Genomic DNA, 57,671 nt, shown 5'->3' on the forward strand with positions numbered 1-57,671 from the left:
CACGTGCGCGGGCATCAGCCTATGCCGCTGTCGCAGGAAGTAACGGCAGTGACACGCCGCCTATTTAACAGCAAAGGCCGTGCCTACTCAAATCAAGCATTTACAGGGGTTGCAAGGCGTAGGGGATTTCTGCGGCAAACGCTTGTCCTAGACAGGTGCAGGTGTTTTACCCGGTTTGCCGGGAAGATTTCCTACACTGTTCAACGGCTTGCCAAATCTTGTAGTGAGCGGGCTTGCCCCGCGCTGGGGGGGCGCAGCCGCCCCAGATCCATACGGCTCGGTATAACTGATACACCGCGGTGCCTGGGTTTAGGGCGGCTTCGCCCCCCAGCGCGGGGCAAGCCCGCTCACTACACGCTACCCGGCTGCACGTTGCTGGCACTCTTGCTAGAGTGGGTCTGCACCTGATCAATGAATGCTCGTCAATTGAAGGGGAAAAACATGGCAATCGATATTGGTATCAGTGAAGAAGATCGTAAATCCATCGTCGATGGGCTTTCGCGGCTGCTGTCCGATACCTACGTACTCTATTTGAAGACCCACAACTTCCACTGGAACGTCACGGGCCCCATGTTTCGTACGCTGCACTTGATGTTCGAAGAGCAGTACAACGAACTGGCGCTGGCAGTGGATTCCATTGCAGAACGTATCCGGGCCTTGGGTTTTCCGGCGCCAGGCGCCTATTCGATCTATGCACGTCTCTCTTCCATCAAGGAAGAGGAGGGCGTCCCCAGCGCCGAGGAAATGATCAAGCAATTGGTCGCCGGCCAAGAGGCCGTCACCCGCACTGCCCGCGGCATTTTCCCGCTGCTCGATAAGGTCAGTGATGAGCCGACCGCCGACCTGCTGACCCAGCGTATGCAGGTGCACGAGAAAACCGCATGGATGCTGCGTTCCTTGCTGGAAAACAAGTAACTGTCAGCCCGCAGCGGCGCCGTCCTGGCGCCGCTTGCTTGTTTCCGCGCATTTCCTGGCGTTGTCCTACATCTATCAACTCCCCGTCTTCTGGCTCCCTCAGTCTGCCTGCGGTCTTATAAGGCCATCGTCCAATGGGAGGCCCCATGGACTGCTGTTTGGCAATGGAGTGTCAGGTGTATGTCACGCGCAGTGGGTAGTGGAATGATGGAAACTGGTGGTTTTTATAAATGGAAGATCGATCCTTTTGTAAAAGGCTTCGATATGGGACTGGCCAGGCCTTTGTCCCGATCAGTCAGGTTGAATGGATTTTCCACCTGCCTGCGGTTGGAGCAGATCTATTGGAATATCCTCACGGAAATCGCCAGGCTCAATGCCTGTTCCGTCAGTGCGCTGCTGTCGTATGTCGACCGAGAAGTGCATTTACGCTATGGCGGGGTGAAGAACTTCAGTGGGCTGGTCAGGGTCGTGTGTGTCGTCCACTTGCTCAAGGGGCGTGTTGAATCCTGAATCATCGGGATTGTTCCAGGGCTGGTCTACCCTGCGGGTGGGCGAGTTCTGGGGCAGAAAGCCGGCTGCGCTGCCTCGATTTACCAGATATAATCCCGCGCTTTGCTGCGCGTGCCGGCGTTTACCCGGGACAGGCGTGGCGCAGTAACGTTCTGATCGCCGAGACATAGCCATGCCCATGTACGACTATCAATGTGCTTCCTGTGGTCATCAGTTGGAAGCCATTCAGAAGATCAGCGCCGCGCCGCTGGTCGATTGCCCGGCCTGCCAGGCACCGGAGCTCAAGAAGATGTTGTCCATGCCAGGCTTCCGCCTGAGCGGCAGCGGCTGGTACGAGACCGACTTCAAGACCGGCTCGAAGAAGAATCTTGCGGGCGGCGACAAAGCAGACTGAGTTGAACTCTACGCGCAGGCTCCTGCATTATCCGTCCCCTGCTTTAATGTACGGTGACGAGGCAAGCCTCCACCGAATTTCGAATTACGAGAAGTGAAACCACTACCATGATGCGCAGCCACTATTGCGGCCAACTGAACGAGACCCTGGAAGGTCAGGAAATCACCCTTTGCGGATGGGTTCACCGTCGCCGCGACCACGGCGGGGTGATCTTCCTCGATATCCGTGATCGTGATGGTCTGGCCCAGGTGGTGTTCGACCCGGACCGCGCCGAAAGCTTCGCTGCTGCCGACCGCGTGCGCAGCGAATACGTCGTGAAAATCACCGGCAAGGTGCGCCTGCGTCCGGCCGGTGCCGTGAACAAGAACATGGCCTCCGGTGACATCGAAGTACTGGGCTACGAGCTGGAAGTGCTGAACGAAGCGGAAACCCCGCCGTTCCCACTCAACGAATACTCCGACGTGGGCGAAGAGACCCGCCTGCGCTACCGCTTCCTGGACCTGCGTCGTCCGGAGATGGCCGAGAAACTGCGCCTGCGTTCGCGCATGACCACCAGCATCCGCCGCTTCCTCGACGAAAACGGCTTCCTGGACGTCGAAACCCCGATCCTGACCCGCGCCACCCCTGAAGGTGCGCGCGACTACCTGGTGCCGAGCCGTACCCACGCGGGTTCGTTCTTCGCCCTGCCGCAATCGCCTCAGCTGTTCAAGCAACTGCTGATGGTGGCCGGCTTCGACCGTTACTACCAGATCGCCAAGTGCTTCCGCGACGAAGACTTGCGCGCAGACCGTCAGCCGGAATTCACCCAGATCGACATCGAGACCAGCTTCCTCGATGAGAAAGAGATCATGGGCCTGACCGAGCAAATGATCCGCAACCTGTTCAAGGAAGTGCTTGACCTGGAGTTCGGCGAATTCCCGCACATGACCTTCGAAGAAGCCATGCGCCGCTACGGTTCCGACAAGCCAGACCTGCGTAACCCGCTGGAGCTGGTAGACGTGGCCGATCAACTCAAGGAAGTTGACTTCAAGGTGTTCAGCGGCCCGGCCAACGACCCTAAATGCCGCATTGCCGCCCTGCGCGTGCCAGGCGGTGCGAGCATGCCGCGCAAGCAGATCGACGACTACACCAAGTTCGTCGGCATCTACGGTGCCAAGGGCCTGGCGTACATCAAGGTCAACGAACGCGCCAACGGCGTGGACGGCCTGCAATCGCCAATCGTTAAAAACATCCCGCTGGAAAACCTCAACGCGATCCTGGACCGCGTGGGTGCAGTCGATGGCGATATCGTGTTCTTCGGTGCCGACAAGGCCAAGATCGTCAGCGAAGCCTTGGGCGCGCTGCGTATCAAGCTGGGCCATGACCTGAACCTGCTGACCTGTGAATGGGCGCCAATGTGGGTCGTCGACTTCCCGATGTTCGAAGAGAACGACGACGGCAGCTTCAGTGCCTTGCACCACCCGTTCACCGCGCCGAAGTGCTCGCCAGCCGAGCTGGAAGCCAACCCGGCTGGCGCGCTGTCCCGTGCCTACGACATGGTGCTTAACGGCACTGAGCTGGGTGGCGGCTCGATCCGTATCCACCGCAAAGAGATGCAACAGGCGGTGTTCCGTCTGTTGGGCATCAACGAAGCGGAACAGGAAGAGAAATTCGGCTTCCTGCTCGACGCTCTGAAATACGGCGCGCCGCCACACGGCGGTTTGGCGTTCGGTCTGGACCGTCTGGTGATGCTGATGACTGGCGCCCAGTCGATCCGTGAAGTGATCGCCTTCCCGAAAACCCAGAGTGCTGCGGACGTGATGACCCAGGCTCCAGGTGTGGTGGATGCCAAGGCACTGCGCGAACTGCACATTCGTCTGCGCGAGACGCCGAAGGCTGAGTAAGGCTGCTGCGTGAAAGCGCATTGAGGTTTACGCAGTCTAAAAAGGCGCATCTTCGGATGCGCCTTTGCGTTAGAAGGGCTGTGTTTTAAAGGTTTCTAGAGAATTTCGGAGTTGTGTTATGGCTGGCCATTCCAAGTGGGCGAACATCAAGCACCGCAAAGAGCGTCAGGATGCCAAGAAAGGCAAGATCTTCACCAAGTGGATCCGCGAGCTGACCGTCGCTGCCCGCCAGGGTGGTGGTGACCCAGGTTCCAACCCGCGTCTGCGCCTGGCGCTGGACAAGGCCCTCGGCGCCAACATGAGCCGCGACATCATCGACCGCGCCGTGGCCCGTGGTGCCGGCGCTGCCGATACCGACGATATGGTCGAGCTGACCTACGAAGGCTACGGCCCGGGCGGCGTAGCGGTGATGGTTGAATGCATGACCGACAACCGCAACCGCACAGCGGCGGCGGTGCGCCATGCGTTCAGCAAATGTGGCGGCAACCTCGGTACTGACGGTTCGGTGGCTTATCTGTTTGAGCGCAAAGGGCAGATTTCCTTTGCGCCGGGCACGGATGAGGACGCGCTGATGGAAGCGGCGATGGAGGCGGATGCCGACGATGTGGTGACCCACGAAGACGGTTCCATCGACGTATTCACCTCGTTTGCGAGCTTCTACGCCGTTCGCAACGCGCTGGAAGCCGCCGGTTTCAAAGGCACTGATGCGGAAATCGTGATGCTGCCGACCACCAGTGCCGAGCTGGATCTGGACGGTGCGCAGAAAGTGTTGAAACTGCTGGATATGCTTGAAGATCTGGACGATGTGCAGAACGTGTATTCGAACGCCGATATCCCCGAAGAAGTAGCCGCACAGCTGGTCTGAGGGTAGATGTAGATCAAAATGTGGGAGGGGGCTTGCCCCCGATAGCGGTGTGTCAGTAACAGATTGTTAATCTGACCCACTGCCATCGGGGGCAAGCCCCCTCCCACATTGGATTTTCTGTGTATCAAAAATTGTGCTTACCCAACCCGCAGGCTTTATGACTTTAATCCTAGGTATCGACCCCGGTTCGCGCATCACCGGTTTTGGCGTGGTGCAACAGACCCCGCGGGGCTGCGTCTACGTCGCCTCGGGCTGCATCCGCACCGGCGCGGGCGAGTTGGCCGAACGCCTGCAGATCGTCTATCGCGGCGTGCGTGAAGTGATCCAGACCTACGGGCCGGTGACCATGGGCATCGAAAAGGTGTTTATGGCGAAAAACGCTGATTCGGCGCTGAAGCTCGGCCAGGCGCGTGGCGCTGCGATCGTTGCCGGCGCTGAGGAAGGCCTGGAAATCGCCGAATACACCGCGACCCAGGTCAAGCAGGCCGTGGTCGGCACCGGCGCTGCCAACAAAGAGCAAGTGCAGATGATGGTCATGCATATGCTCAAGCTCACCGCAAAACCGCAAATTGATGCCTCCGACGCCCTGGCCATTGCCATTTGCCATGCGCATACCCGATCCAGCCTGTTGCCCCACGGTTTGGGCACGGCACGCAGTCGTGGCGGGCGCCTGCGTCTCTGATAGCATCAGCGCAATCGTTATTCCCGGTCAGGCCTTGAACTGACCCTCAAGCTTTAAGGATTTGAACCGTGATTGGACGCTTGCGCGGCACCCTGGCTGAGAAACAGCCGCCGCACCTGATTCTGGATGTCAATGGGTTGGGGTATGAGCTGGAAGTGCCCATGACCACGCTCTATCGCTTGCCGTCGGTCGGTGAGCCACTGACCTTGCACACCCATTTGGTCGTTCGCGAAGATGCGCAGTTACTCTATGGGTTCATTGGCAAGCGCGACCGCGACTTTTTCCGCGAGCTGATTCGCCTGAACGGTGTAGGTCCGAAACTGGCGCTGGCGTTGATGTCGAGCCTGGAAGTGGACGAACTGGTGCGTGCGGTGTCCGCCCAGGACACCTCGGCGCTGACCAAGGTGCCGGGCGTCGGCAAGAAGACCGCCGAGCGCCTGCTGGTGGAACTCAAGGACCGCTTCAAGGCCTGGGAAGTGGTACCGAGCATGTTCGCCCTGGTGCCGAACCAGCCGGACATGCCGGCGGCCCAGGTCGCCAGTGCCGAAAGCGATGCCGTCAGTGCGTTGATCTCCCTGGGCTACAAGCCGCAGGAAGCCAGCAAGGCGGTGTCGGCCATCAAGGACAAGAACCTGAGCAGTGAAGACATGATCCGCCGCGCCCTGAAGGGAATGATTTAAGTGATTGAAGCTGATCGTCTGATCGCGGCCACCGGCCCGCGCGACCGTGAAGAAGTCCAGGACCGTGCCATCCGGCCGCTGAGCCTGGCCGAATACATCGGCCAGCCCACTGTGCGTGAGCAGATGGAGTTGTTTATCCAGGCCGCACGCGGGCGCAGTGAGTCGCTGGACCATACGTTGATCTTCGGCCCGCCGGGGCTGGGTAAAACCACCCTGGCCAACATCATTGCCCAGGAAATGGGCGTGTCGATCAAGTCCACCTCCGGCCCCGTGCTGGAACGCCCGGGCGACTTGGCGGCGTTGCTGACCAATCTTGAACCCCATGACGTGCTGTTTATCGATGAGATCCATCGGTTGTCACCCATCGTCGAGGAAGTGTTGTACCCGGCCATGGAAGACTTCCAGCTCGACATCATGATCGGCGAAGGCCCGGCGGCCCGCTCGATCAAGCTCGACCTGCCGCCTTTCACCCTGGTTGGCGCCACCACGCGCGCGGGCATGTTGACCAACCCGCTGCGAGACCGTTTCGGCATTGTTCAACGTCTGGAGTTCTATAGCACGGCTGACCTGGCGACCATCGTCAGCCGTTCTGCGAGCATCCTCGGCTTGCCGCTGGACCCGGAGGGCGCGTTTGAAGTCGCCCGTCGAGCCCGTGGCACACCGCGAATCGCCAACCGCCTGCTGCGCCGTGTGCGCGACTTCGCCGAAGTGCGGGCCAAGGGGCATATCACCAAGGCCGTGGCCGACCTGGCGTTGAACCTGCTGGATGTGGATGAACATGGCTTCGATCACCAGGATCGGCGTCTACTCTTGACCATGATCGAGAAGTTCGACGGTGGCCCGGTAGGGGTCGACAGCCTGGCCGCGGCCATCAGTGAGGAGCGTCATACCATCGAGGATGTGCTGGAGCCGTACCTGATCCAGCAGGGCTACATCATGCGCACGCCAAGGGGGCGGGTGGTGACGCGTCATGCCTATCTGCACTTCGGGTTAAACATTCCGTCACGATTGGGCGAGATGCCCGTGGTAGACGAATTCCTCGATGCAGTGGACGATTAAAAGCAACACGCGAGTCGATTTATTCGAGGTTTGTGCTGTCCTAGTGGCTGGTGTCGTCATCCAGTCACTGGAATTGTTTCAATGGATGAAAAAACAGTTGCCCAGCCAATTGGCAACCTGAGGAGTAAGCACTAGAGTATGCGCGCGCAAAACGGGGATCAGTCGTTCGCACATCGTTGTCGCGTTTATTACGAGGACACCGATGCGGGCGGCATCGTGTATTACGTCAATTACCTCAAGTTCATGGAGCGGGCTCGAACCGAGCGGCTACGGGAGCTGGGCTTTGCCCAGTCCGAGTTGGCAGGGGAGGACCTGTTATTCGTCGTGCATTCCAGCGAGGCGCGCTACCACGCACCGGCGCGGCTGGACGACGAGTTGTTGGTAAGCGCTGAAGTAATCGAATTGAACCGTGCCAGCCTGCGCTTTAAACAGCAGGTCAGGCGGGCAACGGATGCAACGCTGCTCTGTGAGGGGCAGTTCCTGGTGGCCTGTGTGCGCACCCATAGTTTGAAACCCCGGGCCATTCCCGAAGCTCTACGTACGGCCTTTGCCGACGTAAGCGGCGCGGGTAAACAATCAAAGCAGGAGATTTAGCGTGGAACCTACCGTCGTCGACCATTCCTCCATGTGGAGCCTGGTCAGCAATGCCAGTGTCGTGGTTCAACTGGTCATGCTGACCCTGGTAGCCGCATCGGTTACCTCTTGGGTCATGATTTTTCAGCGCAGCAACCTGCTGCGTGCCGGTCGACGTGCCTTGGAGAGCTTCGAGGAGCGCTTCTGGTCGGGTATCGACCTGTCCAAGCTGTACCGCCAGGCAGGCAGCAACCCGGACCCGGATTCGGGCGTCGAGCAGATCTTCCGTGCCGGCTTCAAGGAATTCTCCCGTCTGCGCCAGCAGCCAGGCGTCGATCCGGAAGCGGTGATGGAAGGCGTGGCCCGTGCCATGCGCGTTGCCATCTCCCGCGAAGAAGAGAAGCTGGAACAGAGCCTGCCGTTCCTCGCCACCGTCGGCTCCGTAAGCCCGTACATCGGTCTGTTCGGTACCGTGTGGGGCATCATGAACTCCTTCCGCGGCCTGGCCCAGGCCCAGCAAGCGACCCTGGCCACCGTGGCCCCGGGTATTGCCGAAGCCCTGATCGCCACCGCGATTGGTCTGTTCGCGGCTATCCCGGCAGTAATCGCCTACAACCGTTTTGCCGCTCGCGGTGAAAACCTGATTGGCCGTTACTACACCTTCGCCGATGAATTCCAGGCGATCCTGCACCGTAAAGTGCACACCAGCGAAGAATAAGCAGGTATTCCCCGATGGCTTTAATCACTCGAGCTCGAACCAAGCGCAAGCCGGTCGCCGAGATGAACGTAGTGCCTTACATCGACGTGATGCTGGTGCTGCTGGTTATCTTCATGGTGACCGCGCCGATGCTTAACCAGGGTGTAAAGGTTGATCTGCCCAAGGTTTCCAGCGAAGCCTTGCCCCAGGACAACAACACCCAGGTGCTGACCATTTCGATCAAGTCCGACAAGACCTATTACTGGAACCTTGGCAGCGAAGTCGACACTCAGAAGCAGCAGGACAAGGCGCTGACCCTGCCGGCGATGACCGATGCGGTGACCAAGATCATTCGTTCGGGCAACGAAGGCGGCAAGCACACCCAGGTCTTCATCCGCGGTGACAAAGCGGTCGACTACGGCTCCGTCATGGGTGCCATGGGCGGGCTGCAGAAGGCCGGCGTCGGTAATGTTGGCTTGATTACCGAGGCGCCCTGATGCAGCAACAGCGAGAGCCGTCCGCCTCGGAAAGCTACTTCTGGCCTAGCGTCTGGGCAATTGCCCTGCACGTGTTGGTGTTTGGCATGCTGTTCGTCAGCTTTGCCATGACGCCGGAGTTGCCGCCAGCCAAGCCGATCGTGCAGGCGACCCTGTATCAGCTGAAATCGAAAAGCCAGGCCACCACCCAGACCAATCAGAAGATTGCGGGTGAGGCCCAGAAGTCGGCGGCGCGCCAGACTGAAGTCGAGCAGATGGAACAGAAGAAGGTCGAGCAGGAAGCGGTGAAGGCTGCAGCGGAACAAAAGAAAGAAGAGGCCGCTCAAAAGGCCGAGGAATCGAAAAAGGCTGACGAAGCCAAGAAGGCTGACGAGGCGAAAAAGGCTGATGAAGCCAAGAAAGCCGAGAAAGCTGCCGAAGCGAAAAAAGCCGAAGAGAAACAATTGGCTGATATAGCCAAGAAGAAATCTGAAGAAGAAGCAAAAAAAGCTGCCGAAGAAGAGGCCAAGAAAAAGGCCGCTGAAGACGCCAAGAAAAAGATTGTCGAAGACGCGAAGAAGAAAGCCGCCGAAGACGCCAAGAAAAAAGCTGAAGCAGACGAGGCGAAGAAGAAAATCGCCGACGACGCGAAGAAGAAAGCTGCCGCTGACGCCACCAAGAAAAAGGCCCAGGAAGCAGCGCGTAAATCCGCCGAAGAGAAAAAGGCCCAGGCCTTGGCAGATTTGCTCTCCGACACGCCGCAGCGTCAGCAAGCCTTGGCCGATGAACGGGGTGATGAAGTCGCGGGCAGTTTCGACGACCTTATCCGGGCACGGGCAGCAGAGGGTTGGACGCGTCCACCTTCGGCGCGCAAAGGCATGACAGTCGTGCTGCAGATCGGCATGTTGCCGGACGGTACGGTGACTTCGGTCAGCGTGGCCAAGGGCAGTGGCGATACATCGTTCGACAGTTCGGCGGTTGCAGCGGTCAAGAACATTGGTCGATTGACCGAGATGCAGGGAATGAAACCAAGCGACTTCGCTCCCTATCGTTCATTCAAGATGACATTCACACCTGAGGATCTAGCCTTGTGAGAAACCTTCTTCGAGGAATGCTTGTCGTTATTTGCTGTATGGCAGGGATAGCGGCGGCAGATGAAAAGAACATCCTGGTCACCAGCGGTAGCGATCGGGCCACTCCGATTGCGGTCGTACCGTTCGGCTGGCAGGGCGGCAGCGTGCTGCCGGACGACATGGCCCAGATCGTCAGTGACGACCTGCGCAACTCCGGCTACTACGCACCGATTCCGAAAGGCAACATGATCAGCCAGCCGAACCAGGCCAGCGAAGTCGTGTTCCGTGATTGGAAAGCCGTGGGCGCGCAGTACCTGATGGTCGGCAATATCGTGCCGGCCGGCGGTCGCCTGCAGATCCAGTACACGTTGTTCAACGTGGCGACGGAACAGCAGGTCCTGACCGGCAGCGTATCGGGCACCGCCGAGCAGATTCGCGACATGGCCCACTACATCTCGGACCAGTCGTTTGAAAAGCTCACCGGTATTAAAGGTGCGTTCTCGACGCGTCTGCTGTATGTAACGGCTGAACGTTTCTCTGTAGACAACACTCGTTACACTTTGCAGCGTTCGGACTACGACGGTGCGCGTGCGGTAACCCTGCTGCAATCCCGTGAGCCGATCCTGTCGCCACGCTTTGCGCCGGATGGCAAACGTATTGCCTATGTGTCTTTCGAACAGAAGCGCCCGCGTATCTTCGTCCAGCACATCGATACTGGCCGTCGCGAGCAGATCACCAACTTTGAAGGCCTGAACGGTGCACCGGCCTGGTCGCCGGATGGTTCGCGCCTGGCGTTCGTGTTGTCCAAAGATGGCAACCCGGATATCTATGTGATGAACATGGCTTCGCGTCAGATCAGTCGTGTTACCAGCGGCCCTGGCATCAACACTGAACCGTTCTGGGGCAAGGATGGCTCGACCATCTTCTTTACCTCCGACCGCGGCGGCAAGCCACAAATCTATAAAGCAAGTGTTGGTGGTGGGGGCGCGGAACGCGTGACCTTTATTGGCAACTACAATGCTAATCCTAAACTTTCGGCTGATGAAAAGACGTTGGTGATGATTCACCGTCAGGATGGTTTCACTAATTTCCGAGTTGCGGCTCAGGATTTGCAGCGTGGAACGGTAAAAATCCTTACAGACACCAACCTTGATGAGTCAGCCACTGTTGCGCCCAACGGCACCATGGTAATCTACGCCACCCGCCAGCAGGGCCGGGGAGTCTTGATGCTCGTATCCATTAATGGACGCGTAAGGCTCCCACTTCCTACCGCTCAAGGCGAAGTCAGAGAACCATCCTGGTCCCCTTACCTGAACTGACGCGGCGCTACAAAAAGAAGTACTTAACACACTGGGGTTCATTAGGAGTTTCACGATGGAAATGCTGAAGTTTGGTAAGTTTGCTGCTCTGGCTCTGGCTCTGTCCGTAGCCGTTGGTTGCTCGTCTAAAGGCGGCGACAATGCCGGTGAAGGCGCAGCTGTTGATCCAAACGCTGGTTACGGCGCTAACACTGGTGCGGTTGACGGCTCCCTGAGCGAAGAAGCTGCTCTGCGCGCTATCACCACTTTCTACTTCGAATACGACAGTTCGGACCTGAAGCCAGAAGCCATGCGCGCTCTGGACGTTCACGCGAAGGACCTGAAAGCTAACGGCGCTCGCGTTGTTCTGGAAGGTAACACTGACGAACGTGGTACTCGTGAGTACAACATGGCACTGGGCGAGCGTCGTGCGAAAGCCGTTCAGCGCTACCTGGTACTGCAAGGTGTTGCTCCAGGCCAACTGGAACTGGTTTCCTACGGTAAAGAGCGTCCAGTTGCTACTGGCCACGACGAGCAGTCCTGGGCTCAAAACCGTCGCGTCGAACTGCGTAAGTAATTCGTCATGCGAACGTGCCGTCGTGCTCTAACTGTATTGGCTCTCAGCCTCGCACCGCTTGCGGTGTGGGCTGCGGTTCCTGTGGAAGATAGCAACTCTGGCTATAACAATAGCGGGAGCAGTTATCCGCCAGTGGGTTATGGCACGAACGGCGCCTATGCTGGGGGAGCGGCTACGTCCGCCCCCTCGGCACAGGGCGAGCTGTTCAATCAGCTGCAACGTATGCAGGATCAATTGTCCCAGCAACAGGGCACCATTGAAGTTCTGCAGAACCAAGTGAACCAGCTGAAGCAAGAAGGCCTGGAGCGTTACCAGGATCTTGATCGACGCATTGGAGCCGGTGTTCAACCTGCCGCAACTCCTGATAATTCTTCTACCGGTGGTGCGCCAAGTGCCGCCGCCGGTGGTGCAGCAGCGGGGGCGGCTGCCAGCCAAGCCCCTGCCGCGAGCAGCGAACCGGGTGATCCGGCGAAAGAAAAGCTGTATTACGATGCAGCCTTCGACCTGATCAAAGCCAAGGATTTCGATAAGGCCAGCAAGGCCTTTACCGCATTCCTGGGTCGCTACCCAAACAGCCAGTATGCGGGCAATGCTCAATACTGGTTGGGTGAGGTGAACCTGGCCAAGGGTGATTTGCAAGCAGCAGGCCAGGCGTTTGCCAAGGTCAGCCAGCTGTACCCCAAGCACGCCAAGGTGCCGGACTCGCTGTACAAACTCGCTGACGTAGAGCGCCGCCTGGGTCATACCGACAAGGTCAAAGGCATTCTGCAGCAGGTGGTGGCCCAGTATCCGGGTACTTCCGCTGCCCAGTTGGCCCAGCGGGACCTGCAGCGTTTGTAAGCAACGCAGCCCGTTTAGAAGAAACCCGCGCCTGGCGCGGGTTTTTTCGTTAGAATCCACGCCCTTTTATGAAACACGCTTCTTGGGGCCTACGCGTTGGCGGGGTTCCTTGAAGTGCCTGACGGAGGCGGACAGCCTGTTTAGCTGTTACGCCCGTGGCGACTATGCAAGACACATTACGTATTACCGAAGTTTTTTACTCGTTGCAGGGTGAAACGCGCACCGCTGGCCTGCCCACAGTATTCGTGCGCCTGACCGGTTGCCCGTTGCGTTGCCAATACTGCGACAGCGCCTACGCCTTCAGTGGCGGCACTGTGCGCACCCTTGACGACATCCTGGAGCAGGTTGCCGGTTACCGGCCGCGCTACGTCTGCGTGACGGGCGGTGAGCCCCTGGCCCAGCCCAATGCCATTCCTTTGCTCAAGCAGCTGTGTGACGCCGGCTACGAGGTGTCCCTGGAGACCAGTGGCGCCCTGGATATTTCCGCGGTAGACCCGCGCGTAAGCCGCGTGGTTGACCTCAAGACCCCGGACTCCAAGGAATCACACCGCAACCGCTACGAGAACATGGACTTGCTGACGGCCAACGATCAGGTCAAGTTCGTGATTTGTTCCCGCGACGATTACGACTGGGCGAACTCCAAGCTCATCCAGTACGGCCTGGACCGTCGCGCTGGCGAAGTGCTGTTCTCACCCAGCCACCACGACCTGAACGCGCGCGACCTGGCTGATTGGGTGGTTGCGGACAATCTACCGGTGCGCCTGCAATTGCAGCTGCATAAATACCTTTGGAATGACGAGCCGGGACGCTGATATGACTGAGCCAACCAACGATCAAAAACGCGCTGTAATCCTGCTGTCCGGTGGCCTCGACTCCGCCACCGTGGTGGCCATGGCCCAGGCCGAAGGCTACAGCTGCTACACCATGAGCTTCGACTACGGCCAGCGCCACCGTGCCGAGTTGAACGCCGCCGCTCGCGTCGCCCGCGACATGGGGGTGGTCGAACACAAGGTGATTGGCCTGAACCTCAACGGCATCGGCGGCTCAGCGCTCACCGACAGCAGCATCGACGTACCGGAAGCTCCGGGCGAAGGTATTCCAGTCACCTACGTGCCGGCCCGTAACACCGTTTTCCTGTCCCTGGCCCTTGGTTGGGCAGAAGTGCTTAACGCCCGCGATATCTTTATCGGCGTCAACGCCGTGGACTATTCCGGCTACCCGGACTGCCGCCCAGAGTTCGTCGAGTCCTTCGAACGCATGGCCAACCTGGCGACAAAGGCCGGTGTAGAAGGGCAGGGCTTCCGCATCCTGGCGCCGCTGCAAAACCTCAGCAAGGCCGATATCGTGAAGGCTGGCGTAGGACTTGGCGTCGATTATTCGCTGACTGTTTCCTGCTACCAGGCAGACGATGACGGCCGCGCTTGTGGGAAGTGCGACAGCTGCCGACTGCGTGCAGAAGGCTTCCAAGCGGCCGGTTTTACGGACCCAACGCGTTATTTCTGATTTATTTCAAATAAGGTGTTGAATAATCCTTAGAAATCAGTATTATACGCGCCACCACACAGCGGGTCGTTAGCTCAGTTGGTAGAGCAGTTGGCTTTTAACCAATTGGTCGTAGGTTCGAATCCCACACGACCCACCATTTTTGGCGGTTTAGAAAATCCGGAAGGCCCACGCAAGTGAGGATTTCCGGGTTTTTTTTTGCCCGCGATTTCATCTCGGTTGTGGTTGATACCCATGGCTTCGGTCTATCCTTTCTCGCTGGCTGTAGCGGGCAGGGCATACCGGGGAGGTGTGAGTGGCCGTAATTGTGCGGGTGTCGGGCGAATGAAGCATGTCAGGTTGATACGCCACGGAGAAAGCGCCGCCAATGCCGGCGCGCCAAGCCAGGATCACGCGACTATCCCCCTTACGGCAAAGGGCGTCGAACAGGCCTGTCAGGTGGCCCGTTCCTTCGTTCGGGCGCCTGCTTTGATTGTTGCCTCGCCGTTCTCCCGGGCGCATTCAACCGCGATGGCAACGGTCGCGAACTTTGCGGTCAGTGCGTTCGAGACCTGGCCCATCCACGAATTCACTTACCTTGAACCTGCGCGGTGCGCCAACACAACGGTTGCCCAGCGTCGCGCCTGGGTCGAGGCCTATTGGTCTCGGGCAGACCCGGCATTCAGGGAGGGTGAAGGCGCGGAGTCATTCCTGGACTTTATCGACAGGGCGCAATCTTTCCTGGACCGATTGGCGCGGTATCCGGCCCGCGATATCGCAGCATTTTCCCATGGGCAGTTCATCAACGCCGTAGCCTGGTTGATCGAGCGCAAGCCGCAGCGCATTGATGGCCAGGCCATGGCCGACTGGCGTGGCTATGAAATAAGCAACCCTGTGCTTAACGGTGGCGGATACAGCCTATCCAGGTCGTCCGGCGAAGGTGCGTGGCAAATAATCTGATCAAGCTGCGAGGCGTATCGAATGGATAGAGCCCATCGTCCGCTCTCTGCGAGAGATGTGTGTGAGGTGCTGCGCGAGGTCACGTGGGGGCGGAGCGTCATGACCAGGGTGGGGCAGCCGTCGTGGGATGAGCTGCATGCCGGTCATTTAACCGTCGAAGTCGACGGTTGGCGTATCTCGATTTACAGCGACGGCGGTGCGTTGAGCTACTGCCAGGCGTGTATCAGTCCGGATGGGTTACGTTGGTCGTTTGACGCGGGTGACAGGTATGGGACTGATCCGGTGGCGTTGCTGTCCACTTGGGAGCATAAAACCCTGGAGGGGCTGTTGAAGGTCATTGGCATTGGTGAAGACTACCCTGGATGACAGGCCTCGTGCGTTGATGTGAGAATCATTACCAATTATGATTCGCTCTTCTTTAGGGGAGGCGAGTAGTGAGTGATGATCGTCTAGGGCTGCTTTATACAGAGCACAACCGGTGGCTCAAAGGTTGGCTTTATCAGCGCCTGGGTTGCAACAGCCAGGCGGCGGACCTGGCGCAGGATACGTTCCTGCGCATCCTCACTTCCCAGCGCAAAACCGGTGAAAAGCTGATCCTGGAGCGTCCCCGTGCGTATCTGGCGACGGTGGGGCAGCGCCTGGTCTGCGATTATTTTCGCCGCCAGTCCCTGGAACGAGCCTACCTTGAGATGCTCGCCACGCTGCCCGAAGGGTTTTCGCTGTCCCCGGAAGAGCAGTGGCACATGCGCGAAACGCTGTTGCAGCTTGATGCCATGCTTGATCGCTTGAAGCCTGTCGTGCGGACGGTGTTCTTGCTGGCGCAGCTCGATGGCTTGACCTACCTGCAAATCGCCCGCGAGCTGGGTATCGGCGAGCGTACGGTCAAGCGGCACATGGCGACTGCCTTTGAGGCCTGTATTTTGAACGACGTGACGTTCTGATGTCTGCGCCAATCAGTCGAGAGGTTGCCCGCCAGGCTGCCCATTGGTTTGTGCTGATGCACGAGCAACCTTTGAGTGCGGCGCAGCAGCAGGCGTGCGCGCGATGGCGTGCGACCGACCCTGAGCATGAGCGCGCCTGGCAACGTGTGCAGCATGTGCAGCAACAGCTGGGCGGCCTGCCTGCGTCTGTTGCCCTCGGCACCCTTAATCGTGAACGGCGCCAAGCGTTGAAGGCGCTGCTGGTATTGGCGGCGATTGCGCCTGCTGGCTACCTGGCTTACCGCGCCGGCACCCAGCAAGGCTGGATGGCGGATTACCGCACGGCGGTAGGTGAGCGGCACCAGCTGACGCTCGCGGATGGCAGTCGGGTCAACCTGAACACCGATAGCGCCATCGATGTGCGCTTTGACGCCGGGCAGCGCCTGATCCGTCTGGTTCGCGGGGAGATTGTTATCACCACCGGCGCGGATGCTGCGCAGCGCCCACTCAGGGTGGTCAGCGAGCAAGGGGTCATGGAGCCTTTGGGCACCCGCTTTGGTGTGCGCCAGCTCGACGGCATCACGCAGTTGGCGGTATTGCAAGGCCGTGTGCGCGCCACCCCTGCGCATGCAGCTTCACACGTAGTAACGGCTGGGGAGCAGTTGAGTTTCAGTGCTGCCAGCTTTGGACCTGTGCGGCCCGCCAGTGAGCTGGCTACGCGTTGGACCCAGGGCCAGTTGGTGGCTGAAGATTTGCCGCTGCGCGATTTCCTGCAAGAGTTGACTCGCTACCGTCCCGGACGACTGCACTGTGATGACAGTGTCTCGGATCTGCGTATCAGTGGCGGCTTCCAGCTCGACAACACCGACGCAATTCTCGCTGCGTTGCCGACGACGCTGCCGGTCAGCGTGAGTTATCGAACCCGCTATTGGGTGACGGTAAGCCGGGCATGAGATTTTTTGGCCCGTTTTCTTTCGGTGCTCGTCCTTAGTTGTGAATCGGTAATCACCCAAGGACAACCCGCTCCATGACTCTCCCTAAACTTCCGCTCGCCGCGTCATTGCTCGCCCTTGCCCTGGCGGTCCCGCCGCTGTGTGCCCACGCAGAAGAGGTGGCTCGCCCTTACAGTGTCCAGCCGGCCAGCCTGAGCCAGGCGCTCGCCGGTTTCAGTGCGCAGGCCGGGATTACCGTGCAGTTCGTCCCGGGGTTGGTTCAAGGGTTGAGTTCGCCAGGGTTGGACGGTGACTACAATGTGGAGCAGGGCTTGGCCGCACTGCTGGCGGGCTCGGGGCTCGGCGCCGTCAAAATCGGTGATGGGGTCTATGGGGTGGTCAAGGTCAGTGCCGATGCTGGCGGTACGATGACGCTGCCGGACATTGATATCACCGGCCGTCACGCCGCTGCCGACGGTTCTGAGGCGGCCGGTTATGTGAGTGAAAACATCAGCAATGTGGGTGCCTTGGGTGGCATGAAGTTGCAGGACACACCGTACTCCATGAGCGTGACCTCCCAGGCATTGCTCAAGAATTTGCTCGCGACTTCCACCGACGATGTGCTCAAGCACAACCCGTTCACCCAGTTGTATTCCCCCAAAAGTGCCGGTTATGCCAGTGCCGTGACCATTCGCGGTTTTGGCAGCTCCGCCAGCCTGAATATCGCCAACGACGGCCTGCGTTTCAGCACATTGGCGGATGCTGGCAACTTCATCGAGGACACTGAGCAGTTGGAGGTCATCACAGGCCTCACCGGTTTCCTGTACGGCCCGGCATCGCCCGGCGGCCTGGCCAACTACGTACTCAAGCGGCCGACCTACCAACGCTACAACAGCGTCACTCTGGGCAATGCTGGTGGCGACAACTATTACCTGCACGGCGACTTCGGCGGCCCCATCGACAGCGAAGGCAAATTCGCCTACCGCCTCAACGTCCTGACCCAGGACGGCGAGACCGCGATGGACCTGCAAAAGCGTCGCCGGCAAATGGTCAGCCTCGCCCTGGATTGGAATATCAGCGACGACCTGCAAGTGCAATTCGACGCGTCTCACAAAGAGAGCCTGACCCGCGGCCTTACCAGCTACTGGTTCTTTGCCAACGAGGCGTACCGTCCGGGCGCCTCTTCCCTGGATACCGACAAGCTGTACAGCCAGAAATGGGCGTTCTCCAAGAACCAGACCGACAAGGCTGGCGTGCGCGTCAAATGGCGCCTTAATGATACGTTCAGCCTGCGTTCGGCCTTCGCCGCACAGCAATACACTCAGGAGTACACCTACACCGGCCCGCAGGTCGACGCGCCGGGTCGATATACCCAGCCGCTGTATGCGTTTGCACCGATTGAAACCCAGGAATATTCGGGCTATCTGTTCCTCGACTCACAGTTTGCGACCGGCCCCTTGAGTCACAAGATGACGCTGGGCTATCAGGGTAATTCCGCACGCAGCCTGATGTACGAAGACCATATACCCAGCCAGCAATACAGCTCGGTGACCGGCCCGGCGATCTCCCTCGATCAGCAGCCGCAGGTCGGCAAGCCGGGTTACTCGATTGGTCATGGTGCTCAACATATCTCCAGCACTTCCGACACTCACAACCTGTTGATTGGCGACATCATCACCTTTAACGAGCAGTGGTCGACGATCCTTGGTGTCACTCGCACCCAGATCACCTCGTACAACAATGACTTCATCTATTCGGCCACGCCGCGCAAGACCGAGTATGACAAGAGCACCACTTCCCCCAGTGTGTCGTTGATCTATAAGCCAGTGCCCTGGCTGACCACCTACGCTACCTACATCGAGGGGTTGCAAAGTGGCGGCATCGCGCCGTCCAGGGCAGTCAACGCCGGCAGTGCCCTGGCACCGCAGATCAGCGAGCAGTACGAGATCGGCGCCAAGGCCACGCTTGGCGATACGCTGTTCACCCTGGCGCTGTTCAACATCGACAAGCCCAATGCCTACACCAGCTCGGCGCGTGTCTATGTTCAGGATGGACGCCAGGAAAACAATGGCTTGGAGTTCAGCGTTACCGGCAAGGTTACGCCGCAATTGACCCTGATCAGCGGCTTTACCCTGTTGGATCCGAAGGTGAAAAAGGCTGCGACGGTGGCCAATGACGGCAACTCGCCGATCAACGTGGCCAAGCAATTAGCCAAGGTGTATGCCGAATATGACGTGGCCTCCGCGCCGGGCTTTGCGATCACGGGTGGGGCCTTCTACACGGGCAAGCAATACGCCGATGAAGCCAACAACTACACCTTGCCGTCCTTCACCACCTTCGATGCGGGCGCACGCTATCGCCTGCCGCTGGGCACAAGCGACCTGACGTTGCGCATGAACGTCAGCAACCTGACCGACAAGAAATACTGGCTCAACAGCAGCTATCTGGGGGATCCGCGTACGGTTGCGTTTTCTGCGCAGCTGGAGTTCTGATCGACGCGTACGGCCCACTGTTTCAGTGGGTTCTGAAAGTCCGGAAAGTCCCATGCGAGTGCGGATTTCCGGATTTTTTTTGCCTGTGTATCCAGCGCTTGTAAAGCGGGGTGTCAATATCTCAGGCAAATATACTGTTTACTTGATCGTCTGATTGGCTTATAAAATAGCCAATAACACAAGGTGATACATAAAATCAATTCACCTGTAAAAATAATATTTCCAAATGAATAAATAGAAGATTCTGCCCTTCATTGAAGGATGGTGTTTACCCATCCTTTTTGCTCCCACCAAGCTCGGGTACCTTGCATGACCACACTCAAAGCCTTCACCAGAACCCTCCTGTTATCAGCCTCGTTGCTGGTCGGCGGGCTTACCGCGACCGCAACTTATGCCGAGACGCCCGCGCCTGTCACCTATGGTGGCTCGACCTGGTTCAGCAGCTTTCCGGTCTGGGTTGGCATTGATAAGGGCATCTTCAAAAAGCATGGCCTGGACGTTAAATGGCAGCTGTTTGGTACCTCGTCGAGCCGCATGAGTGCGATGGTGTCCGGCAATCTGGATTTTGCCGCCTCCAGTGCGATTCCTGCGTTGTCGTTGATGGCGGCGGGCAGCAAGTCGTTTGAAGTCATCTCCGAGCCGGATTCGTTCGTCACCGTGCAGGGCGTGTTCACTGACGGCGCCATCAAGGATATCGCTGGGCTAAAGGGCAAGAAAATCGGTGTCACCTACGCGTCGAGCGGACACATTCTCATTCTTGACCTGCTCAAACAAGCGCAAATGGACCCGAACAAGGACGTCATGTTGTTGAACATGCCGACCCAGGAAATGCCGGCGGCCCTCAAGACCGGGCAGATCGACGCCGCCGTGGCCTGGTCGCCTACCTTCGATATCCTGCAACGCCAGGGCAGCACGCTGTTGGCCGATGACACCCAATTCAGCCTCTACAAGCAATTCAAGATTGGCACCGGGCCGGACATCCTGATCGCCAGTCGCGCCTACACCAAGGAGCATCCGAAGCAAGCCCAGGCGTTCGTCGACAGCTACATGGAAGCCATCGCGTTCATCAAGGCCCACCCAGAGGAGGCCGCCCAGTCCATCACCGAGCTGACCAAATTGCCGGTGGATGAACAGCTCAAGACCATCAACGCCATCGAGTGGCATGACCTGGCCGAGCAGAAGCAAACCTTGATCGAGACTCAGAGCTTCCAGAACGGCCTCAAGCAACTGGCCGCCTTCATGGTCGAGAACAAGCAGCTGTCCAAGGTCCCGGCTGTGGATGACTGGTTCAACACCTCGTTCGTCAGCCACGCAGAGAGCCGTCCATGAGCAGTTCCGTCGCCCGCCCTTATGTGCCGATGGGCACCGGCATCGTGTCGCGGCTGATCATCGGCTTCGCCACGCTGATCATCATCCTCGCCGTCTGGGAAGCGGCAGTGAAGATGGGCTTTATTGAAGCTCTGTTCCTGCCGGCCCCGTCCGACATCTGGCATCGCGCGGTCGACATGACCGGCGACGGCAGCCTGATCGCCAATATTTTCGCCTCGACCCGCCGGGTGATGGTTGGCTTCCTGCTGGCCACCATCGTCGCGGTCCCGTTGGGGATCGCCATGGGTTCGTCGCCGCTGTGCATGGCGATCTTCAACCCGCTGCTGTCGTTCCTGCGTCCGCTGCCGTCGATGAGCTGGGTGCCGCTGTCGTTGTTGTGGTTCGGCATTTCCGAATCGCAGAAGTACTCCATTGTGTTCATGGGCTCGCTGGCCCCGGCGCTGCTGTACATCATCGACTCCACCCGTAACGTCGACCCGCTGCTGATCCGCGCCGCCAAGAACCTGGGGGCCAAGCGCCATAACATCATGTTCGGCATCATCCTGCCGGCCGCGCTGCCGCAGATCATCACCGGTCTTAAAGTGATGCTCGGCATCGCCTGGACCTGCGTCATCTCCGCCGAGCTGATCGCCGCCCGTGAAGGCCTGGGCTTCATGATCATGAACGGCAAGGAATACTTCCAGACCGACACCGTGGTGTTGGGCATGGTCATGATCAGCATCACCGTACTGCTCACCGACCTGGTGATGCGTATTATCGAGAGGAGGCTCGTATCGTGGCAGGACTGAACCCAATCATTGAGCTCGAAGGCGTCTCCAAGCGCTACGGCGACATGCTCGCGCTGGATAACGTCAGCCTGCGCATCGAAAAAGGCGAGTTCGTGGTGATTGTCGGCGCGTCGGGCTGCGGCAAGAGCACCACCCTCAACATGATCGCCGGCTTCGATCATCCCAGCGAAGGGCTGGTGAAGGTCGAGGGGCGCCAGGTCACCGAAGTGAGCCCCAACACCGGCATGGTGTTCCAGCAGTACGCGCTGTTCCCGTGGTTGAGTGTGATCGACAACATCGCCTATGGCCTGAAGATGAAAGGCATGAAAAAGGCCGAGCGCCGCGCCATTGCTCAGCAGTTTATTGACATGGTTGGCCTCAAGGGCTTTGAAAACGCCTACCCCAAACAACTGTCCGGCGGCATGAAGCAGCGCGTGACCATTGCGCGGGTGCTGGCCAACGACCCGGCGGTGATGCTGTTCGACGAACCCTTCGCTGCGCTGGACGCGATGACGCGCCAAGTGCTGCAGGAAGAACTGGTGCGCATCTACGAGCAAAGCGGCAAGACCATCGTGTTCATTACGCACTCGATTGATGAGGCGCTGATGCTCTCGTCGCGCATCCTGATCATGTCGGCGCGGCCAGGCAAGGTGGCCCAGGACATCGTCAACGACCTGCCGCACCCGCGTAACGCGGATGTGCAATTGTCGGAGCAGTACCTGGCAATGAAGCAGAAAATCTGGAAGACCGTTCAGGGCGAGGTGGCGAAAAGTCTAGCGACGCGCTGACGAAGTTACCCGGTGTAGACCTCCCGTTGTGGGTCTGCGCCGGAGCTTCGCTCGTCCAGAGCTTTTAAATGAAAGCTATATTTGCAAGCGATTTGTTTTAGGTCTTAACCCTGGACTTTATCGATAAATAATTTCACTTACGAACTTAAAATTTTCAGGCGAAAAAATGAACACTCCAGACGCTTCTTTCATCCTCACCGTCAGTTGCCCGGCCACTTCGGGCATCGTCGCCGCCGTCACCTCTTACCTGGCGCAGCAGAAATGCTACATCAGCGAACTGGCGCAGTTCGATGATGAATTCACCGGGCGTTTCTTCCTGCGGGCGGTGTTCCGTTTCAACGCCGGTGTGGTCGGTGAGATCGAAGCCCTCAAGCCGGGCTTTGAACCGGTGGCCAACGAGTTTGACATGACCTGGCAGATCCACGATCGCAGCCGCCCGATGAAGGTGCTGCTGATGGTCAGCAAGTTCGACCATTGCCTGTCCGACCTGCTGTACCGCCGCCATAAAGGCGAGATGGAGATGGAGATCACTGCCATCGTCTCCAACCACAAAGACCTGCGCGCCATGGCCGAGCGTGAAGGCATCCGCTTTATCCACTTGCCGGTGACCAAGGACACCAAGGCCCAGCAGGAACAGGCGCTGCTCGACGTGGTGCGCGAGACCGGCACCGAGTTGGTGGTGCTGGCGCGCTACATGCAGATTCTCTCCGATGACCTGTGCCGCCAGCTCAGTGGTCGTGCGATCAACATTCACCACTCGTTCCTGCCAGGCTTCAAAGGCGCCAAGCCGTATCACCAGGCGTTCGAGCGTGGGGTCAAGCTGATCGGCGCCACCGCCCACTACGTGACCTCCGACCTCGACGAAGGCCCGATCATCGAGCAGGAAGTGCAGCGCGTGGACCATGCCTACAAGCCTGAAGACCTGGTGGCCATCGGTCGCGACACCGAGACCGTGGCCCTGTCCAAGGCCGTGAAATATCACCTGGAACACCGCGTGTTCATGAACCACGACCGCACGGTGATCTTCCGATGAACACACCGCGAATCATCGACGGAAAACTCGCCGCCCGCGAAGTGCTCGCGGCGGTCAAGCACGAGGTCGAGGTGCTGGGCGCCGAGGGCCTGCAACCGTGTTTGGCGGTGGTGCTGGTGGGCAACGACCCCGCCAGCCGCGTGTACGTACGCAACAAGGTCGAGCGCTGCGCCGAAGTGGGCATCTGCTCGATAGAACATCTGCTGCCGGCGGAGATTGATCAGGCCACGGTGCTGGCCTTGATCGCCGATTTGAATGCCGACCCGCGGGTCAACGGCATTCTGGTGCAGATGCCGTTGCCCAAACAGATCGACGAGGCAGCGGTGATCCAGGCGATTGATCCGCGCAAGGACGTCGACGGTTTCCACCGTGAAAACGTCGGCGCGCTGACCCTCGGCCAGCCCGCGCTGTACCCGTGCACGCCAAGCGGCTGCCTGTACTTGCTCAACCAGGTGCTGGGCGACTTGAGCGGCAAGCACGCGGTGGTGGTGGGGCGCTCGAACATCGTCGGCAAGCCGATGGCCGCCTTGCTGCTGCAAGCCAATTGCACGGTGACCGTGCTGCACTCACGCAGTGTCGACGCGCCGCGCCTGTGTCGCGAAGCCGATATCGTCATCGCCGCCGTGGGGCGCCCGCAGTTGATCACGGCTGATTGGCTCAAAGAGGGCGCCGTGGTGATCGACGTCGGCATCAACCGCATCAGCGACGCCGACAGAACCCGCCTGGTGGGGGATGTGGACTTCGCCAGCGCCTCGCAAAAAGCCGCCGCCATCACCCCGGTGCCGGGCGGTGTGGGGCCGATGACCATTGCCTTCCTGCTGCAAAACACCGTCCGCGCCTTGCGCCAGCAACTGTCCGACCCTGGAGCTCACCATGCCCTTTAGCCTGCTGAAATACGGCTTGTCGTCCGAGTACCCGGTGGAAGTGGATTTGCCGGCGCCCAAGGAACTGAAATCCGCCTATGACGTGGTGATCATCGGCGCCGGTGGTCATGGCCTCGCCACCGCTTACTACCTGGCCAAGTACCACGGCATCACCAATGTGGCGGTGCTGGAAAAGGCCTACCTGGGCGGCGGCAACACCGCACGCAACACGGCGGTGATTCGCTCCAACTACCTGACCTCCGAAGGCGTGCGCTTCTATATCGAATCGGTGCGCATGTTCAAGGAGCTGTCCAACGAGTTCGACTTCAACATCATGTACTCCGAGCGCGGGCAACTGACGCTGGCGCACACCGATGCCACGGTGCGTGCGTTTCGCCAGCGCGCCGAAGTGAACAAGCACTTCGGCGGCCGTTGCGAAATGATCGACCGTCAGCAGATCCGCGAACTGGTGCCGTCCCTCAACCTTGACCCCGGGCACCTGCCGGTGCTCGCCGGGCTGTGGCACGAAGACGGCGCCACCGCGCGCCACGATGCAGTGGCCTGGGGTTATGCCAAGGAAGCGGCCAAGCGCGGCGTGGAAATTCATCAGCTCACCGAAGTGCAGGACCTGGTGATCACCAACGGTCGCATCACCGCCATCAAGACCAATCGCGGCAATATCCAGTGCGGTTGCGTGGTGCAGGCGGTGGCCGGTTCCAGTTCGATTCTGTTGAACAAGGCGGGGATCAAGGCGCCGATCCACACCTACCCGTTGCAGGCGATGGTGACCCAGCCGTTCAAGCCGTTCCTCGACCCGTTGGTGAGTTCGTCTGCGCTGCACTGTTATGTGCAACAGACCAGCCGTGGCGAGATCGTCTTCGGCGGCGGTTCCGACCCGTACCCGCTGTACAACTCGCGCTCGACCCTGGACCTCAAGGAAAGCCTGCTGTCGGCCGCCATCGAGATGTTCCCGTTCATGGCCAACGCCAAGTTGATGCGCCAGTGGGGCGGCATGACCGACATGACCCCCGACTACAGCCCGATCATGGGCCTGTCCCCGGTGGAAAATTACTACCTTGACGCCGGCTGGGGCACATGGGGCTTCAAGGCCACGCCGATCACCGGCAAGACCATGGCCGAACTGGTCGCCAGCGGCGGCCACGTGCCGGACCTGATCAAACCGTTTGCCCTCGACCGGTTCTCCACCTTCCAGCAAGTCAACGAGATGGGCGCGACAGCGGCCAGCCACTGACGGAGTGCATTTATGAAAATCATGACCTGCCCCCTCAACGGCGCGCGCAACATCAACGAGTTCACCTACGGTGGTGAAGTCAAAAGCATGCCCGACCCGGCCACCTGCTCCACGGCGCAATGGGCCGACTACGTGTTCAACAGCGAGAACATCGCCGGTGTGGTCACCGAATGGTGGATGCACAACGCGTCGAGCTACTGGTTTATCGCCGTGCGCCACACCGTCACCGACCAGATCCTGCGCACCTTCGACCCCAAGGAAATGTTCACCCGGCGAATCGACTTCGCCACGGAGGCTTCCCAATGACGCGCCTGCCTGCCCCGATGGGGTTGCTGATCGACCGCAACAAGCCTGTGAGTTTTTCCTTCGACGGCCGTTCGTTCCAGGGTTTCAGCGGCGATACCGTCGCCAGTGCCTTGCTGGGCTGCGAGCAGTGGTTGATGTCGCGCTCGTTCAAATACCACCGCGCCCGTGGCCCGTTGACCATGGCCGCCCAGGACGCCAACACCCTGGTGCAACTGCCCAACGAGCCGAACGTGATCGCCGACCTGCAACCGCTGTTGCCGGGCCTGCAAGTCACCCCGCAGAACATCAGCGGCACCCTGGAGAAAGACAAGGACGCTTACCTGGGCAAGTTCTCCAAGTTCATGCCGGTGGGGTTCTACTACCGTGCGTTCTACAAGCCCAAGGGCATGTGGAAGCGCTGGGAGCCGTTGATTCGCAAGAAGGCCGGCCTGGGCATTCTCGACCTTGAGTTCAAGCCTGAGTACCACGACAAGGCCTTCCTGTTCTTTGACGTGGTGGTCATCGGCAGCGGCCCGGCGGGCCTGAGCGCGGCGCTCACCGCCGCCGACGCTGGCGCCAAAGTGCTGCTGGTGGAGCAACAACCGGTACTCGGCGGCGCGCTGACCTATGCACGCTTTGACCTGGACGCCAACGTCGCCAGCGGCACCCGCGAGCAAATGGTCGGCGCGGCGAGTAATCACCCGAATATCCGCGTGATGACCGACGCCACCTGCAACGCCTGGTTCGCCGACAACTACCTGCCGATCCACCAAGGCAAGCGCATGTACAAGGTACGTGCGCGCCAGTGCATCGTCGCCAGCGGTGCGTTCGACCAACCGGTGGTGTTCCGCAACAACGACCTGCCGGGCGTGGTGCTCACCAGTGCGGTGCAACGCTTGATGCGCTTGTACGCGGTCAAGCCGGGCAAGCGCGCGGTGGTGCTCACCGGCAATGACGACGGCTACCTCGCTGCGCTGGATCTGCACGAGCAAGGCGTCGCCGTTGCCGCGTTGCTCGACATGCGCCCACAACCGGCATCGCAAGCCTTGCTGGCGGCGGTGAAGGCCAAGGGCATCGTGGTGCACCTGGAACATACGGTGTACGAAGCCCTTGCTGACAAGCGCGGCCTGCATGTCAGCGGTGTGGATGTGCGGCGTATCGTCGGCCAGGGTCGCGTCGCCGATCAGGGCCAGGTGCTGGACTGCGACCTGCTGTGCATGTCGGCGGGCTACATGCCCGTCTACCAATTGCTGTGCCAGGCCGGCGGTGCGCTGAGCTACAACGACACCCGCGCCGCGTTTGCCATCAAGGGCCTGCCGGCCAACTTGCAGATTGCCGGTTCGGTGAATGGGCAACACGCGTTGGTCAACGTGATCGAGGACGGTCGCTACGCCGCCGCCAAGGCGCTGGCAGCCCTGGGCCTGGGCCAGGAGCCGACGCAGGCACCGGCCGTCGACAGTGCGCGGGTCAACTTCGATTGGCCGATCTTTGCTCACCCCAAGGGCAAGGAGTTCGTCGATTACGATGAAGACTTGCAGGTGCGCGACATCATCAACGCCACCCGTCATGGCTATCGTGATGTGCAACTGGTCAAGCGCTTTTCCACCGTGGGCATGGGGCCGTCCCAGGGGCGTCATTCGGCGTTGCCGACGGCGCGTTTGGTGGCCGCATCCACTAACCGCAACATCGGCGAAACCGGTGTGACCACCGCGCGCCCACCCTTCACCGAAGAAAAACTCGCCCTGCTGGCCGGGCGTGGTTTTGACCCGTACCGCCGCACCCCGATGCACGAGCGCCATCTGCAAGCCGGCGCGAAAATGATGCCGGCGGGTATCTGGCAGCGCCCGGCGTTCTACGGCCCGGCCCATGAACGTGAGCGCTGCATGCGTGAAGAGGCGGAATGCGTGCGCAACAACGTCGGCCTGATCGACGTGTCTACCCTTGGCGGCCTCGACGTACGTGGCCCGGACGCGGGTGAACTGCTGGAACGCATGTACACCTTCGGCTTCAAGAAACTGGCCGTGGGGCGCACCCGTTATGCGCTGCTGACCAACGAGCAAGGTGTGGTCGGTGATGATGGCGTGGCATGTCGCCTGTCTGATAATCACTTTTACGTCTCGGCCACCACCAGTGGCGTCGACCGTATCTACCAGCAAATGCTGCAATGGAATGCCCAGTGGCGCCTGGATGTGGACGTGGCCAACGTCACCGCCGCATACGCCGCCGTCAACCTGGCCGGGCCGCAGTCGCGCAAGGTGCTGGAGACGGTCTGCACCGACGTTGACCTGAGCGCTGAAGCCTTCCCTTACCTGGGTGTACGCGAAGGCACGGTGGCCGGGATTCCGGCGCGCATCCTGCGGGTCGGTTTTGTCGGCGAACTGGGCTACGAAATCCACGTGCCAGCGCGGTATGCCGAAGCCTTGTGGGACATCCTGTTGGAAACCGGTAAAGCCTTCGGCATTCGCCCATTCGGCGTTGAGACCCAGCGCCTGCTGCGTCTGGAAAAAGGCCACGTGATCATCAGCCAGGATACCGACGGCATGACTCACCCCGGCGAGATCGACATGCAGTGGGCGATTGCCCGCAAAAAGCCGTTCTTCATCGGCAAGCGCTCGGTGGAAATCCTCGAAGCGCAGCCGCTCAAGCGCAAGTTGGTGGGCTTCAAGCTGGCCAAGACCCAACCGCTGCCGCTGGAAGGGCATCTGGTGCTCGAAGGCGCGGATATCAGCGGCAACGTCACCTCGTGTGAGTACTCCAGCACCCTGGACGCGATCATCGGCCTGGCCTATGTCGGCGCCAAACAGGCCGCGCCCGGCAGCCAGGTGCCGATCCGTGTCGGCGGCGGCCAGATCGTCAGTGCCACGGTGGTCGAACTGCCTTTCTATGACCCTGAAAACAAGCGTCAGGAGCTGTGAACATGAATAACCTTGAGCGAAGCCCGCTGCACTCCGTGCATGGCGATGCGGCACTGACGTCCTTCGGCGGCAAGCCATTCGTGGACGCCTACGCCAACGAAAACCGCGCCTGCGGGCTGGTGGACCTGGCCAACCTGCACCGCGTGGGTTTTCGCGGCGCCCAGGCGGCCGAGTTCCTGAGCGGCAAAGGCTTCAACTTGCCGCAAGTGCCTAACACCGCCGTGCGCCAGCCCGGCGGTGAATGGATCGCACGGTTGTCGATGAACGAGTACTTCCTGCTGGGTGCGCTCAATGACGGCGGCGAGCGCCTGGCGCAACTGGAGACGGGCTGGACCCTCAGCCAGCAAGCCAACTATTGCCTGCCACGCCAGGACAGCCACACCTGCCTGGCACTGTTCGGTGCGCGCATCAGCGAAGTCATGGCCAAGCTCTGCGGCGTCGATTTAAGCGCCTCGGCGTTTGCGCCGGGCAGCGTGGCGCAGACCTCGGTGGCGCGGGTCAATGGCATCGTCGTCAACACCGGCACGGATGACGGCCCGTGTTTCCACCTGCTGTTCGACCGGGCTTCAGCGCATTACCTCTGGCATGTGCTGATCGATGCCCTGCAAGAGTTCGACGGCGCCCCGGCAGGCGTCACGGCCCTGCCGAGATAGCCCTGCCTATGCAGTGTCCAAATGTGGGAGGGGCGGTGCGACGATTCGACTTGCCCCCGATAGCGGTGTATCAGTCAGCACATCTTTAGCTGACAGACCGCAATCGGGGGCAAGCCCCCTCCCACATTTTTTGATTTGTGTCGGGCCGGACACTGGTATCTTGTCTGGCATTTCACGGCCAGTAATCCCCATTTTGTAGACGAGAGATACACATGAGCGAGCAGGACCCCTCAGCCAAAGACTTGGACTACATCGTTCCAGCCCTTCAACGCGGCCTGCGCATCCTGGAGCTGTTCAACTCCGACCAGCGCAACCTGAACATGAACGAACTGGCCGAACTCATGGGCGGCAGCGTGTCTTCCATCTACCGCATCGTGCAAACCCTGGCGGCGATGGGCTACCTGCAAAAAGTCGGCAAGAACGGCTATGAACTCGGCCCCCAGCTTATCTCTCGCGGGTTCACTTACCTGGCCAGCCGCGACATCGTCGACGTGGCCCTGCCGCACCTCAACACCCTGCGTGATCGCACCTCGCTGTCATGCCACCTGAGCATCCGCGAACAGCACCACACCCTCTACATCTACCGTTCGTTTGCCCAGCAACGGCTGTCGGTGAACATTCCCATCGGCACGCGCATTCCGTGCCATTGCAACGCCATGGGCAAGATGTTGCTCAGTTCCATGAGCGAAGCGGAGCTGGAATCGCTGTACCAGCACGTGCGTCTCGACGACCACATGACCTCCGGCCCCCGGAACTTGCCGGATCTCAAGCTGGCCATCAGTGAGGCGCGTGAACAGGGCTGGGTGCTTAGCCGCTCGGACTATGCCACGGCCATTGCCACCGCGATCCGCGACCATGAAGGCAATGTGGTTGCCGCGATCAACGTGTCCGGCCCGGACGCGATGATGGCCGCCGAGGGCGTGCTGGAACGTACCCGCGACATGCTGCTGGAATGCGCCCGGCAGATCTCCGCCGAAGCCGGTTATCGGCCTGCCGCACTGACGTAAAAAGCACCAGGCTACTTGCTTGTAGTGAGCGGGCTTGCCCCGCGCTGGGTGGCGAAGCCGCCCCAAAACCATCCACCTCGGTCTATCTGAAACACCGCGGTGCCTGGGGTTAGGGCGGCTTCGCCCCCCAGCGCGGGGCAAGCCCGCTCACTACAGACGTTCGCGGTTACCAGTTCAACGGGTATTCGGTGATCAAGCGCACCTCATCCAGGCTGCCATTGAACGAGTTTCGATAGGTCGCCTGGCGCATGCGAAAGCTCAGGTTCTTCGCCGGACCGGACTGCACCACGTAGCTCATCTCCACATCCCGTTCCCACTCGCGGTCGTCTTGCCCGGCGCTGGCGCTGAAGTTGCTGCCGCGCACGTAACGCGTCATGAAGTTCAAGCCGGGGACGCCGATGCTGGCGAAGTTGAAGTCATAACGCGCCTGCCACGAGCGTTCGTTCTCGCGGGTGAATTCGGCGTACTGGATGTAGTTGGACAGGTAATCGGTGTTAGTGCCGTCCACATACAGTTGGAAAGCGCCGCGCCCGTGGATCTGCTGGTTCGCCAGGGAAAAGGTGCTGCCGGCGTAGCGATACGCGCCCTTGATGCTGAACGATTGGTTGTCCAGGTCGCCGGCTTTCTCTTCGCCCTGGCTTTTCAGGTCGTAGGCGCGCAGGTCCAGGGACACGGTTTGCAGGCTGTCCAGCGGCTTGACCCAGGCCAGTGCGGCGTAGCGTTTTTTCCAGTAATCCTTCACCGACGAGCCGTACAGCGAGGCCGTCAGGGTCGGGGTCAGCTTATAGCTGCCGCCCAGGATATCCGCCCCGGTCAAGGCTGAGCCGGCGCGAGCGGAGTACGCCTGCAACGTCATGGAGGTGAAGTGCCCGGCCTCCACGGTGAGGTCCTTGATCTCATTGCTGGTGACGAAAAAGCCTTCGACGGTCTCTGGCAACAGGCGCGAATCGGCCGTCGCGAACACCGGCGTGGCCACCGACTGCCCGCCGTACTTGAGCACGGTCTTGGAGATTTTGACCTTCACCGCGCCCGTGGCTTTGGCGTAGTCATTTTCCGCATGGTCCACCCCCGGCACATGGTTGCCACTGCTGGGCAACAGGCCGCTGTTGATGCGGTCCGAACTGCTGTCGAGTTTCAGGCCGTACATGCCGAGCAAATCGATGCCGAAACCCACGGTGCCTTCGGTGAAGCCCGAATTGAACGTACCGATCAGGCCTTGCGCCCATTCCTGTCGATAACTTTGTGCGGTGCTGGCGTTATTGCGAAAGTCGCGGTTGAAAAAGAAGTTGCGGTTTAACAGTTGGGTCTTACTGTCTTTGAAGAAGGCTGAATCGCTCAGTTCATCGCCCACGGCAAACGGTGTTATCGCCAGCATCAACAAGCCGGCGCCCCATACGTGCATACGTTCCATAACGTCTCCAAAGTAATATTTATGGCAGCCATAAATGTGTGTGCATCTTTATTGTTGTTATTCGTGGACGTACCGGAATCAGTCCAGAATTTCTGCTACGGCGGCATTGGCCATTGCGGCAAATACCTTTACTGCTCGTTCTACGGAAAGTGCCTGTTCGGGCAGGTATAGAAACCCGTCGAGCGTGGTCAGTACACTTTGCGTCATTACCTGTATCGCCGAGGCGGGCGCCTGCAGCGTGCGTAGCTGGGTGCCCAGGGCCTGATTGAGTAATACCGCCAGTTCCTGGCGCAGGTGTTCAATACAACGTTGTTGTTCGGCGGAGAGACTGTGGCGCTCACGAATGCCCAGCAATAAGTGTCGGCGCTCCCGACACGCATGGCTGATGGCGCCGCGCACAAATCCATCCAGTAAAGAAGCGTTGCGTTGGGCCGCGCGCTTTAATTCTCGTCGTATCGAATAATTAAGCGCCTGTTGTGTGCTCTCGATGATTTCAAATAACAGTTCCTGCTTGCTTTCAATATGCACATAGAGTGAACCGGCGCTTAAGCCAAGCTCACTGGCAAGTTTGCGCAAACTGACGGCGTGATAACCATGTTGATAAAACAACTTCAAGGCGGCTTCGCGAACTTCCGTACTTCGGTCCACCTCTACGCATTTAACCTGGCGCTGCACAATAGCTTCCCGACCGGAGTCCGGCTGTTAAACGAAAGAGGGCAACCCGACGCCCACTTGCTGGGCCGCATCGAGGATTGATTGCCAGGTTTCCCGGTCTACCGGAATCCCGTCTAAGGCACGTTGTTGCGCCACGCTTTGCTCCAGTTCACCCGGCACCAACACCGGCCCCATGCCTGCGCGTGGTGGCGATGCCTTCACGTAGGCGGCACCGGCTTCGACTTCGCTGCACCAGTTCTCCATGCCGCCCAGGCGTTGCGGGTCGATGATGATCGACAGCATGTTGTTGATGTAGACGTCCTGCTCCATATGGCCTTCATGCAAGGTGCCCGCACCGCTCAACGCACCGGCCAGCATGTCGCACATAAAGCCCAGGCCCGCGCCCTTGTGCTCGCCGAACGGCAACAACGCGCCCAGTGGCGAGCGGTACACCACCGACGGGTCCACGCTCGGTTGCCCGGAGGCATCCAGCAGATACCCCTCCGGCGCCTGCACGCCACGGTTCATGGCGATACGCATCTTGCCCTGGGCCACGCGGCTGGTAGCGAAGTCGAGGATCATCGGCGGTTTGTCCGCACGCGGCACGCCAATGGCAAACGGGTTGGTGTTGAGGCGCGCATCACTGCCCGCATACGGCGCTACCGTGGGCACGGCGTGCAGCACATTGACGAAGTGGATCGACACCAGCCCCGCCTCGGCGCACATCTCGGCCCAATGCCCGATGCGCGCCAGGTGATGGCTGTTGCGCAGCGCGAGGATCACCGAGCCCTGCTGGCGGGCTCGCTCGATCCCGATCTGCATCGCCTCATGCCCCAACGCTTGGCCAAATCCCCGGCTGGCGTCCAGCGTGAGCAGGGAGCCGGCATCCATCACCTGGCTCACACGCTGGTCGAGGTTGATCTTGCCTTCGCGCACCATGCGCACGTACAGCTTGATCAGGCTGACGCCATGGGAGTCGTGGCCCAGCAGGTTAGCCAGCACCAAGTGTTCGGCGATCAGCCCGGCTTCACGCTCGCCGCAGCCGGCCGCGCTGAAGATCTCGCGCACATAACCTTGCAGATCCTCGCGAGACACGCGCACGTCGTCCGCGCTGCCGCGAGGGTCCAGCGCCATTTTCTGATTGTTCACAGCAGTCACTCCAAGGGAGGCGACCCCGGCGTCGTGCCGGGGCCGTCGTTGGCGTTACCAGGTACGCGAAGGCGCGTAGGTTTCCTTGACCACGCGGGCGGAGGTCCAGCGCAGGATGTTCATCCATGAACCGGCCTTGTCGTTGGTGCCGCTGCGACGCCCGCCACCGAACGGGTGCTGGCCGACCATGGCGCCGGTGGTCTTGTCGTTGAGGTACAGGTTGCCCACCGCGTTGACCAATATGTTCTGTGCCTGCAGCAGGGCGAAGCGGTCGGTGCTGAAGATCGAGCCGGTGAGGGCGTATTCGGTGCTGCTGTCGATCAGCGCCAGGGTGTCGTCCCAGGCCTTTTCTTCGTAGACGTACACCGCCAGGATCGGGCCGAACAGCTCGTCACGCATCAGCGGATGCAGCGGGTTGCTCACCTCGTACACGGTCGGTTGGATGAACCAGCCCGGCTCGCTCCAGTACTCGCCACCGGCCACCAGCGTGGTTTCGGCATCGTTCCTGGCGGCGTCGATGCGCCCGCTCAGGCGCTGGAACGAGGCCTTGTCGATCACCGCGCCGTTGTAGGTGTCACGCTCGGCCACGTCGCCGATCTTCAAGCTCGCCACCAGTTGCTGCACCCGTGCTTTCACGTCGGGCCAGAGGTTTTTCGGGATGTAGGCGCGGGAGGCTGCGCTGCACTTTTGCCCCGAATAACCGAACGCACCTTTGACCAGCGCAATCGCCACTTCATCCGGGTTCGCCGAGGCGTGGGCCAGGACGAAGTCTTTGCCGCCGGTCTCGCCGATCAGGCGCGGGAACGTGCGGTATTTGTCGATGCGCGCACCGGCTTGCTGCCACAGCGAGCGGAACACCTCGGACGAACCGGTGAAGTGCAGGCCGGCAAAGTGCGGCGAATTGAACGCCACTTCGGTCACCGCCGCCGGGTCACCCGGTACAAAGTTGATCACCCCGGCTGGCATGCCGGCTTCCACCAGGGCCTCGTAAAAGATGTAGTTGGCCAGCGCCGATTTGTTCGACGGTTTCCACAGCGCCACGTTGCCCATCACGGCGGGTGCGCAGGCCAGGTTGGCGCCGATGGCGGTGAAGTTGAACGGTGATACTGCATAGACGAAACCTTCCAGCGGACGCCAGTCGGCGCGGTTCTGCGCGTCGCGCACCGAGGTCGGTTGTTCGTTGTAGATCTTCTGCGCAAACAGGGTGTTGAAACGCAGGAAGTCGATCAGCTCGCAGGCGCTGTCGGGTTCGGCTTCGGCAATGGTCTTGCTCTGGCCGAGCATGGTGGCGGCGTTGATGCGATGGCGCATGCGCCCGGCGACGATGGCGGCGGCGCGGTGCATGATCGCCGCACGGTCGGCAAACGGCACGGCGGCCCACTGTTTGGCCACGGCCATGGAACTGTCGATGGCTTGCTGCGCATGCTCGGCGGTCGGGCGGTGCAGGCGGGCCAACAGGCGTGACTGGTCATGGGGCGCGCGGATTTCTTCGATGTCGCCGGTGTAGATTTTTTCGCCGCCGATCACCGCGGGGATGTCGATGACTTCCTGGTTGCCCAGGTGCTTTTGCAGCTCGGCCCACTCGGGGGAATCGGCCAGGTAGGCCAATTCAGGTTCGTTGTCGGGACGTGGAAAATGTGGCGTAGCGTTCATGTGGGGGCTCCTGATTTAAAGGGAAGGATTCGTGCCGGGCAACACGCGGCCCGGGTTGAAACGATTGGCGGGATCGAGCAGCGCCTTGATGCCTTGCATCAGCTGCAACTCGGCCTGTGGCTTGTAGAGGCCCATCTCGTCGACATGCAGCGAACCAATGCCATGCTCGGCGCTGAAGGTGCCGTCGAGGGCCGCCGCGATGTCGTACAGGCGGCAACTGAGGGCGTGCTGGAAGGCTTTCTTGTCGGCGACGTCGGCCCACACGGCGTGGGGGAACATGGCGATGTAATGCAGGTTGCCGTCGCCCATATGCCCGACGATCACCGGGCGCGCCTCGGGGTAATGCTCGGCCAGTGCTGCGCCGGCCTGGTCGACGAAATCCGGGATGCGGTAGATCGGCACGGCGATGTCGTGGGTGATGCCCATGCCTTCATGCACATTCGATTCGGTGACGCTGTGGCGCAGCAGCCAGAGGTCCTGGCGCTGTTGTTCGCTGGAGGCGATCACCGCGTCTTCGATCACGCCGGCCTCGATGGACGGCTCCAGGCAGTCCGACAGCGCATCCACCAGTTGATCGCTGGTGCCGGTGGCGGCTGACAGCTCGATCAGCACCACGCATTGCGGGTCGGTGGTCAGCGGGCGTTTCACCGTCGGCGCATGTTTGAGCACGATTTCGTATTCACTGCCGGAGATGAATTCCAGGGCAATCAACGAACCGGGAAACGCCTGCTGCAACGTCAGGCCTTGGGCGACGGCCGCGTGGATATCCGGCACGGCCAGCATCGCTGTGACCATCGCCTTGGGCTGCGGGTACAGCTTGAGCGTGGCGCCGGTGACGATGCCCAGTGTGCCTTCGGAACCGATGAACAGGTGCTTGAGGTCGTACCCGCTGTTGTTCTTGCGCAGGGTGCGCAGGCCATTCCAGATCGTGCCATCGGGCAGCACCACCTCCAGGCCGAGGATCAGGTCGCGGGTGTTGCCGTAGCGGATCACATTGACCCCGCCCGCGTTGGTGGCGATGCAGCCGCCAATCTGGCACGAGCCTTCGGCGCCGAAACTCAACGGGAACAGTTTGTCTTCGGCTGCGGCGGCGTCGTGGAGGTTGGCCAGGATGCAACCGGCTTCGACGGTCATCGAATTGTCGGCCGCATTGACGCTGACGATGGTGTTCATGCGCGCCAGGTTCAGCACCACGTTGCGCCCGTCTTCGGTCGGCACCGAGCCGCCGCACACGCTGGTATTGCCGCCCTGGGGGAAGATCCGCAGGTCGTGTTCGGCGCAAAAACGCACCACCGCGGACACGTGCTGCGTCGAGGTCGGGAACACCACGCACAATGCTTGGCCGTGGTGACGCTTGCGCCAGTCCACCAGGTGCGCCTGCTTGTCGAATTCGGCCTGGACCACGCCCGAGGCACCGACGATGGCTTGCAGGCCCTGGATGATGAGTTGCTCGTTCATGGGACCCCCTTACTTCAAGACGACGCTGTCGGCCGCAGACCAATGCACATGCATGGGCTGGCCGATGGCGGTGCGTTCGCTGAGGCGGCTGGAGATGTCCTTGACCAGCAGGTTGCCGCCACCGGGCAGCTCCAGCTCGAAGCGGGTCATGCCGCCGACAAAGGAAATCTGACGCACCACGCCGCTCACGCTGTTTTGCGCCGCACCGGGCACCACGGCGCCTTGGGTGATAGCGATTTTTTCCGGACGGATCATCACTTTGGTGTGGGTGCCCACCACGATGTCCTGGGTGCAGCCGGGCTTGACCTGAAGCTGCGCGCCGCTGGCGAGGCTCACGCGGTTGGCGGCTTCCACGGTGCAATCGAGCAGGTTGGACTCGCCGACAAAGTCTGCGACGAACTCGCTCTTGGGTTCGAAGTACAACTCGTCCGGCGTGCCGTGCTGGGCGATGCGCCCGCCGTTCATCAGGCAGATACGGTCGCTCAGGTTCAGTGCTTCTTCCTGGTCGTGGGTCACGTAGACCAGGGTGGTGCCGAGGTCGCGGTGGATCTTCTTGATCTCGCCTTGCAGCTGGTCACGCAGCTTTTTATCGAGGGCGCCGAGGGGCTCGTCCATCAGGATGATCGACGGTGAATACACAATGCAGCGCGCAATGCCCACGCGTTGCTGTTGGCCGCCGGACATTTCCCGTGGCTTGCGTTTTTCAAAGCCCACCAGGCCGACGCGCTCCAGCGCACTGCCGACCTTTTGCTTGATCTCGGCATTGCTGGCGCCGCGAATGCGCAGGGGGAAGGCGATGTTGTCGTACACATTCAGGTGCGGCAGCAGGGCGTAGTTCTGGAACACCATGCCCAGGCCACGTTCGCGTGAGGGCTTGTCGAGCACGTCCTGGCCGTCGATCAACAGGCGACCGCTGCTGGGCTGAATCGCGCCGGCGATGATATTGAGGATGGTGCTTTTGCCCGAGCCGCTGGGGCCGAGCAGGCTGAGGAATTCACCCCGGCGCACGTTGATGTCGGTGGTGTGCAGGGCGTCCAGGCCGCCGTAGCTTTTACGGATGCCCTGGAACGAAATCATGGTGTCGCTGGTTTGTTGAGCGTTGAGCATAGGAACTCCGATAAGTCTTGAATCAGTGGTTTTCATCGGGCGTACCGGCCCGCAGATACACCAACGAGCAACACACCAGCAGCGACATCACGGTGAGCAGGCTGGACACGGCGGCGATCACCGGGGAGATGTCCCACTGGATGCTGCTGTACATCTTCACCGGCAGGGTCACCGTGGACGCGCTGGTCAGGAACCAGGCGATGACCACTTCATCGAAGGAGATCAAAAAGGCGAACAAGGCCCCGGCGGCAATCGATGGCTTGAGTTGCGCCAGTACCACCTTGAAGAACACCGTGCTGCGGCTGGCGCCCATGATGGTGGCCATGAACTCCAGGTCCGGGTCGAGCTTCTTGACCCCGGCGATCACGGTCATCATCAGGAACGGCATCACGTACGCCACATGGCTGGCGACCAGCCCGGCGGTGGTTCCGGTCCAGCCCAGGCGGGCGAAGTACAGGTACAGGCCCAGGGATACGATGATCACCGGCACCAGCACGGGCGCCATCAACAGCATCATCACCAGGCGCTTGCCGGGGAACTCGAAACGCACCAACCCGTAGGCGGCGGGCACGCCCAGTACCACGGAAATCACCATGGTGATCACCGCGACCTTGAGGCTCTGGTAGATCGGGTCCATCCAGGTCGAGGAACTGAACAACTGCGCGTACAGCTCCAATGTCCATCGCTGCGGCGGGAAGGTGATTTCGCCGGGGCCGCCGAACGAGATCGGAATCACGATCAGGCTGGGGATCAGGATGAACGCGTAGATGACCCACGCCAGGGACGTCATCAGCACGCGATAACCCGTGGCTTGGCGGTCCTTGATGCGTACCGTGGCGTAGGACGCCAACTCGGCACTGTCGAGGCTATTTAAACGACTCACTTTAGTGGCAGTCATCACACGGCCTCCCGGGGTTTGGCGCCGTAGCGCTGCAAGCGGCTGGCGCACAGGCCGGCGACGGCGATGATGATCAGCATGACCACGCCGATGGCCGAGGCGGTGTTCCAGTCCAGGGTTTCACGGGTGTAGAAGTCCACGAGGTTGGACATCATCACGTCCTGTGGGCTGCCCAGCAGGGCGGGGATCACGAAGAAACCCATCGACATGATGGTGGTGCTCAGCACCCCGGCGGCGACGCCGGGCAGGCTCAGCGGTACGGTGATCTTGAAGAAGATCCGAGGTGCCTTGGCGCCCATGATTTCCGCAGCTTTATAAAGTGCCGGGTTGATCGCCAGCAGGCTGGCCAACACCGGGAACACAATGAACGGCACCAGGTAGTTGGTCATGCCGACCATCACGCCGAAGCGGTTGAACAACATGGGCAACTGGACCTGGGTGCCGAACAGCATCGACAGCAGGCTGTTGATCAGGCCGGTCTTGCCCAGCAGGATGGTGAACGCGAAGCTCTTGACCAGGATGCTGGTCCAGAACGGCACCAGTACCAGGATCATGTAGATCGCCCGGCGTCGCGCCGGCTGGCGCGCCAGGTGCACGGCCAGCGGATAACCCAGCAACAGGCTTGCCAGCGAAGCCAGCAGGCTGATTTCAAACGTGGCCCACAGCGTGCGGCGAAACAGCGGGCTGGAGAACAGCTTCTGGTACGCCTCCAGCGAAAACCCGTGCTGTCCCGCCAGGCTGGTGTACAGCAGCACACCCAGGGGCACCAGGATAATGGCCAGCAAAAAAACGGTGGCCGGCCCCACGTACAGGGCGGCGTCGTTGCGATTATTCATAACGTGAACTCGATCAAACGTTGTCGACCCGCTCGGGCCGTGGGGTCAGAGCGGACTTCGGCGATGGGCAATCAGCTAAGCGCCCATAACTTGAAACGGCTGGTGAGTTCGTCGTAATGCTCGGCCCACCAGGCGTCGCTGATCAGCACGTTGTGAACGTTGGACGGGTTGGACAGCCACTGGCGGGTGTCGGCGTTCATCAGCGCCACGGCCTTGTTGTTGGCCGGGGTGTTGCCGTGCAGGTCCATCAACGCCGCCTGGTTCTCCGGGCGCATGGCGAAGCTCAGGAACTTCATCGCGTTGGCTTTGTTTGGCGAGTTTTTCAGCACCACCAGGTATTCCAGGCCGATCAGGTTCTGTTCGAACGAGAACTTGAGCGGTTGCCCGGCTTCGGCAGCGGCCTTGGCGCGGGTGGCGTAGGTGTAGCTGTAGTCGACCTCGCCGGTCTGCACCAGGGAGGTGGTCTGCGGGGTCTGCTCGATCCATTTGCCGATGTGCGGCTTGATCTTGTCGAGCATCTTGAACGCGCGCTCCACGTCCAGCGGGTACATGTCAGCCGGGGCCACGCCGTCGGCCAGCAGCGCCGACTCCAGGGTTTCCACCGCACGGTTGCGCAGGGTGCGAGTGCCGGGGAATTTCTCGACGTCGAAGTATTCGGCGAAGTTCATTGGGTGTTTGCCCGCCGGGTGACGGTTGTCGTCCCAGCAGATGCCGCCGGTGTAGCCATAGAACGGCACGGCGTACTTGGACGGCGGGGTGATCAGGTCGGCGGCGTCCACCAGGCCACTGTCCAACGGCTCCCAGTAGTTGTTCTTTTCGCCGCTGAAGACCATCGGGCCGGTGGCGTCGAAGATGTCCCATTCGATGTTGCCGGTCATCATCTGCGCCTTGACCTTGGCCAGGTCTGGCGTGTCGATCAGCGTGACCTTGATGCCGGTCTCTTTTTCAAACGGTATCGTCAGCGCCTGCTCGACGGCGGTGCGGTAATTGCCGCCCCAGCTGACCATCACCAGTTTGTTCGAGGCAGCCTGTACGCTGCTCGATGCGCCCAGCAGCGGTGCGCCAATCGCACTGGCCATGGCGGTGACGCCAACGGCCTTGAGGAAGTCGCGACGCGGTAAAGCGAAATCGGTTTTTTTGCTCATGTCCTGACACCCCTGGAAAATTAAAGTGCGAGAAGACGCTCACGCTCAATATAGGCGGGCACTAACTGCGCAATGCTTGCCTGCAGCCCTTGGCTGGCAGACTTCAACGGCGCGAGCACCTCGCCCATCGCGAAACCTTGCTGGGTGAGCGCGGCTTTGATGGGGGCAGGATTGGGTTCGGAGAAAATTAGGTCGATCAGGGGGCGCAGGGTGGTGTGCAGGTCGATCGACTCTTGAAGCTGGCCTTGCAGGGCAAGTTTCAGCACTTTGGCCCAGTGCTTTGGAATCAGGTTGGAGCTGGAAATGATCGCGCCGACCGCGCCCATCGCCACGTGCAGCGGCAGAACGTCTTCTTCACCGGACAGGATCGAGATCTTCTTGCTGGAGCTTTCCGCGACGCGCATCTGCACGGCAAGGTCAGGGTTGCAGGCCTTGATGCCGACTACGCGGGTCTGCTCGGCCAACTTGGCAACGGTGTCGTGATGCAGCGACACCCCGGTGCGGTAGGGGATCTCGTAGAGAATGATGTCGCTGTCGACTTCATCGGAGAAACGCTTGTAGTAATCGAGGATGCCTTGCTGGGTGGGGCGGAAGTAATACGGCGTGACCACCATCAGCGCGTCGGCGCCGGCAGACATAAAGGCCTTGGCGTTATCTACTGCGTCACCGATACCCGGTGACAGGATGCCAGGGATGATCGGCAGCTTGCCGCCGCCGGCCGCCACGGAACATTCGACGACCTGCATGCGCTCGGCGAACGACAGCGAGGTATATTCACCGGTGCCGCCCAGGGGGATGATGGCGTCGGTGGGGGTGTCCAGAAGGTTCTGGATGTGTCGCGTCAGCGAGTCGACATTGATGCTCAGGTCCGCATTCAGCGGCGTAGGGACCGCGGTGAGGATGCCGGTGTATTTCTGCTTCTGATTCATAGCCATTCCTGTTGGTCGAGCAACGCGGCAGTTCTGGAAAAGAAATTGTTTGCTCGTAAATTTATTGTTCTTTGGCAAATCAACGGCGTCTTTGCGCCCTGTTTTAATTCGGCTACAAAATCACTGGTAAACAGTTTTTTTGTATATTTCTCGTAGGTGCAAGTCAAGCTCCGCAAGGTCGCTCAGACGGTGACGCTCCTTGTCTGTCATCCTTGATAATGGATGGTTTCCACTATAGTGATATACTTTACTTTTTGTGGAAGCAAGCAGTATTTTGCGACACAGCTGTTTGGCGTCGCCGAGCCGCTTGCATGAATAATCCGCGAACCCACATTTTTTCTTTTCGAATCAACAGTCTGAGCACTAGCCAATCGGAGCGTCAGCCGCATCATGGACACCAATCTCGAAATCAGCTCCCCGGCTTTTGAAGATCACTCGGCAGAATCGCCACGGGCGTCGATAGAGATCGGCCCCCGGCTGCATCGGCTGCGCAAGGAGCGGCAATGGTCACTGGTGCAGACCAGCAAGCACACCGGCCTGTCGCTGTCGGCCCTGTCGAAGATCGAGCGCGGCGAGCTGTCGCCCACCCTCAGTAGCCTTAGCAAGATCGCGGCCGGGTTCGATATGGACGTGGTCAGCCTGCTCAACGACAGCGACGCGTCCATGACCCAAGGCCGGCGCAGCACCAGTCGCCACTCCAATGGCGTGGCCATCGCCACCAGGACCTGTGAAAACGTGTGGTTCGCCGCCGACTTGCGCAACAAGAACATGCTGCCGGTGAAAACCACCATCATTGCCCGCAGTACCCGGGACTACTCCGAATGGCCGACCCATCCGGGGGAGATTTTCGTGTACGTGCTGTCGGGGGAGATCACCATCTACTCTGAGCTGTACGAGCCGCTGGCCCTGGCTCAGGGTGACACCATCTATTACGACGCCAGCAGTGGTCATAAATGGATCTCGACCAGCCCCGACGATGCCGAAGTGCTGTGGATCTATGCCAGTAACAAGTGATTGGGGCCTGCGCAACTGCCAGAATGGGCTTTTGAATCCAATCGATATTCTGTAGCCTTGCGCAGCTTCAGTTTCAACCGTGCTTGATGAACAAAAACACTTCGTCCGGCGGCGCCCGAAGGGCTCCAGAGCCGGTGGTACACTCGACTTTCGCGCAACTGCGCCTGCAGGTCTTGCGAACATGACGCAAATTTCCGAACGCCTTCTGGTTCAAGCCCACCTCGACGCCAAGCAGCCCAAGGCCCTCAGCGCCGACGAAGAGGCGAGCCTGCGCGCCGCCATCGCCGCCGAGCTGAAAGCTCAGGATGCGGTGTTGGTTGCCCACTTCTACTGCGACCCGATCATCCAGGCTCTGGCCGAAGAAACCGGTGGCTGTGTCTCCGACTCCCTGGAAATGGCCCGCTTCGGCGCGGCTCACCCGGCCAAGACCGTACTAGTCGCCGGCGTGCGTTTCATGGGCGAGACGGCCAAGATCCTCACCCCCGAAAAACGCATCCTCATGCCGACCCTGGAAGCCACCTGCTCCCTGGACCTGGGCTGCCCGGTGGATGAATTTTCCGCGTTTTGCGATCAGCATCCCGAGCGCACCGTGGTGGTGTATGCCAACACCTCGGCGGCGGTCAAAGCCCGGGCGGATTGGGTGGTCACTTCCAGCTGCGCACTGGAAATCGTCGAAAGCCTGATGGACAACGGCGAGACCATCATCTGGGGCCCGGACAAGCACCTGGGCACCTACATCCAGCGCCAGACCGGTGCCGACATGTTGCTGTGGGACGGTGCGTGTATCGTCCATGAAGAGTTCAAGTCCAAGCAGCTCGAAGACATGAAGGCGCTGTACCCGGACGCGGCGATCCTGGTGCACCCGGAGTCCCCGACCTCGGTGATCGAGTTGGCGGACGCCGTGGGCTCCACCAGCCAACTGATCGCGGCGGCCCAGCGTTTGCCGAACAAGACGTTTATCGTGGCGACCGACCGTGGCATCTTCTACAAGATGCAGCAGCTGTGCCCGGACAAGGTGTTTGTTGAAGCACCGACCGCCGGCAACGGCGCAGCGTGCCGCAGTTGCGCGCACTGCCCGTGGATGGCGATGAACACGCTGGAGCGCACGTTGCAGTGCTTGCGTGAGGGCAGCAATGAGATCTTTGTCGAGCCGTCGGTGATTCCGCAGGCAGTGCGGCCGCTGAAGCGGATGCTGGATTTCACCCAGGCGGCGCGCCTGAGGTTGGCGGGCAACGCCTGATCCCGTTGTGAACACAGTGAAAAAATGTGGGAGGGGGCTTGCCCCCGATGGCGGTGTATCTGTCAGCTTATCTGTAGCTGACACACTGCAATCGGGGGCAAGCCCCCTCCCACATTTGAATTTCTATTGTTCTTGGGGTTACTTCTTTTGCTTCGGAATTCGCACCAACTGCGTATCCGAGTAGATGTCATGCCAGCTGCGCTTGCGCTTATCAAACAGCGACCAGATAAACCCCAGCCCCACGCACAACCACGACGCAATCGACACCACAAAACGCAGCAATGCCTGCCACAGGCTGATACGTGTGCCGTCCGCGTTCTGCACGCGCACGCCCCATACCTGCATACCCAGCGTTTGCCCCGAGTGGGTCCAGAACTTGGCGAAGAAACCAAACAACACAAACAACAGAATCGTCGACAACAACGGGTCGCCGTCCAGCGCGCCGGATTCGGTGAGGGTGCGCATCCTGGCTTCGCCCACGAAGGCGATCCACACCAGTTTGTAGATAAACGCGGTGACGATCAGCAGGGCGGTGCACAGCAAAAAGTCGTAGAACATCGCTGCCAGACGACGGCCCAGGCCAACAGCGGGGAATTCGCCTTGGGGGCTCAGCAGGGGTTTGGACATGGCAGGGTCTCTGGAGAAAAACCCATAGTACGAAATAACGCGCATAAAAAAGCCCCTGATGTCATATCAGGGGCTTTTTGTCGCAGTCGGGATCAGCCTTCTGCTTGTACTTCGTCAGCCTGCATGCCTTTTTGGCCTTGCACGGCTTTGAAAGTGACCTTCTGGCCTTCTTTCAGGCTCTTGAAGCCATTGCCTTGAATAGCGCGGAAATGCACGAACAGATCCGGACCGCTTTCTGGAGTGATAAAACCAAACCCTTTCTCGTCGTTAAACCACTTGACGGTACCGCTCTGACGTTGATCAGACATTTTCTTCTTTCCTTTGACGCTAAAAATTAATGACAGCCTCTTTCCAATGAAAGAGTACTGGGCTGGGTTGCAGGAAAGTAAGAGACGTCGAACGGGTTGTAGCAAACTATTGGCTACTGCCCAGGTCCAGGTTCAAAGCGACCCATGCAAACACAGTGATCAAACTCTACGCCAACTAATAGCGAAAAGACAAGCCCTGCCTAAAGCCTAGCTATTGCTCGGCATCATGACACTTCGGTCAACATTTTGGATTCGACTTATTCGATAGAGTTAGTCACTGGTTATAGGTTGTTTCCTTAAGTAATGACTATCGTCACTGCACTGTTTTATGGCGGTTGCGTTACAGATTAGTGCACGTAACGCAACCGCGTTACTTATAGGAACAGTTGCTCAGCCACGATAGTAACGCTGTGGCACAAATGGCATTTTACTTACACGAAGTGGCACCTTTTTCCCACGTACCAACGCAGACACTTCGGTGTCCAGGGCGGTGAGCGCGCTGTCCAGGTAACCCATGGCCAACGGGCCGCCCAATGTCGGGCCAAACCCGCCGCTGCACACGCTGCCGATCACGGTGCCGTGCTCGTCGACAATTTCTGCGCCTTCACGTACCGGTGTGCGCTCCTGTGGCAACAAGCCGACGCGCTTGCGGCTCACACCGGTTTGTTGCTGGGTGAAAATGCGGTCGGCACCGGGGAAACCACCGGCACGTGCGCCATCGGCACGACGGGCCTTGGAGATCGCCCACAGCAGGCTGGCTTCAATCGGCGTGGTCTCGGTGTTCATATCGTGGCCGTACAGGCACAGGCCGGCTTCCAGGCGCAGGGAGTCGCGGGCGCCCAGGCCGATCGGTTGTACTTCGGTCTCGGCCAGCAGGCTGCGGGCCAGGCTTTCGGCATTGGCGGCAGGCACGGAAATTTCAAAACCGTCTTCACCGGTGTAGCCCGAACGGCTGACGTAGCAATCCACACCCAGCAGGCGCAGAGTGGCGAACTGCATGAAGGTCATCTTGGTGACTTCCGGTGCCAGGCGCGCCAGGACCTTCACCGCCGCCGGGCCTTGCAGGGCGAGCAGGGCACGTTCTTCGAACAGCGGCTCGATGCTGCACTGGTCGGCAATGTGCTGGCGCAGGTGGGCCAGGTCCTGGTCCTTGCAGGCGGCGTTGACCACCAGGAACAACTCATCGTTACCCAGGTTGGCCACCATCAGGTCGTCGAGGATGCCGCCCTGGTCGTTGGTGAACATTGCGTAGCGTTGCATGCCCACCGGCAGGTCGATGATGTCAACCGGCACCAGGGTTTCCAGGGCCTTGGCGGCATTCGCGCCGGTCAGGCGGATCTGGCCCATGTGGGACACGTCGAACAGCCCGGCCTGGTCACGGGTGTGCAGGTGCTCTTTCATCACGCCCAGCGGGTACTGCACCGGCATGTCGTAGCCGGCGAAGGGCACCATGCGTGCACCAAGTTCGATGTGCAGTGCGTGCAATGGGGTTTTCAACAGGGTTTCGGTGGACATATTCAGCTCCTGAAAAACGTGCTGGCGCGCCTGGGGGCGTCAGCACTCGATAATGTTGACCGCCAAACCGCCACGGGCGGTTTCCTTGTATTTGCTTTTCATATCGGCGCCGGTCTGGCGCATGGTGCGGATGACCTTGTCGAGGGACACAAAATGCTGCCCGTCACCACGCAAGGCCATGCGCACTGCATTGATGGCTTTCACCGAGCCCATGGCATTGCGCTCGATGCACGGCACCTGCACCAGCCCGCCAATCGGGTCGCACGTCAGGCCGAGGTTATGTTCCATGCCGATCTCGGCGGCGTTTTCCACTTGGGACACCGTGCCGCCCAGCACTTCGCACAGGGCGCCAGCGGCCATGGAGCACGCCACGCCGACCTCGCCCTGGCAGCCGACTTCGGCGCCGGAGATCGAGGCGTTTTCCTTGTACAGAATGCCGATGGCGGCGGCGGTGAGCAGGAAGCGCACCACGCCGTCTTCGTTTGCGCCGGGAATAAAGCGCATGTAGTAATGCAGCACCGCCGGCACAATTCCGGCTGCACCATTGGTGGGCGCCGTGACCACGCGCCCGCCGTTGGCGTTTTCTTCGTTGACCGCCAGCGCATAGAGGTTGACCCAGTCCAGCACCGACAACGGATCGCGCAGCGAAGATTCCGGGTTCTTGCACAGTTGCCGGTGCAACGCCGCCGCCCGGCGCTTGACCTTCAAACCGCCGGCCAGCACTCCTTCATTGCGACAGCCCGCGTCTACACAATCCTGCATCACTTGCCAGATATTGAGTAAACCGGCGCGGGTTTCCGCTTCCGGGCGCCAGGCGCTTTCGTTGGTCAGCATCACTTGGCTGATGGACAACCCGTAGGTGGCGCAATGACCGAGCAGGTCCTTGGCACTCTTGAACGGGAAGGTCAGCGGTGTCGCGTCTTCGACAATGCGGTCGGCGCCGGCGGCGTCTTCATCCACCACAAAACCACCGCCGACGGAGTAGTACTCACGGCTGCGGATTTGAATGTTGGCGGCGTCGAAGGCACGAAAAATCATGCCGTTGGGATGGTAGGCGAGGGGTTTGCGGATCATCGCCAGGTGTTCTTTCTCGTTGAACGCAATGCTGTGTTCGCCGAGCAAATTCAGGCGGCCGTCCTTGCGCATGTGCGCCAGGCGCGTGGCCACGGTTTCGGTGTTCACGGTGTCCGGGTGTTCGCCTTCGAGGCCGAGCAGTACAGCCTTGTCGCTGCCGTGGCCTTTGCCGGTGGCACCCAGCGAACCGTAGAGCTCCACCTTGATGCTGGTGGTGGCGCTCAACAGGTTGTCACGCTTGAGGCCTTCGACGAATCGGGCGGCGGCGCGCATCGGGCCGACGGTGTGGGAACTGGAGGGGCCGATGCCAATCTTGAACAGGTCGAACACGCTTAAGGACATGAGTGGTTCTCCGGTTTCTTATTATTTGACTCGGTCAGTGTGGGAGGGGCGGTGCGACGATTCGGCTTGCCCCCGATAGCAGTGTGTCAGCCACCAGAGTTGTCAACTGATACACCGCTATCGGGGGCAAGCCCCCTCCCACATTTGACCTACTTGACCTTTAGGTTATGCGTAGCTCTCGATAGAAGGGCACGCACACACCAGGTTGCGATCCCCAAACACATTGTCCACTCGACCCACCGGCGGCCAGTACTTGCCTTCGATCAACGACGGCACCGGGTACACCGCTTGCTCGCGAGTGTACGGGTGGGTCCACTCGCTCACCAGTTCAGCGGCAGTGTGTGGTGCGTTTTTCAGTGGGTTGTCGTCCTTGTCCAGGGTGCCGTTTTCCACGGCGCGAATTTCTTCGCGGATGGCGATCATGGCGTTGCAGAAGCGGTCCAGTTCTTCCTTGGATTCACTTTCGGTCGGCTCGATCATCAGGGTGCCGGCCACCGGGAACGACATGGTTGGCGCATGGAAACCAAAGTCGATCAGGCGCTTGGCCACGTCATCCACGCTGATGCCGCTGCTGTCCTTGAGTGGGCGCAAATCCAGGATGCATTCATGCGCCACCAGGCCGTTGCTGCCGGTGTACAGCACGGGGTAGTGCTCTTCCAGGCGACGGGAAATGTAGTTGGCATTCAGGATCGCCAGCTGCGAAGCGCGCTTGAGGCCCGCGCCGCCCATCATGCTGATGTACATCCAGGTGATCGGCAGGATGCTCGCGCTGCCGAACGGCGCCGCACACACCGCGCCTTCCTTGCGCTCCATGGCCGCGTGGCCCGGCAGGAATGGCGTGAGGTGCGACTTGACGCCAATCGGGCCAACACCCGGGCCGCCACCGCCGTGGGGAATGCAGAAGGTTTTGTGCAGGTTCAGGTGGGACACGTCGCCGCCGAACTTGCCCGGCGCGCACAGGCCGACCATGGCGTTCATGTTGGCGCCGTCGATGTACACCTGGCCGCCGTTGTCGTGGATGATGCCGCAAATTTCGCGGATGCCTTCTTCGAACACACCGTGGGTGGACGGATAGGTGATCATCAGTGCGGCGAGGTGGTCGCGGTGCTCGATGGCCTTGGCGCGCAGGTCTTCGATATCCACGTTGCCGCGTGCATCGCAGGCGGTGACCACCACGCGCATGCCCGCCATGTTGGCGGTAGCCGGGTTGGTGCCGTGGGCCGACGACGGGATCAGGCAGATGTCGCGGCGCTCATCGCCACGGCTCTGGTGATAGGCACGAATCGCCAACAGGCCGGCGTACTCGCCCTGGGAACCGGCGTTTGGTTGCAGGGAGATCGCGTCATAACCGGTGGCCGCGCAGAGCATGGCTTCCAGGTCGGAGGTCAGCTCCAGGTAGCCGGCGCTTTGCTCGGCTGGAGCGAACGGGTGCAGGGCACCGAACTCGGCCCAGGTCACCGGGATCATTTCGCTGGCGGCGTTGAGCTTCATGGTGCACGAACCCAGCGGGATCATGGTGCGGTCCAGCGCCAGGTCCTTGTCGGCCAGCTTGCGCAGGTAGCGCATCAGCTCGGTTTCGGAGTGATAGCGGTTGAACACCGGGTGGCTGAGCACAGGCGATTGGCGCAGCAGCGCGGTTGGCAGGGTCGCGTCGACCTTGGCCGTGAACGCCGGCAGGGCTTTGCCATCGGCGAAGATCGCCCACAGGGTTTCGATATCGGCCTGGGTGGTGGTCTCGTCCACCGACACGCCAACACGCTCACTGTCTACCACACGCAGGTTGATGCGCTGGTCGCGGGCCTTGTCGTGCAGGGCGGCGGTTTGGGCGCCGGTATTGAGGGTGAGGGTGTCGAAGAAGTGTTCTTGCTCGACCTTGAAGCCCAGGGTGGTCAGGCCGTTGGCCAGGATCGCGGTCAACTGGTGTACACGCTGGGCGATCTGGGTCAGGCCTTTAGGGCCGTGGTAGACGGCGTACATACTGGCGATGTTGGCCAGCAGCACTTGGGCGGTGCAGATGTTCGACGTGGCTTTTTCACGGCGGATATGTTGCTCGCGGGTCTGCATGGCCAGGCGCAGGGCCGGCTTGCCGAAACGGTCGACGGACACGCCAACCAGACGGCCTGGCATATCGCGTTTGAACGCATCCTTGGTGGAGAAATACGCTGCGTGCGGGCCACCAAAGCCCAGCGGCACGCCGAAGCGTTGCGCGCTGCCGATGGCCACGTCGGCGCCGAATTCGCCCGGCGGTGTCAGCAGGGTCAGGGCCAGCAGGTCGGCGGCCACCGCTACCAACGCGTTGGCGGCGTGGAAACGCTCGGTCAGCTCGCGGTAGTCGAACACGTCACCGTTGCTCGCCGGGTATTGCAGCAGGGCGCCGAAGAACGGGCTGACGTCGGTCAGCTCACGTTCATCGCCTACCACCACGTCAATGCCCAACGGTTCGGCACGGGTGCGCAGCACGTCGAGGGTTTGCGGGTGGCTGTGGATCGAAGCGAAGAAGGCGTTGCTGCCTTTGTTCTTGCTCAGGCGTTTGCAGAAGGTCATGGCTTCGGCGGCGGCGGTGGCTTCATCGAGCAGGGAGGCGTTGGCAATCGGCAGGCCGGTGAGGTCGCTGATCAGGGTCTGAAAATTCAGCAGCGCTTCCAGGCGGCCTTGGGAAATTTCCGGTTGGTACGGGGTGTAGGCGGTGTACCAGGCCGGGTTTTCCAGCAGGTTGCGCAGGATCGGCGACGGCGTATGGCAGTTGTAGTAGCCCTGGCCGATATAGGTCTTGAACAGTTGATTCTTGCCGGCAATGGCCTTGATCTTGGCCAGGGCGTCGGCCTCGCTCAGGCCGTCTTCCAGGCCGAGCACGCTGGTGCCCTTGATGCTTTCCGGGATCACGCTGGCGCTCAGGGCTTCCAGGGAATCAAAACCCAGGGTGGCGAGCATGTGCTGCTCATCTTCCTGGCGCGGGCCGATGTGGCGGGCGATGAATTCGTTGGCGGTGGTGATGTTAACGGTCATTGCGCGCTCCTCAAGCTTCAGCGTTGGCTTTGATCAGGCGGTCGTACGCGTCCTGATCCAACAGTTTAGCTACCGCCCCGGCATCGGCCGGTTTGAAGCGGAAGAACCAGCCTTCGCCCAGCGGGTCTTCGTTGACCAGTTCCGGGCTGTCGCTCAATTGTTCGTTCACTTGCAGCACTTCACCGGTCAGGGGCATGTACACGCCGCTGGCGGCCTTGACCGACTCCACGGTGGCGGCTTCAGCGCCTTTGTCGTAGGCCTGCAACTCCGGCAGTTGCACGAAAACCACATCACCCAGCGCGTTCTGCGCGAAAGCGGTGATACCCACGGTGACGCTGCCGTCGGCTTCGGCGCGCAGCCATTCGTGATCTTCAGTGAAACGCAACTCGCTCATGGAAACTCCTCGGGGCCAGATTCGCCTGGTGGACGGAATAATGAGGAGTTGCTTAGCAAGATCGCGGCCAATGTTATTAAATCGTTATAAATCAATGAGTTAATAAAAGTGGTTATAGACTTATGCAGTGAGGGTGTAGCGATTTCGCTACAGTTGCGCGCAAGAAAAAAAGCCTATGTGGATCAAAGCCTTGCATGGCGCGTGAAAAGCAGGGTTGTAGCGATATCGTTACGCTGTAGCGCTTTCGGTACAGCCGATGTCGTTCCTGGACCAAAATTGGAATGCATTCAATCATTTGAAATGAGGTCAATGTGGGAGGGGGCTTGCCCCCGATTGCGGTGTGTCAGTCAACTTATCTTCCACTGACACACCGCCATCGGGGGCAAGCCCCCTCCCACAGTTGATTGCATTTCACATGGGTTCAGGGCTTGTTCGGGATGCCGTACTTGCGCAGGCGATGGGCAATCGCGGTATGGGAGGTTTGCAACCGACTGGCCAATTGCCGCGTCGAGGGATAGCTGCTGTAGAGCTTCTCCAACAGGCTGCGTTCGAAGTCTTCAACGGCCTGTTCCAAACTATCGACTTCGTTATCGCTCTGGCGCGCCACCGAGGTGCCGGCGATGTCCAGGTCGCCAATGTCCACCAGGCTGCCTTCACAGATGGCGGCGGCGCGGAAGATCACGTTTTGCAGTTGCCGCACATTGCCCGGCCAAGGGTTGCCCAACAGCGCCGGGTAAGTGCCGGGCGCCAGGCGGCAGACCGGGCGTTGGATCTGCGCGCAGGCCTGCTGCATGAAATAGCGCGCCAGCAACAGGATGTCCTGGCCACGTTGGCGCAGGGGCGGCACTTCGACGTTGAGCACGTTGAGGCGATAGAACAGGTCTTCGCGGAAGGTGCCTTCACTGACCATTTTTTCCAGGTCGCGGTGGGTCGCGCTGAGAATGCGCACGTTAACCTTCACTTCACGGTCGCCCCCGACGCGGCGGAAGCTGCCGTCGTTGAGAAAGCGCAGCAGCTTGGCTTGCAGGTACGGCGACATCTCACCGATCTCATCGAGAAACACCGTGCCCTGGTTGGCCAGTTCCATCAGCCCCGGTTTGCCACCCCGTTGCGCGCCGGTAAAGGCGCCCGGCGCGTAACCGAACAACTCGCTTTCGGCGAGGTTCTCCGGCAACGCCGCGCAGTTCAGCGCCAGGAACGGCGCACTGTGGCGTGCACTGATGGCATGACAGGCCCGTGCGACCAACTCTTTGCCGGTGCCGGTTTCGCCCTGGATCAACAGCGGGGCATCCAATGCTGCCACCCGCTGCGCCCGCGCCTTGAGGGTGCGAATCACCGGGGATTCGCCGAGCAGCGCATCGAACCCTTCGGCATGGTCATGGTGCAGCGCCGACAGTTGCTCGCCGATACGGTTGGGTTGATAGAGGGTCAGCAGCGCGCCTGCATCGGTGATCGGCGTGGCGTCCAGCAGCAAGGTCTGGCCGTTGACGCTGATCTCCCGCAGCGGCAGGCGAAAACCTTGTTCCAGCAACGTGGCCAGTAGCGCCGGGTCGTTGAACAGTTCGCTGATGCTTTCCCCCGCCGGTTCGCGACCGTAGAGGGCGATCAACGCCGGGTTGGCCAGCAGGATCTTGCCCGCACTGTCCAGGGCCAGCACCGGGTCGGTCATGGCGGCCAGCAGGGCGTCGAGTTGCAGGTGGCGGCGTTGACCGGGGAGGATGTCGACTACCGTCACCGCCTGTACGCCGTGCACGCTGAACAGCGCATCGCGCAGTTCTTCGAGGACGTCAGCGCTCAGGGTTGGCGCGTCGATATAGACGTTGGGCGGCACCATCTCCACCGCATCCAGGTTGAGATTACGCCCACCGAGCAGGGCCAGGACTTCCTGGGTGATGCCGACGCGGTCGATGAAGCTGACGTGGATACGCATGGGGGGGCTGACAATTCTGGGAAGCGAGAGGCGGCAAGTATGCCTTGCAGGCGATGCAGAACCAAATGTGGGAGGGGGCAAGCCCCCTCCCACATTTGAAGCTGAGTTGTATCAGTTATTCCAAGTGCTCAGGCTTGATCGGGTCGCCCGGTTTCACATCCAGTTGATGCCGCACATCCTCGAACATCAGGTCGTATTGCTTGTGCATCGACCCATTCAACACGGCGATCTTCGGCATGCCGTATTTCTGCGCGATGTTCATCGCATGCCGTGCGAAGTCGAACGCCTGGTCCTTAGGCAAGAAGAATTCTTCCTTGAGGTCCTTGCCCTGTACCGAGCCGTGCAGCTTGAACAGCATGCCCTTGCCTTCCTTGGGGTCTTGGCTGACCTCGTAGTCGATACACAGGTTGTAGCTGTAGTCCTGAGCATTCAGCGCATGACGTTCGACGTGCAAGTGACCCGGTTCAAAGATGGCCATAGGCGTTTCTCCTCAACTTCACAGGTAGGTGATGCCAGGTTTTGCCGTGCTGATGCGTGTGCCGGCGCTGCCCTGGACGATGGCTTCGATGTCCGAGAGTGAACCGATGACCGCGGTTTTGCCAGTCTTGCGGGCGAACTCGCAGGCAGCTTGCACCTTGGGCCCCATGGAACCGGCGGCGAAGCCGAGTTTTTCCATTTCGTCCGGGTGGGCCTGACCGATAGCCTTCTGGGTGGGTTTACCGTAGTCGATAAACGCCGCGTTGACGTCGGTAGCGATCACCAGCAAATCGGCTTCCAGTTGTGAGGCCAGCAGCGACGAGCACAGGTCCTTGTCGATCACCGCTTCGATGCCGCGCAGCTTGCCATCTTCGCCGTACATAGTCGGGATACCGCCACCGCCGGCGCAGATCACGATGCTGCTTTTTTCCAGCAGCCACTTGATCGGACGGATTTCAAAGATGCGTTTCGGGCGAGGGCTGGCGACCACGCGGCGGTACTTGTCGCCATCCGGTGCGATCGCCCAGCCTTTTTCAGCGGCCAGTTTTTCCGCTTCGGCCTTGGAGTACACCGGGCCGATAGGCTTGGTAGGGTTCTTGAAGGCCGGGTCCTTGGCGTCGACTTCGACTTGGGTAAGCAAGGTGGCGAAGGGCACTTCGAAGTCCAGCAGGTTGCCCAGTTCCTGTTCGATGATGTAGCCGATCATGCCTTCGGTTTCGGCGCCCAGCACGTCCAGCGGGTACGGTGAAACCTGGGTGTAGGCCGCCGCCTGCAACGACAGCAGGCCGACTTGCGGACCATTGCCGTGGGCGATTACCAGTTCGTTGCCGGGGTGGATCTTGGCAATCTGTTCGGTGGCGATCCGGATATTGGCGCGTTGGTTGTCCGCTGTCATGGGTTCACCACGGCGGAGCAGGGCGTTACCGCCCAGTGCAACGACGATACGCATACAAAAGTCCTTCCGTAATTCTTCGTTGTGAACGCGGTCAATGTGGGAGGGGGCTTGCCCCCGATAGGGGTGTGTCAGTTGTAAAATTGTTGACTGACACCCTGCAATCGGGGGCAAGCCCCCTCCCACAATTTGACCGCATTCCTTCAGTTACAGGTCAGCCAGGGTGGAGACCAAAATCGCCTTGATGGTATGCATGCGGTTCTCCGCCTGCTCAAAGGCAATACACGCCGGCGACTCGAACACGTCGTCCGTCACCTCGATGCCATTGGCCAAATGCGGGTACTGCTCGGCAATCTGCTTGCCGACCTTGGTGTCGCTGTTGTGGAACGCGGGCAGGCAGTGCATGAACTTGGTGCGTGCATTGCCGGTGGCTTTCATCAGCTCGGCGTTCACCTGGTACGGCAGCAGTTGCTCGATACGCTCGGCCCAGGCTTCCACGGGCTCGCCCATCGAGACCCATACGTCGGTGTGGATAAAGTCCACGCCTTTGACCGCGGCTTTCGGGTCTTCGGTGAGGGTGATGCGGGCGCCGCTTTCTTCCGCGTATTTTTTGCAGCGGCCCACCAGATCGTCATGTGGCCACAGGGCTTTTGGCGCGCAGATGCGCACGTCCATGCCGAGCTTGGCGCCCACCAGCAGCAACGAGTTGCCCATGTTGTTGCGGGCGTCGCCGAGGTAGGCGTAGCTGATCTCGTGGATCGGCTTGTCGGCGTGTTCGCGCATCGTCAGCACGTCGGCGATCATCTGGGTGGGGTGGTATTCATCGGTCAGGCCGTTGAACACCGGCACGCCGGCGAACTTGGCCAGTTCTTCGACGATTTCCTGCTTGAAGCCACGGTATTCGATGGCGTCGTACATGCGCCCCAGCACACGGGCGGTGTCTTTCATGCTTTCTTTGTGGCCGATCTGCGAGGAGCCCGGGTCGATATAAGTGACGTTGGCACCCTGGTCATAGGCCGCCACTTCGAAGGCGCAACGGGTGCGGGTCGAGGTTTTTTCGAAGATCAGCGCAATGTTGTTGCCTTTGAGGTGTTGTTGTTCGGTGCCGGTGTACTTGGCGCGCTTGAGGTCGCGGGACAGGTCCAGCAGGTAGCGCAACTCGCGCGGGGTGTGGTGTTCCAGGCTGAGCAGGCTGCGGTTGTGGATGTTGAACGCCATGATGATTCTCCTTGGATTCGGTCATCGGCCCGGTCGGCTTCGGGTGGAAGCCGCCGGGTGGAGGGTCGCTTAGTAGTCGATTGGGTCGCGGATGATCGGGCAGGTCATGCAGTGGCCACCGCCACGGCCACGGCCCAGTTCACCGGCGCTGATGGTGATCACTTCCACGCCGGCCTTGCGCAGCAGGGTGTTGGTGTAGGTGTTGCGGTCGTAGCCGATGACCACGCCGGGCTCTACGGCCACCACGTTGTTGCCGTCGTCCCATTGCTCGCGTTCGGCGGCGAAGGCGTTGCCGCCGGTTTCCACCACGCGCAGGGCCTTGAGCTTGAGAGCGGTGGCGACCACATCGAGGAAGCTTGCGTCTTCACGGCGCACGTCGATGCCACCGGGTTTGCTGTCGTCAGGACGCAGGCTGAACGCGACGATCTGGTTGACCACTTCGGGGAAGATGGTGACCAAGTCGCGGTCGCAGAAGCTGAACACGGTGTCCAGGTGCATGGCGGCGCGGGATTTGGGCAGGCCGGCGACGATCACGCGCTCCACCGCTTTGTGCTTGAACAGGTTCAGCGCCAGTTGGCCGATGGCCTGGCGCGAAGAACGCTCGCCCATGCCGATCAACACCACGCCATTGCCAATCGGCATCACGTCGCCGCCTTCAAGGGTGGCATTGCCGTGTTCCTGGTCGGGGTCGCCGTACCAGATCTGGAAGTCGGCGTTGGTGAACTCGGGGTGGAATTTGTAGATGGCGGTGGTCAGCAGGGTTTCCTGACGTCGCGCCGGCCAGTACATCGGGTTGAGTGTGACGCCGCCGTAGATCCAGCAGGTGGTGTCGCGAGTGAACTGGGTGTTCGGCAGCGGCGGCAGGATAAAGCTGGAGTGGCCGAGGAAGTCGCGGAACATTTCGATGGTCTTGCCACCGAAACTGGTCGGCAGGTCATCAGCCGACACACCGCCGATCAGGAACTCAGCGACCTTGCGCGGTTCCAGGCTGCGCAGCCATGAACCGACTTCGTTGACCAGGCCGAGGCCGACCTGGTTGGCGGTGATCTTGCGCTCCAGAATCCAGTCCAGCGCTTCAGGGATGGCAACGATGTCGGTGAGCAGGTTGTGCATTTCTAGCACATCAATATCCCGCTCGCGCATCTTGGTGACGAAGTCGAAATGGTCGCGCTTGGCCTGGGCCACCCACAGCACGTCATCGAACAGCAGTTCATCGCAGTTGTTGGGGGTCAGCCGCTGGTGGGCCAAGCCTGGGGAGCACACCATGACTTTGCGCAGTTTGCCGGCTTCGGAATGGACGCCGTACTTCACTTTTTCCGTGGTCATTTCAGATCCTCCAATAAACACAAGTTACAAAGTCAGGAAGCCGTCGTAGAGTCCAAAGGCCGCCACCAGGGCGCCAATGACCACTGCGGCGAAAATCAGCTTCTCGACATTGGTGAAAATCGGTTTGCCCAGTTCACGCTTGGCTTTGGCGAACAGGATCGCGCCGGGGGCGTAGAGCAGGGCGGAGAGCAGCAGGTATTTGGTGCCGCCGGCGTAGAGCAGCCAGATCGCGTACACCAGGGCGATAGCGCCGATAAACAGGTCTTTCTTGCGCTCTTGCAGAGCGTTCTCGTAGGTTTCACCGCGCACTGCCAGCAACAGGGCGTAGGCCGCCGACCACAGGTAAGGCACCAGGATCATCGAGGTGGCGAGGTAGATCAGCGACAGGTAAGTGCTGGCCGAGAACAACGTGATCACCAGGAACAGCTGCACCATGGCGTTGGTCAGCCACAGGGCGTTGACCGGCACATGGTTGGCGTTTTCCTTGCGCAGGAACTCCGGCATGGTGTGGTCCTTGGCGGCGGCGAACATGATCTCCGCACACAGCAGCACCCACGACAGCAGCGCACCCAGCAAGGAAATGATCAAGCCGACGCTGATCAGCACCGCGCCCCAGTGGCCCACCACATGCTCCAGCACAGCGGCCATCGACGGGTTCTGCAGCTTGGCCAGTTCCGGTTGGGTCATGATCCCCAGGGACAGCACGTTCACCAGCATCAGGAACAGCAGCACGGTGATAAAGCCGATGACGGTGGCCTTGCCGACGTCGGAGCGTTTTTCCGCACGGGACGAGAAGATGCTCGCGCCCTCGATGCCGATAAACACCCACACGGTGACCAGCATCATGTTGCGCACCTGGTTCATCACA

Annotated in this window: 56 protein-coding genes and 1 tRNA gene (1 of these 57 running past the window's edge); 35 read left to right on the forward strand and 22 right to left on the reverse strand. The window is 60.4% G+C overall.

What is annotated here, in order from left to right:
* The first annotated feature begins 441 nt into the window (after positions 1-441).
* The 33 genes from DYL61_RS02890 to DYL61_RS03050 all read left to right on the forward strand — a co-directional run bounded on the left by DYL61_RS02890 (position 442) and on the right by DYL61_RS03050 (position 30,200).
* Entirely contained in the window at positions 442-915 is a 474-nt protein-coding gene (locus DYL61_RS02890) for a Dps family protein (RefSeq protein ID WP_105695396.1), read from the forward strand.
* Between the two features lie 180 nt (positions 916-1,095).
* Positions 1,096-1,425, forward strand: a complete 330-nt coding sequence (locus DYL61_RS02895) for a ribbon-helix-helix domain-containing protein (protein ID WP_135307128.1) — start codon at positions 1,096-1,098, stop codon at positions 1,423-1,425.
* 172 nt (positions 1,426-1,597) lie between these two features.
* Positions 1,598-1,819: an FmdB family zinc ribbon protein gene (locus DYL61_RS02900; protein WP_010208103.1), complete on the forward strand. Its 222-nt coding sequence runs from the start codon at positions 1,598-1,600 to the stop codon at positions 1,817-1,819.
* A 107-nt stretch (positions 1,820-1,926) separates the two neighbouring features.
* Positions 1,927-3,702: an aspartate--tRNA ligase gene (aspS, locus tag DYL61_RS02905; RefSeq protein ID WP_135307129.1), complete on the forward strand. Its 1,776-nt coding sequence runs from the start codon at positions 1,927-1,929 to the stop codon at positions 3,700-3,702.
* A 118-nt stretch (positions 3,703-3,820) separates the two neighbouring features.
* The gene (locus DYL61_RS02910) at positions 3,821-4,567 is read left to right on the forward strand and encodes a YebC/PmpR family DNA-binding transcriptional regulator (protein ID WP_135307130.1); all 747 of its coding nucleotides are present in this window, start codon (positions 3,821-3,823) and stop codon (positions 4,565-4,567) included.
* 157 nt (positions 4,568-4,724) lie between these two features.
* Positions 4,725-5,249 (forward strand): crossover junction endodeoxyribonuclease RuvC, encoded by a 525-nt coding sequence (gene ruvC, locus DYL61_RS02915; protein WP_135307131.1) that lies wholly within the window; start codon positions 4,725-4,727, stop codon positions 5,247-5,249.
* Between the two features lie 68 nt (positions 5,250-5,317).
* Positions 5,318-5,929, forward strand: coding sequence for a Holliday junction branch migration protein RuvA (ruvA, locus tag DYL61_RS02920; RefSeq protein WP_016973269.1), 612 nt, complete (start codon positions 5,318-5,320; stop codon positions 5,927-5,929).
* Positions 5,930-6,988, forward strand: coding sequence for a Holliday junction branch migration DNA helicase RuvB (ruvB, locus tag DYL61_RS02925; protein WP_135307132.1), 1,059 nt, complete (start codon positions 5,930-5,932; stop codon positions 6,986-6,988). It abuts the gene before it with no gap.
* Positions 6,989-7,126: 138 nt separating this feature from the next.
* Positions 7,127-7,582 (forward strand): tol-pal system-associated acyl-CoA thioesterase, encoded by a 456-nt coding sequence (gene ybgC / locus DYL61_RS02930; RefSeq protein WP_135307133.1) that lies wholly within the window; start codon positions 7,127-7,129, stop codon positions 7,580-7,582.
* 1 nt (position 7,583) lies between these two features.
* Positions 7,584-8,279 (forward strand): protein TolQ, encoded by a 696-nt coding sequence (gene tolQ, locus DYL61_RS02935; RefSeq protein ID WP_010208111.1) that lies wholly within the window; start codon positions 7,584-7,586, stop codon positions 8,277-8,279.
* A gap of 23 nt (positions 8,280-8,302) precedes the next feature.
* Positions 8,303-8,755 (forward strand): protein TolR, encoded by a 453-nt coding sequence (gene tolR / locus DYL61_RS02940; RefSeq protein WP_161634127.1) that lies wholly within the window; start codon positions 8,303-8,305, stop codon positions 8,753-8,755.
* The gene (tolA, locus tag DYL61_RS02945; protein WP_105731787.1) at positions 8,755-9,828 is read left to right on the forward strand and encodes a cell envelope integrity protein TolA; all 1,074 of its coding nucleotides are present in this window, start codon (positions 8,755-8,757) and stop codon (positions 9,826-9,828) included. Before tolR ends, tolA begins: the two co-directional genes overlap by 1 nt.
* 17 nt (positions 9,829-9,845) lie before the next feature.
* Positions 9,846-11,126 carry a Tol-Pal system beta propeller repeat protein TolB gene (gene tolB / locus DYL61_RS02950; protein ID WP_181157239.1) on the forward strand — a complete coding sequence of 427 codons (1,281 nt, stop codon included), beginning with the start codon at positions 9,846-9,848 and terminating at the stop codon, positions 11,124-11,126.
* 55 nt (positions 11,127-11,181) lie between these two features.
* Positions 11,182-11,682 carry a peptidoglycan-associated lipoprotein Pal gene (gene pal / locus DYL61_RS02955; protein WP_003209827.1) on the forward strand — a complete coding sequence of 167 codons (501 nt, stop codon included), beginning with the start codon at positions 11,182-11,184 and terminating at the stop codon, positions 11,680-11,682.
* A gap of 6 nt (positions 11,683-11,688) precedes the next feature.
* Positions 11,689-12,522: a tol-pal system protein YbgF gene (ybgF, locus tag DYL61_RS02960; RefSeq protein WP_135307134.1), complete on the forward strand. Its 834-nt coding sequence runs from the start codon at positions 11,689-11,691 to the stop codon at positions 12,520-12,522.
* Positions 12,523-12,686: 164 nt separating this feature from the next.
* Positions 12,687-13,334 carry a 7-carboxy-7-deazaguanine synthase QueE gene (gene queE, locus DYL61_RS02965; RefSeq protein ID WP_105695406.1) on the forward strand — a complete coding sequence of 216 codons (648 nt, stop codon included), beginning with the start codon at positions 12,687-12,689 and terminating at the stop codon, positions 13,332-13,334.
* Position 13,335: 1 nt separating this feature from the next.
* Positions 13,336-14,025 carry a 7-cyano-7-deazaguanine synthase QueC gene (gene queC, locus DYL61_RS02970; protein WP_135307135.1) on the forward strand — a complete coding sequence of 230 codons (690 nt, stop codon included), beginning with the start codon at positions 13,336-13,338 and terminating at the stop codon, positions 14,023-14,025.
* Positions 14,026-14,088: 63 nt separating this feature from the next.
* Positions 14,089-14,164, forward strand: a tRNA-Lys gene (locus tag DYL61_RS02975).
* 185 nt (positions 14,165-14,349) lie between these two features.
* Positions 14,350-14,964 carry a histidine phosphatase family protein gene (locus DYL61_RS02980; protein ID WP_135307136.1) on the forward strand — a complete coding sequence of 205 codons (615 nt, stop codon included), beginning with the start codon at positions 14,350-14,352 and terminating at the stop codon, positions 14,962-14,964.
* 21 nt (positions 14,965-14,985) lie between these two features.
* Entirely contained in the window at positions 14,986-15,330 is a 345-nt protein-coding gene (locus DYL61_RS02985; RefSeq protein WP_135307137.1) for a DUF7693 family protein, read from the forward strand.
* A 68-nt stretch (positions 15,331-15,398) separates the two neighbouring features.
* Positions 15,399-15,905 (forward strand): sigma-70 family RNA polymerase sigma factor, encoded by a 507-nt coding sequence (locus tag DYL61_RS02990; RefSeq protein ID WP_135307138.1) that lies wholly within the window; start codon positions 15,399-15,401, stop codon positions 15,903-15,905.
* Positions 15,905-16,837: a FecR domain-containing protein gene (locus DYL61_RS02995; RefSeq protein ID WP_135307139.1), complete on the forward strand. Its 933-nt coding sequence runs from the start codon at positions 15,905-15,907 to the stop codon at positions 16,835-16,837. The genes DYL61_RS02990 and DYL61_RS02995 overlap by 1 nt, the downstream gene beginning before the upstream one ends.
* A 74-nt stretch (positions 16,838-16,911) precedes the next feature.
* Positions 16,912-19,308, forward strand: a complete 2,397-nt coding sequence (locus DYL61_RS03000; RefSeq protein ID WP_135307140.1) for a TonB-dependent receptor — start codon at positions 16,912-16,914, stop codon at positions 19,306-19,308.
* Positions 19,309-19,617: 309 nt separating this feature from the next.
* Positions 19,618-20,637: an ABC transporter substrate-binding protein gene (locus DYL61_RS03005; RefSeq protein ID WP_167497928.1), complete on the forward strand. Its 1,020-nt coding sequence runs from the start codon at positions 19,618-19,620 to the stop codon at positions 20,635-20,637.
* Positions 20,634-21,425 carry an ABC transporter permease gene (locus DYL61_RS03010; protein ID WP_202978018.1) on the forward strand — a complete coding sequence of 264 codons (792 nt, stop codon included), beginning with the start codon at positions 20,634-20,636 and terminating at the stop codon, positions 21,423-21,425. The genes DYL61_RS03005 and DYL61_RS03010 overlap by 4 nt, the downstream gene beginning before the upstream one ends.
* Positions 21,413-22,192: an ABC transporter ATP-binding protein gene (locus tag DYL61_RS03015; RefSeq protein WP_202978019.1), complete on the forward strand. Its 780-nt coding sequence runs from the start codon at positions 21,413-21,415 to the stop codon at positions 22,190-22,192. Before DYL61_RS03010 ends, DYL61_RS03015 begins: the two co-directional genes overlap by 13 nt.
* Positions 22,193-22,358: 166 nt before the next feature.
* Positions 22,359-23,225, forward strand: coding sequence for a formyltetrahydrofolate deformylase (purU, locus tag DYL61_RS03020; RefSeq protein WP_135307142.1), 867 nt, complete (start codon positions 22,359-22,361; stop codon positions 23,223-23,225).
* Entirely contained in the window at positions 23,222-24,109 is an 888-nt protein-coding gene (folD, locus tag DYL61_RS03025) for a bifunctional methylenetetrahydrofolate dehydrogenase/methenyltetrahydrofolate cyclohydrolase FolD (protein ID WP_135307143.1), read from the forward strand. Before purU ends, folD begins: the two co-directional genes overlap by 4 nt.
* Positions 24,099-25,340, forward strand: coding sequence for an FAD-dependent oxidoreductase (locus DYL61_RS03030; RefSeq protein WP_135307144.1), 1,242 nt, complete (start codon positions 24,099-24,101; stop codon positions 25,338-25,340). Before folD ends, DYL61_RS03030 begins: the two co-directional genes overlap by 11 nt.
* A 12-nt stretch (positions 25,341-25,352) precedes the next feature.
* Positions 25,353-25,646, forward strand: a complete 294-nt coding sequence (locus DYL61_RS03035) for a sarcosine oxidase subunit delta (RefSeq protein ID WP_135307145.1) — start codon at positions 25,353-25,355, stop codon at positions 25,644-25,646.
* Positions 25,643-28,540 (forward strand): FAD-dependent oxidoreductase, encoded by a 2,898-nt coding sequence (locus DYL61_RS03040; protein WP_135307146.1) that lies wholly within the window; start codon positions 25,643-25,645, stop codon positions 28,538-28,540. Before DYL61_RS03035 ends, DYL61_RS03040 begins: the two co-directional genes overlap by 4 nt.
* Before the next feature lie 2 nt (positions 28,541-28,542).
* Positions 28,543-29,193, forward strand: a complete 651-nt coding sequence (locus tag DYL61_RS03045) for a sarcosine oxidase subunit gamma (RefSeq protein ID WP_135307147.1) — start codon at positions 28,543-28,545, stop codon at positions 29,191-29,193.
* Positions 29,194-29,405: 212 nt separating this feature from the next.
* The gene (locus tag DYL61_RS03050) at positions 29,406-30,200 is read left to right on the forward strand and encodes an IclR family transcriptional regulator (RefSeq protein ID WP_105695420.1); all 795 of its coding nucleotides are present in this window, start codon (positions 29,406-29,408) and stop codon (positions 30,198-30,200) included.
* A 166-nt stretch (positions 30,201-30,366) separates the two neighbouring features.
* Here DYL61_RS03050 and DYL61_RS03055 read toward each other — a convergent pair whose 3' ends face one another.
* The 10 genes from DYL61_RS03055 to dapA form a co-directional block, all read right to left on the reverse strand.
* Positions 30,367-31,611, reverse strand: a complete 1,245-nt coding sequence (locus DYL61_RS03055; protein WP_135307148.1) for an OprD family porin — start codon at positions 31,609-31,611, stop codon at positions 30,367-30,369.
* Between the two features lie 78 nt (positions 31,612-31,689).
* Complete coding sequence (locus DYL61_RS03060; RefSeq protein WP_167497929.1) at positions 31,690-32,286, reverse strand: TetR/AcrR family transcriptional regulator; 597 nt, start codon at positions 32,284-32,286, stop codon at positions 31,690-31,692.
* A 27-nt stretch (positions 32,287-32,313) separates the two neighbouring features.
* Entirely contained in the window at positions 32,314-33,414 is a 1,101-nt protein-coding gene (locus tag DYL61_RS03065; protein ID WP_202978020.1) for a malate/lactate/ureidoglycolate dehydrogenase, read from the reverse strand.
* Positions 33,415-33,468: 54 nt separating this feature from the next.
* Entirely contained in the window at positions 33,469-35,067 is a 1,599-nt protein-coding gene (gene pruA, locus DYL61_RS03070) for an L-glutamate gamma-semialdehyde dehydrogenase (RefSeq protein WP_135307150.1), read from the reverse strand.
* A 15-nt stretch (positions 35,068-35,082) separates the two neighbouring features.
* Positions 35,083-36,525 (reverse strand): FAD-binding oxidoreductase, encoded by a 1,443-nt coding sequence (locus DYL61_RS03075; RefSeq protein ID WP_135307151.1) that lies wholly within the window; start codon positions 36,523-36,525, stop codon positions 35,083-35,085.
* Positions 36,526-36,534: 9 nt separating this feature from the next.
* Positions 36,535-37,632, reverse strand: coding sequence for an ABC transporter ATP-binding protein (locus DYL61_RS03080; protein ID WP_135307152.1), 1,098 nt, complete (start codon positions 37,630-37,632; stop codon positions 36,535-36,537).
* 22 nt (positions 37,633-37,654) lie between these two features.
* Positions 37,655-38,530 carry an ABC transporter permease gene (locus DYL61_RS03085; RefSeq protein ID WP_202978021.1) on the reverse strand — a complete coding sequence of 292 codons (876 nt, stop codon included), beginning with the start codon at positions 38,528-38,530 and terminating at the stop codon, positions 37,655-37,657.
* Entirely contained in the window at positions 38,530-39,366 is an 837-nt protein-coding gene (locus DYL61_RS03090; RefSeq protein WP_135307153.1) for an ABC transporter permease, read from the reverse strand. The genes DYL61_RS03085 and DYL61_RS03090 overlap by 1 nt, the downstream gene beginning before the upstream one ends.
* A 71-nt stretch (positions 39,367-39,437) precedes the next feature.
* A complete protein-coding gene (locus DYL61_RS03095) occupies positions 39,438-40,511 on the reverse strand; it encodes an ABC transporter substrate-binding protein (RefSeq protein WP_135307154.1) in 1,074 nt (357 codons plus the stop codon).
* Positions 40,512-40,531: 20 nt separating this feature from the next.
* A complete protein-coding gene (gene dapA, locus DYL61_RS03100) occupies positions 40,532-41,440 on the reverse strand; it encodes a 4-hydroxy-tetrahydrodipicolinate synthase (RefSeq protein WP_135307155.1) in 909 nt (302 codons plus the stop codon).
* Positions 41,441-41,830: 390 nt separating this feature from the next.
* Here dapA and DYL61_RS03105 point away from each other — a divergent pair, with 390 nt between their 5' ends.
* On the forward strand, positions 41,831-42,454 hold the full coding sequence (locus DYL61_RS03105) for a helix-turn-helix domain-containing protein (protein ID WP_135307156.1): 624 nt from the start codon (positions 41,831-41,833) through the stop codon (positions 42,452-42,454).
* Between the two features lie 181 nt (positions 42,455-42,635).
* Positions 42,636-43,694: a quinolinate synthase NadA gene (gene nadA / locus DYL61_RS03110; RefSeq protein WP_105695430.1), complete on the forward strand. Its 1,059-nt coding sequence runs from the start codon at positions 42,636-42,638 to the stop codon at positions 43,692-43,694.
* A gap of 138 nt (positions 43,695-43,832) precedes the next feature.
* On the opposite strand, the gene DYL61_RS03115 is transcribed toward nadA, so the two are convergent.
* The 12 genes from DYL61_RS03115 to arcD all read right to left on the reverse strand — a co-directional run.
* On the reverse strand, positions 43,833-44,321 hold the full coding sequence (locus DYL61_RS03115; protein WP_135307157.1) for an RDD family protein: 489 nt from the start codon (positions 44,319-44,321) through the stop codon (positions 43,833-43,835).
* Positions 44,322-44,413: 92 nt separating this feature from the next.
* The gene (locus DYL61_RS03120) at positions 44,414-44,629 is read right to left on the reverse strand and encodes a cold-shock protein (RefSeq protein WP_135307158.1); all 216 of its coding nucleotides are present in this window, start codon (positions 44,627-44,629) and stop codon (positions 44,414-44,416) included.
* Between the two features lie 390 nt (positions 44,630-45,019).
* Entirely contained in the window at positions 45,020-46,144 is a 1,125-nt protein-coding gene (gcvT, locus tag DYL61_RS03125) for a glycine cleavage system aminomethyltransferase GcvT (RefSeq protein ID WP_135307159.1), read from the reverse strand.
* Positions 46,145-46,183: 39 nt separating this feature from the next.
* Complete coding sequence (locus DYL61_RS03130; RefSeq protein WP_135307160.1) at positions 46,184-47,560, reverse strand: L-serine ammonia-lyase; 1,377 nt, start codon at positions 47,558-47,560, stop codon at positions 46,184-46,186.
* A gap of 165 nt (positions 47,561-47,725) precedes the next feature.
* Positions 47,726-50,566 carry an aminomethyl-transferring glycine dehydrogenase gene (gene gcvP / locus DYL61_RS03135; protein ID WP_135307161.1) on the reverse strand — a complete coding sequence of 947 codons (2,841 nt, stop codon included), beginning with the start codon at positions 50,564-50,566 and terminating at the stop codon, positions 47,726-47,728.
* Positions 50,567-50,576: 10 nt separating this feature from the next.
* Complete coding sequence (gene gcvH / locus DYL61_RS03140) at positions 50,577-50,960, reverse strand: glycine cleavage system protein GcvH (RefSeq protein WP_135307162.1); 384 nt, start codon at positions 50,958-50,960, stop codon at positions 50,577-50,579.
* 421 nt (positions 50,961-51,381) lie between these two features.
* Positions 51,382-52,890 (reverse strand): sigma-54-dependent transcriptional regulator, encoded by a 1,509-nt coding sequence (locus tag DYL61_RS03145; protein ID WP_135307163.1) that lies wholly within the window; start codon positions 52,888-52,890, stop codon positions 51,382-51,384.
* 115 nt (positions 52,891-53,005) lie between these two features.
* A complete protein-coding gene (locus tag DYL61_RS03150; RefSeq protein ID WP_105695438.1) occupies positions 53,006-53,368 on the reverse strand; it encodes a DUF5064 family protein in 363 nt (120 codons plus the stop codon).
* Between the two features lie 18 nt (positions 53,369-53,386).
* Positions 53,387-54,316 carry a carbamate kinase gene (gene arcC, locus DYL61_RS03155; RefSeq protein ID WP_135307164.1) on the reverse strand — a complete coding sequence of 310 codons (930 nt, stop codon included), beginning with the start codon at positions 54,314-54,316 and terminating at the stop codon, positions 53,387-53,389.
* A gap of 150 nt (positions 54,317-54,466) precedes the next feature.
* Positions 54,467-55,477: an ornithine carbamoyltransferase gene (locus tag DYL61_RS03160; protein ID WP_016975434.1), complete on the reverse strand. Its 1,011-nt coding sequence runs from the start codon at positions 55,475-55,477 to the stop codon at positions 54,467-54,469.
* Positions 55,478-55,546: 69 nt separating this feature from the next.
* On the reverse strand, positions 55,547-56,803 hold the full coding sequence (gene arcA / locus DYL61_RS03165; protein WP_135307165.1) for an arginine deiminase: 1,257 nt from the start codon (positions 56,801-56,803) through the stop codon (positions 55,547-55,549).
* 24 nt (positions 56,804-56,827) lie between these two features.
* A protein-coding gene (gene arcD, locus DYL61_RS03170; protein WP_135307166.1) for an arginine-ornithine antiporter crosses the window boundary here: on the reverse strand, positions 56,828-57,671 show its 3' portion. Its footprint extends 584 nt past the window's final position; 844 of the gene's 1,428 nt are visible here — the last part of the coding sequence; its start codon lies off the right edge, out of view; the stop codon is at positions 56,828-56,830.

Origin of the sequence: Pseudomonas nabeulensis (assembly GCF_004682045.1) — a bacterium.
Classification (GTDB): domain Bacteria; phylum Pseudomonadota; class Gammaproteobacteria; order Pseudomonadales; family Pseudomonadaceae; genus Aquipseudomonas; species Aquipseudomonas nabeulensis.

Coding starts and splice junctions, on each gene's coding strand:
- DYL61_RS02890 (WP_105695396.1), top strand. CDS start 442: ATGGCAATCGATATTGGTATCAGTGAAGAAGATCGTAAATCCATCGTC.
- DYL61_RS02895 (WP_135307128.1), top strand. CDS start 1,096: ATGTCACGCGCAGTGGGTAGTGGAATGATGGAAACTGGTGGTTTTTAT.
- DYL61_RS02900 (WP_010208103.1), top strand. CDS start 1,598: ATGCCCATGTACGACTATCAATGTGCTTCCTGTGGTCATCAGTTGGAA.
- aspS (WP_135307129.1), top strand. CDS start 1,927: ATGATGCGCAGCCACTATTGCGGCCAACTGAACGAGACCCTGGAAGGT.
- DYL61_RS02910 (WP_135307130.1), top strand. CDS start 3,821: ATGGCTGGCCATTCCAAGTGGGCGAACATCAAGCACCGCAAAGAGCGT.
- ruvC (WP_135307131.1), top strand. CDS start 4,725: ATGACTTTAATCCTAGGTATCGACCCCGGTTCGCGCATCACCGGTTTT.
- ybgC (WP_135307133.1), top strand. CDS start 7,127: ATGCGCGCGCAAAACGGGGATCAGTCGTTCGCACATCGTTGTCGCGTT.
- tolA (WP_105731787.1), top strand. CDS start 8,755: ATGCAGCAACAGCGAGAGCCGTCCGCCTCGGAAAGCTACTTCTGGCCT.
- tolB (WP_181157239.1), top strand. CDS start 9,846: ATGCTTGTCGTTATTTGCTGTATGGCAGGGATAGCGGCGGCAGATGAA.
- pal (WP_003209827.1), top strand. CDS start 11,182: ATGGAAATGCTGAAGTTTGGTAAGTTTGCTGCTCTGGCTCTGGCTCTG.
- ybgF (WP_135307134.1), top strand. CDS start 11,689: ATGCGAACGTGCCGTCGTGCTCTAACTGTATTGGCTCTCAGCCTCGCA.
- queE (WP_105695406.1), top strand. CDS start 12,687: ATGCAAGACACATTACGTATTACCGAAGTTTTTTACTCGTTGCAGGGT.
- queC (WP_135307135.1), top strand. CDS start 13,336: ATGACTGAGCCAACCAACGATCAAAAACGCGCTGTAATCCTGCTGTCC.
- DYL61_RS02980 (WP_135307136.1), top strand. CDS start 14,350: ATGAAGCATGTCAGGTTGATACGCCACGGAGAAAGCGCCGCCAATGCC.
- DYL61_RS02985 (WP_135307137.1), top strand. CDS start 14,986: ATGGATAGAGCCCATCGTCCGCTCTCTGCGAGAGATGTGTGTGAGGTG.
- DYL61_RS02995 (WP_135307139.1), top strand. CDS start 15,905: ATGTCTGCGCCAATCAGTCGAGAGGTTGCCCGCCAGGCTGCCCATTGG.
- DYL61_RS03000 (WP_135307140.1), top strand. CDS start 16,912: ATGACTCTCCCTAAACTTCCGCTCGCCGCGTCATTGCTCGCCCTTGCC.
- DYL61_RS03005 (WP_167497928.1), top strand. CDS start 19,618: ATGACCACACTCAAAGCCTTCACCAGAACCCTCCTGTTATCAGCCTCG.
- DYL61_RS03010 (WP_202978018.1), top strand. CDS start 20,634: ATGAGCAGTTCCGTCGCCCGCCCTTATGTGCCGATGGGCACCGGCATC.
- purU (WP_135307142.1), top strand. CDS start 22,359: ATGAACACTCCAGACGCTTCTTTCATCCTCACCGTCAGTTGCCCGGCC.
- folD (WP_135307143.1), top strand. CDS start 23,222: ATGAACACACCGCGAATCATCGACGGAAAACTCGCCGCCCGCGAAGTG.
- DYL61_RS03030 (WP_135307144.1), top strand. CDS start 24,099: ATGCCCTTTAGCCTGCTGAAATACGGCTTGTCGTCCGAGTACCCGGTG.
- DYL61_RS03035 (WP_135307145.1), top strand. CDS start 25,353: ATGAAAATCATGACCTGCCCCCTCAACGGCGCGCGCAACATCAACGAG.
- DYL61_RS03040 (WP_135307146.1), top strand. CDS start 25,643: ATGACGCGCCTGCCTGCCCCGATGGGGTTGCTGATCGACCGCAACAAG.
- DYL61_RS03045 (WP_135307147.1), top strand. CDS start 28,543: ATGAATAACCTTGAGCGAAGCCCGCTGCACTCCGTGCATGGCGATGCG.
- DYL61_RS03050 (WP_105695420.1), top strand. CDS start 29,406: ATGAGCGAGCAGGACCCCTCAGCCAAAGACTTGGACTACATCGTTCCA.
- DYL61_RS03055 (WP_135307148.1), bottom strand. CDS start 31,611: ATGGAACGTATGCACGTATGGGGCGCCGGCTTGTTGATGCTGGCGATA.
- pruA (WP_135307150.1), bottom strand. CDS start 35,067: ATGAACGCTACGCCACATTTTCCACGTCCCGACAACGAACCTGAATTG.
- DYL61_RS03075 (WP_135307151.1), bottom strand. CDS start 36,525: ATGAACGAGCAACTCATCATCCAGGGCCTGCAAGCCATCGTCGGTGCC.
- DYL61_RS03080 (WP_135307152.1), bottom strand. CDS start 37,632: ATGCTCAACGCTCAACAAACCAGCGACACCATGATTTCGTTCCAGGGC.
- DYL61_RS03085 (WP_202978021.1), bottom strand. CDS start 38,530: ATGACTGCCACTAAAGTGAGTCGTTTAAATAGCCTCGACAGTGCCGAG.
- DYL61_RS03090 (WP_135307153.1), bottom strand. CDS start 39,366: ATGAATAATCGCAACGACGCCGCCCTGTACGTGGGGCCGGCCACCGTT.
- DYL61_RS03095 (WP_135307154.1), bottom strand. CDS start 40,511: ATGAGCAAAAAAACCGATTTCGCTTTACCGCGTCGCGACTTCCTCAAG.
- dapA (WP_135307155.1), bottom strand. CDS start 41,440: ATGAATCAGAAGCAGAAATACACCGGCATCCTCACCGCGGTCCCTACG.
- DYL61_RS03105 (WP_135307156.1), top strand. CDS start 41,831: ATGGACACCAATCTCGAAATCAGCTCCCCGGCTTTTGAAGATCACTCG.
- nadA (WP_105695430.1), top strand. CDS start 42,636: ATGACGCAAATTTCCGAACGCCTTCTGGTTCAAGCCCACCTCGACGCC.
- DYL61_RS03115 (WP_135307157.1), bottom strand. CDS start 44,321: ATGTCCAAACCCCTGCTGAGCCCCCAAGGCGAATTCCCCGCTGTTGGC.
- DYL61_RS03120 (WP_135307158.1), bottom strand. CDS start 44,629: ATGTCTGATCAACGTCAGAGCGGTACCGTCAAGTGGTTTAACGACGAG.
- gcvT (WP_135307159.1), bottom strand. CDS start 46,144: ATGTCCACCGAAACCCTGTTGAAAACCCCATTGCACGCACTGCACATC.
- DYL61_RS03130 (WP_135307160.1), bottom strand. CDS start 47,560: ATGTCCTTAAGCGTGTTCGACCTGTTCAAGATTGGCATCGGCCCCTCC.
- gcvP (WP_135307161.1), bottom strand. CDS start 50,566: ATGACCGTTAACATCACCACCGCCAACGAATTCATCGCCCGCCACATC.
- gcvH (WP_135307162.1), bottom strand. CDS start 50,960: ATGAGCGAGTTGCGTTTCACTGAAGATCACGAATGGCTGCGCGCCGAA.
- DYL61_RS03145 (WP_135307163.1), bottom strand. CDS start 52,890: ATGCGTATCCACGTCAGCTTCATCGACCGCGTCGGCATCACCCAGGAA.
- DYL61_RS03150 (WP_105695438.1), bottom strand. CDS start 53,368: ATGGCCATCTTTGAACCGGGTCACTTGCACGTCGAACGTCATGCGCTG.
- arcC (WP_135307164.1), bottom strand. CDS start 54,316: ATGCGTATCGTCGTTGCACTGGGCGGTAACGCCCTGCTCCGCCGTGGT.
- DYL61_RS03160 (WP_016975434.1), bottom strand. CDS start 55,477: ATGGCGTTCAACATCCACAACCGCAGCCTGCTCAGCCTGGAACACCAC.
- arcA (WP_135307165.1), bottom strand. CDS start 56,803: ATGACCACGGAAAAAGTGAAGTACGGCGTCCATTCCGAAGCCGGCAAA.